The organism is Fictibacillus nanhaiensis (assembly GCF_036213205.1).
Taxonomy (GTDB): domain Bacteria; phylum Bacillota; class Bacilli; order Bacillales; family Fictibacillaceae; genus Fictibacillus; species Fictibacillus nanhaiensis_E.
Map to the genome: position 1 here is coordinate 455,952 of NZ_JARMFC010000006.1, position 57,671 is coordinate 513,622.

64 protein-coding genes and 1 pseudogene (2 of these 65 cut by a window edge) are annotated in these 57,671 nt (G+C 40.0%); 58 read left to right on the plus strand and 7 right to left on the minus strand.

Annotation, left to right across the window (positions count from 1 at the left end):
• The 26 genes from folE to P4V41_RS09480 all read left to right on the plus strand — a co-directional run.
• On the plus strand, positions 1-53 hold the end of the coding sequence (gene folE, locus P4V41_RS09355) for a GTP cyclohydrolase I FolE (protein WP_188402038.1). It extends 514 nt beyond the left edge of the window; the window shows 53 of its 567 coding nt (coding positions 515-567); its start codon lies beyond the left edge, outside the window; it ends in the stop codon at positions 51-53.
• Positions 54-65: 12 nt separating this feature from the next.
• A complete protein-coding gene (mtrB, locus tag P4V41_RS09360; protein ID WP_066241872.1) occupies positions 66-284 on the plus strand; it encodes a trp RNA-binding attenuation protein MtrB in 219 nt (72 codons plus the stop codon).
• 149 nt (positions 285-433) lie between these two features.
• Positions 434-1,147: a heptaprenyl diphosphate synthase component 1 gene (locus P4V41_RS09365; protein ID WP_328084568.1), complete on the plus strand. Its 714-nt coding sequence runs from the start codon at positions 434-436 to the stop codon at positions 1,145-1,147.
• A gap of 4 nt (positions 1,148-1,151) precedes the next feature.
• Entirely contained in the window at positions 1,152-1,856 is a 705-nt protein-coding gene (locus P4V41_RS09370; RefSeq protein WP_328084569.1) for a demethylmenaquinone methyltransferase, read from the plus strand.
• Between the two features lie 17 nt (positions 1,857-1,873).
• Positions 1,874-2,737, plus strand: coding sequence for a UbiA-like polyprenyltransferase (locus tag P4V41_RS09375; RefSeq protein ID WP_328084570.1), 864 nt, complete (start codon positions 1,874-1,876; stop codon positions 2,735-2,737).
• Complete coding sequence (locus tag P4V41_RS09380) at positions 2,734-3,324, plus strand: UbiX family flavin prenyltransferase (RefSeq protein WP_328084571.1); 591 nt, start codon at positions 2,734-2,736, stop codon at positions 3,322-3,324. Before P4V41_RS09375 ends, P4V41_RS09380 begins: the two co-directional genes overlap by 4 nt.
• A 6-nt stretch (positions 3,325-3,330) precedes the next feature.
• Positions 3,331-4,158, plus strand: coding sequence for a menaquinone biosynthesis protein (locus tag P4V41_RS09385; protein WP_328084572.1), 828 nt, complete (start codon positions 3,331-3,333; stop codon positions 4,156-4,158).
• Between the two features lie 22 nt (positions 4,159-4,180).
• On the plus strand, positions 4,181-5,146 hold the full coding sequence (locus tag P4V41_RS09390) for a polyprenyl synthetase family protein (RefSeq protein ID WP_328084573.1): 966 nt from the start codon (positions 4,181-4,183) through the stop codon (positions 5,144-5,146).
• A gap of 84 nt (positions 5,147-5,230) precedes the next feature.
• Positions 5,231-5,674, plus strand: coding sequence for a nucleoside-diphosphate kinase (gene ndk / locus P4V41_RS09395; RefSeq protein ID WP_328084574.1), 444 nt, complete (start codon positions 5,231-5,233; stop codon positions 5,672-5,674).
• Positions 5,675-6,009: 335 nt separating this feature from the next.
• A complete protein-coding gene (locus P4V41_RS09400; RefSeq protein WP_328084575.1) occupies positions 6,010-6,789 on the plus strand; it encodes a protein-glutamate O-methyltransferase CheR in 780 nt (259 codons plus the stop codon).
• Between the two features lie 368 nt (positions 6,790-7,157).
• A complete protein-coding gene (gene trpD / locus P4V41_RS09405; protein WP_328084576.1) occupies positions 7,158-8,186 on the plus strand; it encodes an anthranilate phosphoribosyltransferase in 1,029 nt (342 codons plus the stop codon).
• Positions 8,176-8,952, plus strand: coding sequence for an indole-3-glycerol phosphate synthase TrpC (gene trpC, locus P4V41_RS09410; protein ID WP_328084577.1), 777 nt, complete (start codon positions 8,176-8,178; stop codon positions 8,950-8,952). The genes trpD and trpC overlap by 11 nt, the downstream gene beginning before the upstream one ends.
• The gene (locus P4V41_RS09415; RefSeq protein ID WP_328084578.1) at positions 8,936-9,568 is read left to right on the plus strand and encodes a phosphoribosylanthranilate isomerase; all 633 of its coding nucleotides are present in this window, start codon (positions 8,936-8,938) and stop codon (positions 9,566-9,568) included. Before trpC ends, P4V41_RS09415 begins: the two co-directional genes overlap by 17 nt.
• On the plus strand, positions 9,565-10,764 hold the full coding sequence (gene trpB, locus P4V41_RS09420; RefSeq protein WP_328084579.1) for a tryptophan synthase subunit beta: 1,200 nt from the start codon (positions 9,565-9,567) through the stop codon (positions 10,762-10,764). Before P4V41_RS09415 ends, trpB begins: the two co-directional genes overlap by 4 nt.
• Positions 10,765-10,766: 2 nt before the next feature.
• Positions 10,767-11,573, plus strand: a complete 807-nt coding sequence (gene trpA, locus P4V41_RS09425; RefSeq protein ID WP_328084580.1) for a tryptophan synthase subunit alpha — start codon at positions 10,767-10,769, stop codon at positions 11,571-11,573.
• A gap of 14 nt (positions 11,574-11,587) precedes the next feature.
• Positions 11,588-12,694: a histidinol-phosphate transaminase gene (hisC, locus tag P4V41_RS09430; protein ID WP_328084581.1), complete on the plus strand. Its 1,107-nt coding sequence runs from the start codon at positions 11,588-11,590 to the stop codon at positions 12,692-12,694.
• A gap of 260 nt (positions 12,695-12,954) precedes the next feature.
• The gene (locus tag P4V41_RS09435) at positions 12,955-13,827 is read left to right on the plus strand and encodes a hypothetical protein (RefSeq protein ID WP_328084582.1); all 873 of its coding nucleotides are present in this window, start codon (positions 12,955-12,957) and stop codon (positions 13,825-13,827) included.
• Between the two features lie 38 nt (positions 13,828-13,865).
• Positions 13,866-15,119: a tetratricopeptide repeat protein gene (locus tag P4V41_RS09440; protein ID WP_328084583.1), complete on the plus strand. Its 1,254-nt coding sequence runs from the start codon at positions 13,866-13,868 to the stop codon at positions 15,117-15,119.
• A gap of 90 nt (positions 15,120-15,209) precedes the next feature.
• The gene (locus P4V41_RS09445) at positions 15,210-15,761 is read left to right on the plus strand and encodes a ReoY family proteolytic degradation factor (protein WP_066395641.1); all 552 of its coding nucleotides are present in this window, start codon (positions 15,210-15,212) and stop codon (positions 15,759-15,761) included.
• A gap of 329 nt (positions 15,762-16,090) precedes the next feature.
• A complete protein-coding gene (locus P4V41_RS09450) occupies positions 16,091-16,555 on the plus strand; it encodes a YpiF family protein (protein WP_328084584.1) in 465 nt (154 codons plus the stop codon).
• Positions 16,556-16,674: 119 nt separating this feature from the next.
• Positions 16,675-17,178, plus strand: a complete 504-nt coding sequence (locus P4V41_RS09455; RefSeq protein ID WP_137789058.1) for a ubiquinol-cytochrome c reductase iron-sulfur subunit — start codon at positions 16,675-16,677, stop codon at positions 17,176-17,178.
• A gap of 3 nt (positions 17,179-17,181) precedes the next feature.
• Entirely contained in the window at positions 17,182-17,853 is a 672-nt protein-coding gene (qcrB, locus tag P4V41_RS09460; protein ID WP_066241815.1) for a menaquinol-cytochrome c reductase cytochrome b subunit, read from the plus strand.
• Positions 17,854-17,901: 48 nt separating this feature from the next.
• Positions 17,902-18,669, plus strand: a complete 768-nt coding sequence (locus P4V41_RS09465; RefSeq protein WP_328084586.1) for a menaquinol-cytochrome c reductase cytochrome b/c subunit — start codon at positions 17,902-17,904, stop codon at positions 18,667-18,669.
• A 68-nt stretch (positions 18,670-18,737) separates the two neighbouring features.
• A complete protein-coding gene (locus P4V41_RS09470; protein WP_328084588.1) occupies positions 18,738-19,304 on the plus strand; it encodes a DUF1405 domain-containing protein in 567 nt (188 codons plus the stop codon).
• 86 nt (positions 19,305-19,390) lie between these two features.
• Positions 19,391-20,185 (plus strand): sporulation protein YpjB, encoded by a 795-nt coding sequence (locus P4V41_RS09475; protein WP_328084589.1) that lies wholly within the window; start codon positions 19,391-19,393, stop codon positions 20,183-20,185.
• A 93-nt stretch (positions 20,186-20,278) separates the two neighbouring features.
• Positions 20,279-20,959, plus strand: coding sequence for a zinc metallopeptidase (locus P4V41_RS09480; RefSeq protein WP_328084590.1), 681 nt, complete (start codon positions 20,279-20,281; stop codon positions 20,957-20,959).
• Positions 20,960-21,008: 49 nt separating this feature from the next.
• Here P4V41_RS09480 and P4V41_RS09485 read toward each other — a convergent pair whose 3' ends face one another.
• Positions 21,009-21,881: a YitT family protein gene (locus P4V41_RS09485; protein WP_137789063.1), complete on the minus strand. Its 873-nt coding sequence runs from the start codon at positions 21,879-21,881 to the stop codon at positions 21,009-21,011.
• A gap of 190 nt (positions 21,882-22,071) precedes the next feature.
• Between P4V41_RS09485 and P4V41_RS09490 the strand changes: the two genes are divergently transcribed.
• The 23 genes and pseudogenes from P4V41_RS09490 (at position 22,072) to P4V41_RS09600 (ending at position 44,842) form a co-directional block, all read left to right on the plus strand.
• On the plus strand, positions 22,072-22,416 hold the full coding sequence (locus tag P4V41_RS09490) for a nucleotide pyrophosphohydrolase (protein ID WP_137789064.1): 345 nt from the start codon (positions 22,072-22,074) through the stop codon (positions 22,414-22,416).
• On the plus strand, positions 22,409-23,212 hold the full coding sequence (gene dapB, locus P4V41_RS09495; protein ID WP_328084591.1) for a 4-hydroxy-tetrahydrodipicolinate reductase: 804 nt from the start codon (positions 22,409-22,411) through the stop codon (positions 23,210-23,212). The genes P4V41_RS09490 and dapB overlap by 8 nt, the downstream gene beginning before the upstream one ends.
• An 11-nt stretch (positions 23,213-23,223) precedes the next feature.
• Complete coding sequence (gene mgsA, locus P4V41_RS09500; protein ID WP_328084592.1) at positions 23,224-23,640, plus strand: methylglyoxal synthase; 417 nt, start codon at positions 23,224-23,226, stop codon at positions 23,638-23,640.
• Complete coding sequence (bshB1, locus tag P4V41_RS09505; RefSeq protein ID WP_328084593.1) at positions 23,637-24,329, plus strand: bacillithiol biosynthesis deacetylase BshB1; 693 nt, start codon at positions 23,637-23,639, stop codon at positions 24,327-24,329. The genes mgsA and bshB1 overlap by 4 nt, the downstream gene beginning before the upstream one ends.
• Positions 24,330-24,341: 12 nt before the next feature.
• Complete coding sequence (gene bshA / locus P4V41_RS09510) at positions 24,342-25,481, plus strand: N-acetyl-alpha-D-glucosaminyl L-malate synthase BshA (protein WP_328084594.1); 1,140 nt, start codon at positions 24,342-24,344, stop codon at positions 25,479-25,481.
• Complete coding sequence (locus P4V41_RS09515) at positions 25,478-26,659, plus strand: CCA tRNA nucleotidyltransferase (protein ID WP_328084595.1); 1,182 nt, start codon at positions 25,478-25,480, stop codon at positions 26,657-26,659. The genes bshA and P4V41_RS09515 overlap by 4 nt, the downstream gene beginning before the upstream one ends.
• Entirely contained in the window at positions 26,647-27,633 is a 987-nt protein-coding gene (locus P4V41_RS09520) for a biotin--[acetyl-CoA-carboxylase] ligase (RefSeq protein WP_328084596.1), read from the plus strand. The genes P4V41_RS09515 and P4V41_RS09520 overlap by 13 nt, the downstream gene beginning before the upstream one ends.
• Positions 27,634-28,110: 477 nt before the next feature.
• Positions 28,111-28,950, plus strand: coding sequence for a 3-methyl-2-oxobutanoate hydroxymethyltransferase (gene panB / locus P4V41_RS09525; RefSeq protein ID WP_328084597.1), 840 nt, complete (start codon positions 28,111-28,113; stop codon positions 28,948-28,950).
• Positions 28,947-29,831, plus strand: coding sequence for a pantoate--beta-alanine ligase (panC, locus tag P4V41_RS09530; protein ID WP_328084598.1), 885 nt, complete (start codon positions 28,947-28,949; stop codon positions 29,829-29,831). The genes panB and panC overlap by 4 nt, the downstream gene beginning before the upstream one ends.
• Complete coding sequence (panD, locus tag P4V41_RS09535) at positions 29,816-30,199, plus strand: aspartate 1-decarboxylase (RefSeq protein WP_066395605.1); 384 nt, start codon at positions 29,816-29,818, stop codon at positions 30,197-30,199. Before panC ends, panD begins: the two co-directional genes overlap by 16 nt.
• Before the next feature lie 40 nt (positions 30,200-30,239).
• Positions 30,240-33,047: an ATP-dependent DNA helicase DinG gene (gene dinG / locus P4V41_RS09540; RefSeq protein WP_328084599.1), complete on the plus strand. Its 2,808-nt coding sequence runs from the start codon at positions 30,240-30,242 to the stop codon at positions 33,045-33,047.
• A gap of 144 nt (positions 33,048-33,191) precedes the next feature.
• Positions 33,192-33,620: a GNAT family N-acetyltransferase gene (locus P4V41_RS09545; protein WP_328084600.1), complete on the plus strand. Its 429-nt coding sequence runs from the start codon at positions 33,192-33,194 to the stop codon at positions 33,618-33,620.
• Positions 33,621-33,894: 274 nt separating this feature from the next.
• The gene (locus P4V41_RS09550) at positions 33,895-36,432 is read left to right on the plus strand and encodes a cyanophycinase (protein WP_328084601.1); all 2,538 of its coding nucleotides are present in this window, start codon (positions 33,895-33,897) and stop codon (positions 36,430-36,432) included.
• 203 nt (positions 36,433-36,635) lie between these two features.
• A complete protein-coding gene (locus P4V41_RS09555; protein WP_082820684.1) occupies positions 36,636-36,806 on the plus strand; it encodes a YpmA family protein in 171 nt (56 codons plus the stop codon).
• 12 nt (positions 36,807-36,818) lie between these two features.
• Complete coding sequence (locus P4V41_RS09560; RefSeq protein ID WP_328084602.1) at positions 36,819-37,304, plus strand: DUF5590 domain-containing protein; 486 nt, start codon at positions 36,819-36,821, stop codon at positions 37,302-37,304.
• Positions 37,305-37,341: 37 nt separating this feature from the next.
• On the plus strand, positions 37,342-38,526 hold the full coding sequence (locus tag P4V41_RS09565) for a pyridoxal phosphate-dependent aminotransferase (protein WP_328084603.1): 1,185 nt from the start codon (positions 37,342-37,344) through the stop codon (positions 38,524-38,526).
• Positions 38,527-38,601: 75 nt separating this feature from the next.
• Complete coding sequence (gene asnS, locus P4V41_RS09570; protein ID WP_328084604.1) at positions 38,602-39,894, plus strand: asparagine--tRNA ligase; 1,293 nt, start codon at positions 38,602-38,604, stop codon at positions 39,892-39,894.
• A gap of 322 nt (positions 39,895-40,216) precedes the next feature.
• Positions 40,217-40,930 (plus strand): DnaD domain-containing protein, encoded by a 714-nt coding sequence (locus P4V41_RS09575; RefSeq protein WP_328084605.1) that lies wholly within the window; start codon positions 40,217-40,219, stop codon positions 40,928-40,930.
• A gap of 60 nt (positions 40,931-40,990) precedes the next feature.
• Positions 40,991-41,665 carry an endonuclease III gene (gene nth / locus P4V41_RS09580; protein ID WP_328084606.1) on the plus strand — a complete coding sequence of 225 codons (675 nt, stop codon included), beginning with the start codon at positions 40,991-40,993 and terminating at the stop codon, positions 41,663-41,665.
• A gap of 314 nt (positions 41,666-41,979) precedes the next feature.
• A pseudogene (locus tag P4V41_RS09585) lies at positions 41,980-42,537 on the plus strand (peptidoglycan recognition protein family protein); the annotation flags it as partial.
• Positions 42,535-43,101, plus strand: coding sequence for a peptidoglycan-binding protein (locus tag P4V41_RS09590; RefSeq protein ID WP_328084753.1), 567 nt, complete (start codon positions 42,535-42,537; stop codon positions 43,099-43,101). The pseudogene P4V41_RS09585 and the gene P4V41_RS09590, both read left to right, overlap by 3 nt.
• Positions 43,102-43,180: 79 nt before the next feature.
• Positions 43,181-43,522 (plus strand): YpoC family protein, encoded by a 342-nt coding sequence (locus P4V41_RS09595; protein WP_328084607.1) that lies wholly within the window; start codon positions 43,181-43,183, stop codon positions 43,520-43,522.
• 57 nt (positions 43,523-43,579) lie between these two features.
• Entirely contained in the window at positions 43,580-44,842 is a 1,263-nt protein-coding gene (locus P4V41_RS09600; RefSeq protein WP_328084608.1) for a glycosyl hydrolase family 18 protein, read from the plus strand.
• A gap of 50 nt (positions 44,843-44,892) precedes the next feature.
• Here P4V41_RS09600 and P4V41_RS09605 read toward each other — a convergent pair whose 3' ends face one another.
• From P4V41_RS09605 to P4V41_RS09615, 3 genes are all read right to left on the minus strand, one after another.
• Positions 44,893-47,520, minus strand: coding sequence for a PBP1A family penicillin-binding protein (locus P4V41_RS09605; protein ID WP_328084609.1), 2,628 nt, complete (start codon positions 47,518-47,520; stop codon positions 44,893-44,895).
• A 77-nt stretch (positions 47,521-47,597) separates the two neighbouring features.
• On the minus strand, positions 47,598-48,203 hold the full coding sequence (gene recU, locus P4V41_RS09610; RefSeq protein ID WP_328084610.1) for a Holliday junction resolvase RecU: 606 nt from the start codon (positions 48,201-48,203) through the stop codon (positions 47,598-47,600).
• A gap of 68 nt (positions 48,204-48,271) precedes the next feature.
• On the minus strand, positions 48,272-48,517 hold the full coding sequence (locus P4V41_RS09615; protein ID WP_328084611.1) for a glutaredoxin family protein: 246 nt from the start codon (positions 48,515-48,517) through the stop codon (positions 48,272-48,274).
• Positions 48,518-48,648: 131 nt separating this feature from the next.
• On the opposite strand from P4V41_RS09615, the gene P4V41_RS09620 reads away from it, so the two are divergent.
• The gene (locus tag P4V41_RS09620; RefSeq protein ID WP_328084612.1) at positions 48,649-49,605 is read left to right on the plus strand and encodes a DUF2515 family protein; all 957 of its coding nucleotides are present in this window, start codon (positions 48,649-48,651) and stop codon (positions 49,603-49,605) included.
• A gap of 35 nt (positions 49,606-49,640) precedes the next feature.
• On the opposite strand, the gene P4V41_RS09625 is transcribed toward P4V41_RS09620, so the two are convergent.
• Positions 49,641-49,781, minus strand: a complete 141-nt coding sequence (locus P4V41_RS09625) for a hypothetical protein (protein WP_328084613.1) — start codon at positions 49,779-49,781, stop codon at positions 49,641-49,643.
• A 213-nt stretch (positions 49,782-49,994) separates the two neighbouring features.
• Between P4V41_RS09625 and P4V41_RS09630 the strand changes: the two genes are divergently transcribed.
• The 6 genes from P4V41_RS09630 to P4V41_RS09655 all read left to right on the plus strand — a co-directional run bounded on the left by P4V41_RS09630 (position 49,995) and on the right by P4V41_RS09655 (position 53,726).
• The gene (locus tag P4V41_RS09630; RefSeq protein WP_328084614.1) at positions 49,995-50,510 is read left to right on the plus strand and encodes a MerR family transcriptional regulator; all 516 of its coding nucleotides are present in this window, start codon (positions 49,995-49,997) and stop codon (positions 50,508-50,510) included.
• Between the two features lie 264 nt (positions 50,511-50,774).
• Positions 50,775-51,143, plus strand: a complete 369-nt coding sequence (locus tag P4V41_RS09635; protein ID WP_328084615.1) for a DUF1798 family protein — start codon at positions 50,775-50,777, stop codon at positions 51,141-51,143.
• A 50-nt stretch (positions 51,144-51,193) separates the two neighbouring features.
• Positions 51,194-51,733, plus strand: a complete 540-nt coding sequence (locus P4V41_RS09640) for a hypothetical protein (protein ID WP_328084616.1) — start codon at positions 51,194-51,196, stop codon at positions 51,731-51,733.
• Positions 51,730-52,947, plus strand: coding sequence for a DEAD/DEAH box helicase (locus P4V41_RS09645; protein WP_328084617.1), 1,218 nt, complete (start codon positions 51,730-51,732; stop codon positions 52,945-52,947). Before P4V41_RS09640 ends, P4V41_RS09645 begins: the two co-directional genes overlap by 4 nt.
• A gap of 62 nt (positions 52,948-53,009) precedes the next feature.
• Positions 53,010-53,306 (plus strand): YciI family protein, encoded by a 297-nt coding sequence (locus tag P4V41_RS09650; protein ID WP_328084618.1) that lies wholly within the window; start codon positions 53,010-53,012, stop codon positions 53,304-53,306.
• Positions 53,307-53,420: 114 nt separating this feature from the next.
• Positions 53,421-53,726, plus strand: a complete 306-nt coding sequence (locus tag P4V41_RS09655; RefSeq protein ID WP_328084619.1) for a hypothetical protein — start codon at positions 53,421-53,423, stop codon at positions 53,724-53,726.
• Between the two features lie 634 nt (positions 53,727-54,360).
• Here the strand turns inward: P4V41_RS09655 and P4V41_RS09660 are convergent.
• Both P4V41_RS09660 and P4V41_RS09665 read right to left on the minus strand, forming a co-directional pair.
• Positions 54,361-55,017, minus strand: a complete 657-nt coding sequence (locus P4V41_RS09660; protein WP_328084620.1) for a cupin domain-containing protein — start codon at positions 55,015-55,017, stop codon at positions 54,361-54,363.
• 93 nt (positions 55,018-55,110) lie between these two features.
• Complete coding sequence (locus tag P4V41_RS09665; RefSeq protein ID WP_328084621.1) at positions 55,111-55,446, minus strand: hypothetical protein; 336 nt, start codon at positions 55,444-55,446, stop codon at positions 55,111-55,113.
• A 215-nt stretch (positions 55,447-55,661) separates the two neighbouring features.
• On the opposite strand from P4V41_RS09665, the gene P4V41_RS09670 reads away from it, so the two are divergent.
• Positions 55,662-56,216 (plus strand): hypothetical protein, encoded by a 555-nt coding sequence (locus P4V41_RS09670; protein ID WP_328084622.1) that lies wholly within the window; start codon positions 55,662-55,664, stop codon positions 56,214-56,216.
• 367 nt (positions 56,217-56,583) lie between these two features.
• Positions 56,584-57,671, plus strand: partial view of a nickel ABC transporter substrate-binding protein gene (gene nikA / locus P4V41_RS09675; protein ID WP_328084623.1) — the 5' portion only. The gene runs 460 nt beyond the window's last position; 1,088 of the gene's 1,548 nt are visible here — the first part of the coding sequence; its start codon is at positions 56,584-56,586; its stop codon lies off the right edge, out of view.

Sequence of the window (57,671 nt, forward strand, 5' to 3'; positions counted from 1 at the left end):
TTGAAAAAGATCCTGCTGCTCGTGCAGAAGTACTAAGTTTAATCAGAAACTAAGGAGGTAACTTCATGAAATCAGAATTTGATTTTTTCGTGATCAAAGCGAAAGAGAACGGCGTAAACGTAATCGGCTTAACACGTGGTACAGAAACAAGATTTCATCATTCTGAAAAGCTTGATAAAGGTGAAGTGATGATCGCTCAATTCACTGAGCATACTTCAGCTGTAAAAGTTAGAGGAAAAGCAGTGATCTACACGAAACACGGAGAAGTAGATACTGAATCATAAGGATTAATTTCGGCGTATACGTGCCAAAAAGCTGGGCTAAAGATAAGCCTAGTTTTCTTTATGTCTTTTAAAGAGGTTGAATCCTAATAATTTTGGCGACTATGTTATAATAAGAAAGCACAATTTTGCTGTGTCATTGGAGGGATTTGATGAACACCATGGAACAAATTCAGCGTTTAAAACAGCATACACTTTTATTGATGCAGCACGGTTATGTGGATAGATTCCTTCAACCTCCAGTCTTTAAAGAATCCAAAGTATTCATCACATACTGTCTGCTGCGTGAACTTGAATTGGATGAAGCTGTAGAAGCAGAGTATTTTAGTTCGATTACTCTCATTCAATCTGCATTGGACAGGCATGATGACATTTTGGAAGAGCATATCAATGAGAATAAAAAGAAACGTCAGCTTGTCGTTTTATCTGGCGACTATTTTAGCAGTCTGTACTACTTACTTTTATCTCACTGTGAAAATTTAGATCTGATCTCGAAGTTATCGAGTGCCGTTCAAGAAATTAACGAAAAGAAGGCAGATCTGCACAATCAGAGTAAGGTCAAGTTTCAAACCACGAGTGTTGAATATTTAAAAGCCATACAGAAGATTGACAGTCTTTTATTAACAAAAGCAGCTGAATCATTTGGTCTTCATACATATATACCATTTATTGAGAGGTACCTACTTGTGTCAAGCTATCATAGTCTTGATACGAGAAGAAGATTAAGTGAAGAACAGTTGGACTATCTTAAAACATGTGAGACAGAAATTAAGAATAAAGCAGTTGAAATGCCACTGTTGTTTCATAGAGAAGGATACAACTTGGAATATTCTGATAAAAATGACTTAATGTTAGGAGAGGGTTAATCCGATGTTGAGCAAAGAAGAACGGGTTCACTCTGTATTTGAAAAGATCTCTGATCAGTATGATTACATGAACGATCTGATCTCTTTTAAACAGCATAGTAAATGGCGTAAAGATACGATGAAAAGAATGAAAGTACAGCGTGGAAACCATTGTTTAGACGTTTGTTGCGGAACAGGTGAATGGACGTTTGCTCTAGCTGAAGAAGTTGGGGAAAACGGTAAAGTGATCGGCTTAGATTTTAGTCAAAATATGCTTAATGTTGGGATCGAAAAGCTAAAAAAGCGCAGATCACCTGGAGTCAGCTTCATTCACGGCAATGCGATGGAGCTCCCGTTTGAAGATAACAGCTTTGATTTCGTTACAATTGGGTTTGGCCTAAGAAACGTACCTGATTATCTTCAGACCCTTAAAGAGATGGCACGCGTTGTAAAGCCTGGTGGAAGAGTAGTCTGTCTAGAGACTTCGCATCCGACGGTTCCTGTGTTTAAGCAGCTCTTTAAGTTTTATTTTACGTATATCATGCCTGTATTCGGCAAGTTGTTCGCCAAAAGCTATCAAGAATACGCATGGCTTCAAGAATCTACAGAAGCTTTTCTAACAAAAGATGAACTGAAAGAACTTTTTAAACAAGCTGGTTTGTCTAACGTTGAGGTCAAATCGTATGCTTTAGGCGCAGCTGCTATGCATACAGGGAAAAAACAGCAATAGAAGAGAGCGTTGTTAGTGTGTGGAAAAAAATTAAAATTATTTTAGAAATGATTAAGTTCGAACATACCATTTTTGCTCTACCCTTTGCTTTTCTTGGAGCGATCATGGGGAACCTTGTTGAAGAGGGATCAGTTCCATCACTAATGGAATGGGTTTGGATCACCCTTGCAATGGTCGGTGCACGAAGTTCTGCCATGGCTTTAAACCGTGCGATAGATTCAGAGATTGATGGGGCAAATCCTAGAACGAAAACAAGAGCGATACCAGCTAAGCTTTTAAAAAGAGGCGAAGTATACCTTTTTATTCTCGTCTCACTGGCTTTGTTGTTCGTTAGTGCTTATCAATTAAACGCGCTATCAATTAAGCTTTTGCCGCTCGCGGTATTTTTTCTTGTTATCTATTCATATACAAAGCGTTTCACGTATTTGTGTCATATCGTCTTAGGGGTTACGATCGCGATCGCACCACTCGGGGGGTGGGTCGGTGCAACAGGAACATTAAGTCCCGAAGCCTTTTTGCTATTTGTTGGTGTATTGTTTTGGACAGCAGGTTTTGACGTGATCTATGCCACACAAGATGCTGAATATGATAAATCGCATGGACTGTATTCCATACCATCTTCATTTGGTATCGCAAATGGTCTCTTGACGGCTAGATGGCTGCACGTTGCTAGTTTCATAGCTTTTGTCTCACTTGGTGTTGTATCAGGAATGGGCTGGATCTATTACTTAGGGGTATTTATCTCAGGTGTCATCATGGTCTATGAGCACTCACTCGTTAAACCTCATGATCTGTCTAAACTGGATGTGGCTTTCTTTACGATGAACGGTGTATTAAGTGTGGTCATGTTTATCTTTGCAGTAGGAGATTTGTTGATATGAAAACTTTTACAATCGGAATTACAGGAGCGAGTGGAGCGGTTTACGGCGTCAGACTTGCTCAAGAGATATTAAAAAGCGGACACAAATTACATCTTGTTGTTACTGAGGCAGGGTGGCAGGTGTTTAGAGAAGAATTATTGTGGGATACCGAGGACCGTGAAAGCTGTATCGAAGAGAATTTTGCTTCATACGGTAAAGAACGTCTTCACTATCACACGCTTCGTGACTTTAACGCACCGATCGCGAGCGGCTCGTATCAGAACGACGGAATGGTCATCATTCCTTGTTCGATGGGAACTCTTTCGGGAATCGCTCATGGTGCATCAGGAAACCTGTTGGAACGTACGGCAGATGTCATGTTGAAAGAGAGCAGAAGGCTGATCTTAGTCCCAAGAGAGACGCCACTTCATAAAATTCATCTTGAGAACATGTTAAAAGTAACAGAAGCAGGAGGAAAGATCGTTCCTGCGATGCCTGGTTTTTATCACCTGCCAAAGTCGATGGATGACCTAGTGAACTTCTTGGTAGGTAAAGTACTAGATAACTTAGGTGTACATCACGAATTGTTTACACGCTGGGGAGACTGATAGATTATGAACATCGGGGAAATCAGCTACACGAACATCATACCCCTTTATTTTTATTTAGATAGAGAAAGACTGATGGATCAAGGTGCGACCATTACGCAGGCAGTTCCATCGAGAGTAAACGCTTTAATGGAGAAACAACTCGTCGATATTGGAGGCATCTCTTCGTTTTCATACGGAAAGAATGCTCTGAATTATAGCTTAGTCCCAGACCTTTCTGTTTCTTCGTTCGGAAAAGTAAATTCTATCTATCTTTTTTCTAAATATAAGATCGAAGAGTTGAACGGCAAAAGAATCGCATTAACATCTAGCTCAGAAACATCGGTTGCTCTTTTGAAGATCATCTTAGACCGTTTTTATGGTGTTGATGTTACGTACAAGATAGAAACGCCCAATTTTGAAGCCATGCTTAGCGCGTATGATGCATGCCTCTTGATTGGGGACGATGCGATAAGTGCTTTTCGAAAACGCGGCTCTTATCATGTATATGATCTTGGGGAGATCTGGTATCAACAGACAGGACTACCGATGATCTTTGCTGTGATGGCGTATCGAAATGAAATGGAAACTGAACAAGGTGCGCTTTTGTCGTATGTAGGAAGAAGTATGATAGAGAGCAAAGAAAGGTGTCAAAGAGAAAATTTTGTTCCAGTCATCGAGCGAGTGATTAAAGAACATGGAGGCACTTTTCAGTTCTGGAATTCTTATTTTAATGGATTAAATTATCAATTTAGTGGCGAACATGAAAAGGGACTCAACCTTTATTTTCAGCTAGCTGTAGAGTGCGGATTGTTAAAAACAATGCCCTCTATCATTAAATATTCGTATAAGTAACAGGCGATAGGGTGAAACAAAAGTGAAGTTAAAGGACTTATACTCATTTCTAAAAAAAGATTTGCAGCAGATTGAAGATCAGCTCGTAGAATCCGTTCGTTCCGATCAAGCGCAGATTCATACGGCAGGAGCTGAACTTTTAAAAGCAGGGGGAAAGAGAATCCGCCCTGTGTTTGTTCTGCTTTCGGCTCAGTTCGGCACGTATAACATTCAACAAGTGAAAAAGCCGGCTGCAGCTCTTGAACTGATCCATATGGCTTCACTCGTTCATGATGATGTAGTGGATGATGCAGATATGAGACGTGGAAGAAAAACAGTAAAAGCAAAATACGATAATAAGATTGCCATGTATACGGGCGATTTTATTTTCGCATCCGCCTTAAAACTAATGACTGAGATCGAAATACCACGTGCACATCAAATCTTGGCCCAAGGAATGAAAGAGATGTGTCTCGGTGAGATCGAGCAGATCAACGAACAGTATGATACGGATCAAAACATTAGAAAGTACTTCAAACGGATCAAACGGAAAACCGCACTTCTAATCGCGCTGAGCTGTCAGCTTGGAGCGATTACTTCTAAAGCGGATGTCTCTCTTCAAAAGAAGCTGTATGATTTTGGTTTCTCTGTCGGCATGGCTTTTCAGATTACGGATGATATCTTAGATTTTACCGCTTCTGAAAAGCAGCTCGGAAAACCAGCGGGCAGTGATCTGAAGCAAGGAAACTTAACATTGCCTGTGCTGTACACGATCTATCAGTATCCGGAGATGAAAGAAAAGCTAGACGCATATTACGATACAAAAGAGCCTGCTCAACTTGCTGAACTGTTAAAAGATATTAAACGGTTAGGCGGAATTGATTACGCTACGAAGATTTCTGATAAATATTTAAAGCGTGCTAAATTGGCTGCTGAGTCTCTACCAGAAACGGATGCCAGAGATAGTTTGTTAAAAGTAGCAGATTATATCGCTGGTCGAAAATTTTGAGTGATTGCTAATTTTTAAAATTTTTGGTACGATTTCTCTGGGGAACTTGTCCCACATATACATAGATGATAGGAGAGGGAATGCATGGAAAAAACGTTTTTAATGGTAAAACCTGATGGTGTTCAACGTGCGTTAATCGGAGAAATCGTATCCCGTTTTGAAAAGAAAGGTTTTCAACTTGTTGGTGCTAAACTAATGAACATTTCTGAAGATCTTGCAAAAGAACATTATGGTGAGCACAAAGAGCGTCCGTTCTTCGGTGAACTTGTTGATTTTATTACATCTGGTCCAGTATTTGCTATGGTTTGGGAAGGTAAGGACGTTATTCTTACAGCTCGTAACATGATGGGCAAAACAAACCCAGCTGAAGCTGCTCCTGGTTCAATCCGCGGAGACTATGCTGTACAAGTAAGCAACAATATCATCCACGGTTCTGACTCTGCTGAAAGCGCTGTCCGTGAGATCGGTCTTTTCTTCAAAGAAGAAGAACTTGTTTCTTATGATAAATCAGTTGCAGTTTGGATTTAATTTTACATGGAAATGAAAGCGTTTTAACCGGCCGTCGCGCCGGTTTTTTATTTTGAGAACCTTTAACAATATGAGTTTGCCAAGATTCATTATTAATTTTACCTCTCTTCGTAATAATTTGACCGATTTGCAACGTAATTTCACCAATTCACCTATTATAATGACAAGTCGACTATAATTTACAAAAACCGACAACTTCCTACGGATAAAATAATAATATAAATGCACCAGCCAGCTGTAATGTTCATTCATCAAGTATGCAAAAATCCGTATCAGCTTCCGATATATATGTGTAGAGATTAAATATGCATGGCAGTGGAATTGGAGAGAGACATATGGACCAGGACTATGAAAGCTTTAAACAGAGCATTAATGACCAAACAGGAATAGATCTTTCCTTGTACAAAGAAGCGCAAATGAAACGCAGACTCCTAGCACTGAGAGACAAGCGATCATTTACAACATTTGCAGACTATTTTCGTGCACTCACAAAAAATCCAGATTTGCTTCTTGAGTTTTTAGACCGCATGACAATTAACGTTTCTGAGTTTTACCGAAATCCTGCTCGATGGGATGTGCTCGAGAAAAAAATCATTCCTCTGTTAGTTGAAGACAGGTCATCTTTAAAAGTGTGGAGCGCAGCATGTTCCACAGGAGAAGAGCCATACAGCCTATCGATGTTGTTATCAGATTACAAAAAAGGACTATCAACGTTTTCAATACTTGCAACAGATCTAGATCAACAAGTGTTAGACCAAGCAAAAAAAGGGTTTTATTTTGAAAAAGCGATCAAAGATGTTCCGAGTGACAAAATAGCCCGACATACAACAAAAGAGGAACTTGGTATCAGCGTTTCAGATTCTATCAAAAAACAAGTAACATTTAAGAAGCAGAATCTGCTTTCAGATCGTTTTGAATCTGATTTTGATCTCATCGTTTGCCGAAATGTGATGATTTATTTTACGGAAGAAGCAAAAACGGTTTTGTATCAAAAATTCAGCAAAGCGCTTCGAAAAGGCGGTGTTCTATTTGTGGGAAGTACCGAGCAGATCTTCAATCCTGGATTATACGACTTGGAATCAGTAGAACCGTTCTTTTATAGAAAACTTAAGTAAAAAAAAATTGTAACGCTGTAAATCTGTTGACAGATTTCCTACAATAGTTTAATGTAACTGATAAGTTTAGAGCACATAGAAATGTGCAATAGAGTTTAGAGCTTAGAGCATAGTTGAGACAAGTTGAGAGAGTTTGAGTGGAGCAGAGCCGAGAATGGATATGTACATATGCCATGCGGGTTATTTCTGCATGGCTTTTTTGTATGCTTCATCAAGAAGTATGTACATGTTCCCTTAAAGATCGACCTCTTATATCCTCCTCATTCTCCGTATTAACGGAGGTGCAGATATGATCATATCCTTTCCGATTCCTCCTTGAACGTTTTTGTTTGTAGACAAAACAACCAAAACGATTAAGGGGTGTTCATATGATTTCAAATATCATTCAAAAAATAATGAAACACGAAACATTAACAGAAAATGAAGCTTTTTATTTTATGGAGAAATTAGCTGGTGGTGATGTCACAGATGCTCAAGGAAGTTCTGTTTTAAGCATCATGAGCTTTCGTGGTGAGACGGTAGACGAGATCGTTGGATTTGTTAAAGCGATCAGAAAGCTCTCGAGAAAAGCTGAGTCTTCACAACACCAAGAGCTGATGGATACTTGCGGTACCGGTGGTGATGGAGCATCGACTTTTAACATCTCTACCGCAGTTAGCATCATACTTGCTTCATTAGGGGTAAAAGTGGCGAAGCACGGCAACAAAGCGGTCACGTCAAAAAGTGGAAGCTCTGATGTGCTAGAGGCGTTAGGCATTCATGCTGCCAGCAACCACTTTGAAGCTAATTCACAGCTAAATAAACACGACATCGCATTTCTACACGCTCCATATTTTCATCCGGCGCTCAAAAAAGTTGCTTCGTTGAGAGGGCAACTACCATTCCGAACGATCTTCAATTGTATCGGCCCGTTGTTAAATCCGATGGCACCGACGTACCAGCTGATCGGAGCAAGCGATGAGGAAGTTGCTCACAAGCTAGCTGAAGTGACGTTGAAACTCGGAATCAAACGAGCATTGATCGTTACAGGGAAAGATGGTTTGGACGAATGTTCGATAACTGGCGAGACACGGATGTTTTTAGTTGATAACCACACAATCACAACTTTCAACTACACACCTGAAGAAGCAGGTTTAAATCGAGGAGATCTAAGTCAGTTAACCGTAAAGAACAAACAAGAAAGTGCTGAACTCATACGTTCTATCCTACAAGGTGCAGGAAATGATTCAGCTCGCAATATCGTCATCCTTAATGCAGCTGCAGCTCTATTTGCGTCAAAACGGGTTCCGAGTATTCGGGACGGAGTGGAGATTATCAAGCAATGCCTGCAATCAAAATCTGCATATGATCATCTTGAAGAAATGACCAAAGAAGAGGCGAGTGCACATGTTAACTAAAATATTGAAACAAAAAGAAAAAGAAGTAGCTGTTCTTCCTTCATTTAAGAAAGGAGAACTGGATTTTACCGATAAAGATCATCGACCGTTTGCTTATAAAATTGCAAATTCTTTTAATAGACCCGCTTTGATCGCTGAGGTGAAAAAAGCTTCACCATCAAAAGGAATCATAAAAGAAAATTTCAATCCTGTAGAGATCGCTGTCGAATATGAAAAAGCAGGAGCATCTTGTTTGTCCGTCTTAACGGACACAGAGTTCTTTCAAGGAGACCTTCAATATTTAAAAGATATACGCAATCATGTCTCACTTCCTCTTTTAAGAAAGGATTTCATCATTGATGAAAAGCAGATCATTGAGAGTGTTGAGAACGGAGCAGATGCGATTCTGCTCATTGCAGCTTGCTTAACAAGCGATCGATTAGAAAAGCTTCATGCACTAGCGACGGAATGCGGTTTAGAGTGTTTAGTCGAAGTTCATTCAAAACAAGAGATTCAGCAAGTTTACGATGTTTGTAATCCTTCCATGATTGGGATTAACAACCGCGATCTTAACACGTTCACTACAGACATCGAGCATACATTTTCTCTTCTTTCATCCATAAAAAAAGAAACCCTTGTTATCAGTGAAAGTGGCATCAAAACAGCTACAGATGTTAAAAGCCTATTCGATCACCAAGTGAATGGAATGTTGATCGGAGAAACATTGATGAGAGCGGACTCTATAGAAAAGAAGATAAGAGAGCTTTATCATGACTGTTCAAATTAAATATTGTGGCTGTCAGTCTGAAGAGGACTATAAGCTGCTCATTGAATCAAAAGCAGACTTAATCGGGTTCATATTCGCTGAAAGTAAAAGAAAAGTCGATCCAGTGAGGGTGAACAGCTGGATTGAGAAGTACGGAAAACCTAAAAAGCTCGTTGGTGTTTTTCAAAACGCAACCCCGGATAGAATCAAAGATGTAATCAGTACCATTCCAATAGACATCATCCAATGTCATGGGACTGAAACGGTTGATCAGCTCAACAAAATTAGAGTTCATTGCAACAAAAAAATTTATAAAGCACTACCTTTTAGTGAACACATCCTAAAAGAGATAGAGTTATTCGGAAAAGTCGCAGACGCTCTAATCGTAGACTCAGTAGCAAAGGGGCAATTCGGAGGTACAGGTATTCCTTTTTCGTGGGAAGAAGTTCCTAATATGATGAAAATTGCAGAAGAGGTAGGGGTCACTTGTTTCATAGCAGGTGGAATCAGACCCGATAATGTTGCAGAACTAATGAGACTTCATCCACACGGAATCGACCTAAGTGGTGGTATTGAAGAAAATGGAAGAAAAAGCTTAAAAAGAATAGAAACTCTTGAAAGGATGATAATGAGATGACTACGGCTACAGTACCTAATCATAGAGGAAGATATGGTGTGTTCGGCGGAAAATACGTACCTGAAACGATTATGTTTGCACTTGAAGAGCTTGAGACGGCTTTCGATGAAGCGATAAAAGATAAAGATTTTAATGAGCTTTTCCAAAAAGAACTAGCGATCTATTCAGGCCGTCCTACTCCCTTAACAAAAGCAGATCGTCTGAGTGAGTCCAATGGCGGAGCATCGATCTATTTAAAAAGAGAAGACCTGAACCACACAGGAGCACATAAGATTAATAACGCCATCGGCCAGGCGCTCTTAGCTGTCAGGATGGGAAAGAAAAAGATCATCGCTGAGACCGGAGCAGGTCAGCATGGCGTAGCAGCAGCGACTGTTGCAGCCAAGTACGGATTATCTTGTAAAGTTTATATGGGAAAAGAAGATATAAGAAGACAAGCTTTAAATGTATTTCGTATGAAGCTGTTAGGTGCTGAAGTGATCGAGGTCACGAGCGGCAGTCAAACGTTAAAAGATGCTACTAATGAAGCAATACGAGAATGGGTTGCTGCGGTTGAAGACACATTCTATCTCATCGGTTCTGCTGTAGGACCGTATCCATATCCGAAGATGGTTAAACAATTTCAGCAGGTGATCGGTCATGAAACAGAGAGCCAATTTAAGGAGATTCATAACGAGAAGCTTCCAGATGCTGTTGTAGCATGTGTAGGCGGCGGTAGTAATGCGATCGGCATGTTCGCACCGTTTATCGAGAAAGAGGTTCCATTATACGGTATAGAGGCAGCAGGGATGGGGGTAGAGACTCCTCAGCATGCAGCAACGTTATCTAAAGGCTCAAATGGTGTGATTCATGGTTCATTGACAAAACTTCTTCAAACGAGCGAAGGGCAGATTACAGAACCATATTCGATATCAGCGGGTCTCGATTATCCGGGGATAGGGCCGGAACATGCTTACCTACATGAGACCAAAAGAGTAACTTATGAAGCAGTAACAGATGAAGAAGCATTACACGCCTTAAAGCTTTTATGTGAGAACGAAGGTATTCTATGTGCGTTAGAGAGTGCTCATGCCGTAGCTTATAGTCTAAAGCTAGCTAAAAGAATGCGAAAAGATCAACATGTAGTCGTTTGTTTATCAGGAAGAGGCGACAAAGATGTTCATACACTGATGGAATTTGAAGAAGGGGTGAAATAAAGATGAATAAGAGATGGGAAGTCTTTCAACATTCTTCAGATTATCGTTTCACTCCGTATATCATGGCTGGTGACCCATGTGAAGAAGCCACGATCGAACTGTCATTAGCTCTTGAAGAGTGCGGAGCTCATGCGCTAGAACTAGGTGTTCCATACTCAGACCCATTGGCTGATGGTCCAGTCATTCAAAGAGCTGGTATGCGAGGTTTGGCACAAAACATGAATCTAGAAAAAACTGTAAAGCTCGTTTCTAAGCTTCGAGAAAGAGGATTGAAGATTCCGGTAATTATCTTTACTTATTATAATCTTTTGTTACAATTAGGAGAAAATCGTTTCCTGAAGTTAGCAGAGAAAAGCGGTGTAGACGGGGTTTTAGTGCCTGATCTGCCGTATGAGGAAAGCGGATATTTACAAGAAATGTGTAAAGAGCACAACCTTGCTCTAATCTCGCTCGTTTCACCTACAACACGTGAAGAAAAGCTTGCAAGACTCAGTAAAGAGGCAGAAGGCTTTTTGTATTGTATCTCATCATTAGGTGTAACAGGTGTCAGAAGTGAGTTTAGAGCCGGACTAGACGATTTCTTAAAAGCCGCGAAACAAAACAGCCGTGTTCCCGTCTTAGTAGGGTTCGGACTGTCTACGCGAGAACAGATCCAACAGTTTGATGGCAGCAGTGATGGGTTTATTGTAGGCAGCGCGATCGTCAAAAAGATTGAGGAACTAGAGAGTACCTTGCTAACGAACAGGGAGGAAGCGATCAAAACGTTTAAATCGTATATTGAGTCTTTGCTGCCTGTCTATAGTCGTTAAAAAGGAGTGGGAAAATGCAGCCGAAACAGCAGTTGTTATCGTTAAAACCTTACAAACCAGGTAAACCAGTAGAAGAAGTGAAGCGTGAGCTAGGTCTAGAGAAAATCGTAAAACTAGCTTCAAACGAGAACCCTTACGGATGCTCTGATCTTGCAAAAGAGAAGATAAGCGAGGAGCTATCTCAGCTTCACGTATATCCAGACGGTTATTCAGCTGAGCTTAGAGAAAAACTATCAAACCAACTTCAAGTGAAACAAGACCAGATCATTTTTGGTAACGGGTCGGATGAAGTGGTGCAAATTCTTTGCAGAGCCTATCTATCTCCTGAAACCAACACTGTGATGGCAGCTCCTACTTTTCCTCAATACAGACACAATGCTGTTATCGAAGGAGCTGAAGTGAGAGAGGTTGAGTTGATCGAAGGCAATCATGATCTAGATGCTATGCTTGAAGCGATCGATCAAAATACGAGAATCGTCTGGCTTTGCAACCCGAACAACCCGACTGGAAACTATATTCCAGAGCGAGAGTTTGTAAGCTTTATGGAAAAAGTACCGTCTGACGTTCTCGTAGTAAGTGACGAAGCTTATTACGAATATGTATCAGCTGCTGATTACCCAAACACGTTAGATTACTTGGAGAAGTACAGCAATCTAGTTATCTTAAGAACATTCTCCAAAGCTCATGGACTAGCTGCGCTTCGAATTGGATATGGCGTTGCTCAGTCTTCCATCATCCAGTCTATCGAGCCTGCTAGAGAGCCTTTCAACACATCTCGCATCGCTCAAGCTGCTGCGATCGGAGCGTTGGAAGATGATGCGTTTATTAGACAATGTAAAGAGAAGAACAGAAAAGGCCTTGAAACGTTTTATGCATTCTGTGATGATAAAGGGCTGCTGTATTATCCTTCTGAAGCAAACTTTATTCTGATAGACGTAAAATCTGATGCCGATCAAGCGTTTGATTATCTTCTGCGAAAAGGATATATTGTGCGTTCGGGAACTGCATTAGGATTCCCTACCATGATTCGTGTCACGATTGGTGAAGAAGAACAGAACAAAGAGATCATCGAACACTTAGGTGCGTATATTGACTCTGTTGTTGAGAAAGTAAATAAATAAAATCACTAACAATAGCCTGATACTTTTAATAATATCAGGCTATTTTCATAATTTTCAAAAAAGTGTTGCATTTTAAATAAGCTCTATTTATAATGAATGTAATATGGTTTCTCTCCACTCCTATCCATATTATACTTTCCTGACAGCGCTTACATGTCAGGACTTTTTTTGTCTTCATTTTAATTTCCTCTTAAATTTTTCTATCATAAAATTCTCGTTTCTATCATAACTTGTCCTATAGAGAAAAAAGGAGGCGAGCTATGCGATATATTATTGAGCGCCCGCTACAATCGCTCGGTACAGATACTGTTCTTTCTTATCTAGTAGACTCTCAAAAAATCTCCTACGTCTCACAGGGCCCTCTTAGAATGAATGTGATGAAGATGTCTATGCAAGGTTTAAAGATGATTCCTGGGCATATCAGTCCTCTTATGTCATTGAATAGATTGCCTATCGAAAAGGTAAGACAGAATCTTAGCGAGAGAGTTAGAAGAGGCACGACTACACTGTTAACATCTGCTGAAGTCAACTATCTACATGAAGCTGAAACAGAATTGAAGCGAACGAGACATCTCTTAATATCCAGTTCAGTAGACTATTGCATCGGTCTTAGCATGTCTCCAGAAAAGATTACGCCACAGATGATGAGTTTTTGCCGAAAACAGAAAATTTCTTTCATCCAATTGATCTGTAAAGATTTTACTCAGTTAACACATGTAATTTGGGAGAGGATCAGTGAAGCTAATTTTAGTTATGGAACCGTCATCTTTCCAACCTTTCCATCAAACATAGATCAGAAGTTGAAAAATACGTGGCAGAAGAAATGGAACGAGCTATCGATTAAACATCAAATTCCAACGCTTTTTCATGAACTGTGCGAAACTGAACCAATCTCGTTACCCAGTTTGAAAATGCTCGGTCTATATCCTGTAAAAGGCGGTTTGTTCGCAGGCAGTGATGCTGACTATTGTATTTATCGTACGAATGGGTTGAATGATACGTTACAGGCAGTGATTGTAAGAGGTGAAATCGTCTTTTCTGAGAAAGTTCCAGAAATGCACCAAGGATACGGAAAAGAAATTATCGTAGTAAAGCCCCGTCGTTTTGGAGAATCTCTTATATCTCGTGTATAATAGGCACAAGAATATAAGGGATAAGGGAGTTTTTTTAAGTGAACGAAATCCAAGATGCAATAAGGCTTGTTGAACATGGTGACGTAGAAAAAGGAATGTCGCTATTAGATAAAATAAAACTAAAAGCAGGAGATCCAGAAAAATTCGAGATCGCCGAAGTTTACTTAAACTGGGGTCATACATCAGAAGCAATGGATCTTTTTAATGAGTTGCTGAAAAAATACCCTGGAGATGGAGAACTTCTCGTTTCCATTGCAGAATGCTGCTTTGATGAAGGCATGGATGAGAAGGCGATTGAGTATTTGGACAAAGTAAAGGAAGAAGATGACGAATATTTAAGGGCACTTATCCTTCAAGCAGATCTGTATGAAAGTCTTGGTCTGATAGAAGTGGCAGAACGTAAGCTTACAGAAGCACACCAAAAGGACCAGAAACACCCAGTACTCGCTTATGCTTTAGGTGATTTTTATTTAAGACAAGGTAAATTTGATTCAAGTTTGCCACTGTTAAAAGTAGCGATCGATGGAAAAGCTGAAATAGAAGATGTTACGTTAAGATATGCTGAAGCATTAAGCAGATTGGGCAAGTTTGAGGAATCACTTCCATACTACAGAAAAGGTCTCGATCACCATAAAGACCTTTACAGTTTGTTTGGTCATGGCGTAACGGCTTTTAAAGCAGGTGAGTTTAAAGAAGCGATCGCGAGTCTTGAAGAACTAAAAGATATGGACCCAGATTATACGACCCTCTATAGCGTTCTTTCTGAAGCGTATGAAGAAGAAGGTGCCCTAACTGAGGCGTACGATGTTATCTCTGAAGGGTTAAAAAGAGATGAACATAATGAGAACATCTACCTTCAAGCTGCACGACTAGCCTATAAGCTACACAATCCAGAACAGGGTGAACAGTGGGTAAAACAAGCCCTTGAACTCGATCCTACTCGTATTGAACCACTACTACGATTAGGTGATCAGTACATTCGTGAAGAACGGTTTGAAGATATACTAAGTCTTTATAAGTCACTTGCTGAAACGAAAGAAGAGATACCTCTCATGTATTGGCATCTCGCTACAGCGAACAAAGAGACCGAAGACTATAGCGAAGCTGCAAAATGGTATGAAAAAGCATCGATGTTGTTTAATGATGACCCTGTGTTCCTAGAAGAATATGCGTATTTCCTCATCGAGGAGGGCGAGCAGAAGAAAGCGAAAGAAATTCTGCAGAAACTGTTGAACCAAAGCTCAGAACGAGACGATATTGAAGACGTTTTAAACCGATTGGAAGATTTTTAAAACTTTCTGAAGTGAAGAAGGATTTTACGAGCAGTGAGAGAATATATTTATTATCAAGATGACGTGTTTTTGAATGATGGGGGGATTGCAATGAGCAGCACCGTTTCGGTCCTTGAAAAAAAGGATTTTATCAAATGGTTCCTTAATCATTATCAGTTAAAGAAACGCGAATGTGTTTGGTTATTAAACTATTTAGTTAGTGATGACCAACTGATGGAGAAGGTACATTTTGTAGAGAAAGCCGAATATTGTCCAAAGGCCATAATCATGTCAACTCAATGCACAGACGGAGTTCCGTTCCGTTTCTACAAACAAAATGTCCTAACGACTGATGCCGAAAAATCATTTCATGACATCCGCTTGAACCAAGAAGAAGAGATCTATCTTGAACTTAATTTTAACGCATCACGTCTGACGCCCGAGTATGCTTCTGTATTAGAAGAAAATCCACACTTGCCACAGAATATGTCGATGGACAAAAAATACGGCATATGGGCGGAAATGGTATTAGAGAAGTCGATCGAAACGTACCGCAAGAATGATATAATGGCGAAGATCGATGCAGCACTAGACCAAAAGGATTATGACAGCTTCACAAAATGGACCAATGAACTAAAAAATTTAGAAAAACAGCCATCCTAGTTGTGTGAAGGCGACTCTTAAGAAAAAGGGTCGTCTTTTTTGTGGGTAATGTGGCTTCTGTGCTAACGCGTGCACAAGCTATTGTTGGTCTTTAACCAAGGTTGTTTTGCACCCAATCCACAAATTCAGGCTTTGAATCCAGAAGTTTTAGCCTGCAATCCAAATGTTTGATCACTTTATCCACGAGTTTTTTACTTTTATCCGCGAGTCGGCAATCTTAGACCTATTTCGACATCTACAAATCTACCTATTTTCTTAGCCAACCACATTATGCTAGAGAGATATATGGTACGATAAGAAGCAGTACATACCAAGTAAGGAGATTTTTTATGAAATGGAAAACAAATGACGCAGATGTATTCTTAAAATCTGGTGAGTATGTGGACTCGATCTTGATTCCGTTAACACCAGTCAGCTTCTCTCAAGACTTCAAATCGAGTGTAACGATGTCTGAGTATACAGAGCTGTTAACGTCAGAAATAGAGCGTCAGCTGCATGGCAGGTTATTTTTATCACCAAATTTTACATACGTTAAAGATGATCATGCTCTTGATCGATTAACTCATTTTTTAGAGCACGTTAAAAATTCGGGCCATTTTAAACATATCTTTCTTATGACAAGTGATGTGTATTGGAAAGAGTTTGAACAACAGCTTTCGGGCCAATTATTTTGGGTACCCGCTCTACCACTAGAAACGATGGACGAGAAGTATAGATTAGAAGTAATAAAAGAGCAGGTAAAACCGTTGTTTCAGCTTATTTTCAACGATTGGCAGAGGAGTATAAATTCGTAATATTTACCACATGTCATATTGACATTAAAAGACAACATAAGCTATCATGTTTATGTCCTAGTAATATGTGTGTAAAAGTCCGGATGGACCGTCATTTACAGCATAAGGGGGGGAAAACAATGTCAAAGGAAGATATTTCAAGACGTCAGTTCTTAAACTACACATTAACTGGCGTTGGTGGATTTATGGCTGCCGGCATGCTTATGCCAATGGTCCGTTTCGCCCTTGATCCGATTTTGAAAGAGGGAACAGATCAAGAATTGGTAGCGGTTACGAGCGTGGAAGAGATCGCGAACGAACCAAAGCGTTTCGATTTTAAAATCAAACAAAAAGATGGCTGGTACGAGTCTGATGTCACTCAATCTGCCTGGGTTTATAAAGCGAAGAATGGTGATTTTATCGCACTTTCTCCAATCTGTAAACATCTAGGTTGTACGGTAGACTGGAATACAGATCCATCACACCCTAACCAGTTCTTCTGTCCTTGCCACTTAGGCCGTTATACGAAGGATGGAACTAATGTTAAGGGAACTGCACCTCTTGCACCACTTGATGTATATGACAGCCAGGTGAAAGATGGAAAGCTTTATTTAGGAAAGGCAAAACCAAGAAAGGGGGCGTAATGAATGCTACAAAAGATTTATGACTGGGTAGATGAGCGCCTGGATATTACGCCGCTTTGGAGAGATGTTGCAGACCATGAAGTACCGGAACACGTAAACCCCGCACATCATTTTTCTGCGTTTGTTTACTGTTTTGGTGGATTAACGTTCTTCATCACGGTTATCCAAATTCTTTCAGGTATGTTCTTAACGATGTATTATGTACCTGATATCGTGAATGCTTGGGAATCCGTATATTACCTGCAAAATGAAGTGGCATTTGGAGTTATTGTACGCGGAATGCACCACTGGGGCGCGAGCCTTGTTATTGTAATGATGTTTCTACATACATTGCGCGTATTTTTCCAGGGAGCTTATAAGAAGCCGAGAGAATTAAACTGGGTTGTTGGAGTACTTATTTTCTTTGTTATGTTAGGTTTAGGTTTTACAGGTTATCTATTGCCTTGGGATATGAAAGCGCTATTTGCGACTAAGGTAGGAATTGAGATCGCTATGACGATTCCTGTTGTTGGTCCAATCGCGAAAACTTTCCTTGCCGGCGGAGAGATTATCGGAGCACAGACGCTTACGCGATTCTTTGCGATTCACGTATTCTTCCTTCCTGCAGCATTGTTAGGCTTGATGGGTGCCCATTTCTTAATGATCCGTAAACAAGGTATTTCCGGACCGTTGTAAGAACAAACATAAGATTAAAAGGTTCATAAGAGCAAAGGAGGGAAATATATGCATCGCGGTAAAGGAATGAAGTTTGTCGGTGACTCTCGTGTCCCTGCTGAGCGCAAACCGAATATTCCAAAAGATTATTCGGAGTTTCCGGGAAAAACGGAAGCGTTCTGGCCAAACTTTCTTTTAAAAGAATGGATGGTAGGAGCCGTATTCTTGATCGGATACCTCGTACTGACAATCGTCCATGAATCTCCTTTGGAGAAAAAAGCAGATCCTACCGATGCTGGATATATTCCTCTACCAGACTGGTACTTCCTATTTTTATACCAGCTTCTGAAGTACAAGTATGCGGCAGGGGATTATGTTCTTATCGGTACTGTTATTATACCTGGTCTAGCATTTGGTGCATTAATGCTTGCGCCATTCTTAGACAAAGGGTTGGAGCGACGTCCTTCTAAACGTCCGATCGCAACTGGGTTAATGTTATTAGGTTTGATTTCTGTTACATATTTAACATGGGAATCTGTTGTGACACACGATTGGGAAAAAGCGAAGACTCAAGGTAAGATCGTTGATGTAAGTTTTGATGAAAACGATCCTGGCTACAAGATCTACCAAAAACAGAGCTGCGTAGGCTGTCACGGTAACACGTTATCAGGTGGTGCATCAGGACCTTCATTGATCGGAACAGGTTTGAAGCCTGAAGAAATCATGAAAATCGCTAAAGAAGGTAAGCCGCCAGGCATGCCTCCGAATGCGTTTAAAGGTTCAGATAAAGAGCTAAAACAATTAGCGGAATTTATCTCAAAACTAGAAAAGAAATAATAGACGGAAGCCGGCTCAGTATGGGTCGGCTTCTTTTCTGAACATAGTAAAAAAAGGAGCATGTGATTATGTCCTGGATTCGAACGATCATCATGGATCGAATGTTTTTACTAGCACTACTTTTAATCAACATATTAGGCACAATTTACGGTTATTATTGGTATCTTTATCAGCTTCAAGATACTCCATGGTACTTTTTACCGTTCGTACCCGATAGCCCTACAGCATCACTATTTTTTGTTTTTGTTATTATCGGCTTCTTGAGAGATAAACAGCATGGGGCGATCGAGGCATTGGCTGTAGCAACACTCTTTAAGTATGGTATATGGGCAGTTGGAATGAATCTTGGTGGTGCTTTTGTTGGAACGCCACTCGATCCCATTAACTACATGCTTATCTTTTCTCACCTGGGTATGGCGGTTCAAGGGCTACTTTATGCTCCGTTTTATAAGATAAAGGGTTGGCATGTTACGCTTGCTGCACTCGTCCTTTTTCATAACGAGATCATCGACTATGTGTTTGATATGATGCCGAGATATGACATTCTTGATCCGTATCAAGATATGATCGGGTACTTAACCTTTTGGTTGTCCGCCCTTTCAATTTTCATTGTTTGGAAAATGAGAAAAGCGTAGAGCACGCTCCTAATCCTTAATTATAGGTCTATCCTTGTCCCAGCTCTCATACGTTTTAAGTATAAGGGGTACAGGAGGGACAACGGATGAGAAGGTTTGGATGGGCATTGATGGTTCTTTGTATGGTTTGTGGACTTGCTATGCCAGCATTTGCATCAAATCATACAGAAACGAAGGAATGGTCTCTGATCAATGAGCTTACGAGTGAGATCTGGGAACTTGGTAAAATAGAACGGTATGAAGAAGCAGCTGGCGTGCTGCAGTTTACTTCCGCCAACATCATTCATATAGAAGATGTCCTGTCCTTGAGACCGGAACAGAAGCGTCTTGTTGAATATACGTTCAGAGATGCTGTGTCTTCTCTTCAGAATCCCGAATGGTCAAAAGAAAAAAAGTTAAACAAACTTACAGAGGTTCGTTTATTAGTGGATGCCCTTCAGACAGAATATGAACCGTTATGGAAAAAAACAGGTCTGATGATGTTAGAGCCTTTTATCACGATGGAAAAAGGAATTAGTGAAGATGATTCAGTGGCGTTTCATCAGGCTGCTAACCTATTACTCGAACGGTACGAAACGGTCAGACCGGCACTCATGGTCGACTTGAAAGATGAAGATTTAGAAAAGCTCGATGAACACGTTTCTTATGTTGATACGAACCGCAGTAAGATTCTTACGGATTCCGTTCATCAAAAACAGCTCGAGACAGCTGCTGCTGATTTTGAAGCATTGTTCTTCGCGAAAAAAGATAACTCAGAGCCATCTCTCTTTTGGCTAATATTTTCAATCGGTGGAATCATATCATCAACATTAGCTTATGTAGGATGGAGAAAATACAAGGGTGATCAGCAAGATGGATTAAGAGTGCCAGATAAACGTTAATGGGTCATGAGTCATGCGTATTCTTTGACAAACTGTGAGTTGAAAACGTAAAATGTGAGTATCAAAAGCTTTTTATATGGAGGAATGCCAACGATGGGTGGATTTTTAATCTACTTCGCAATTTTGCTTATCGTTCCAATCTGGGCTCAGATGCGAGTGAAAAGCACGTACAAAAAGTATTCAAAAGTGAGTAACAGCACAGGTAAGACAGGTGCGGAAGTAGCAAGAGAGATATTAGACCAAAATGGACTCTACAGCGTTCAAGTAGAGCCAGTTAGAGGGATGCTATCTGATCATTACGACCCTCGCAGCAAAGTAGTTCGTTTATCTGAAGATAACTACTACGGAAGTTCGATTGCAGGTGCAGCCGTTGCAGCCCATGAAGTAGGACATGCGATTCAGGATGCAGAAGGCTATGCGTTCTTACGTTTCAGACATGCACTAGTTCCTGTTGCTAACATCGGATCTAACTTTTCGTTTTTCTTAATACTCGGTGGTATGCTTTTAAGCTCGATGAACATGTTCCTTCTAGGGATTATCTTCATGTCAGTAGCTGTATTATTTCAATTCGTTACACTCCCGGTTGAGTTTAATGCAAGCTCTCGTGCCATGGACCAGATCGTTTCAACGGGTCTGATTCGTAACAATGAAGAGCGCGGAGCACGTAAAGTTTTAAACGCAGCTGCATTAACCTATGTAGCTGGTGCCTTAGTAGCGTTACTCGAACTAGCACGATTTATCTTCATGTTCTTAGGGATGAACCAAGACGACTAATTCTAATTAAACAGCAAAGCTCCCGATATTTTTATCGGGAGCTTTTTTTCTATCTGCCTATCGGATTCTTATCAGCATCAAGTGTGAAACCTTCACCGATTACTTCATGAACATCATTTACGGTAACGAAGGCATGCGGATCGATACGTTCAATTACCTGCTTGATCCGAACGATCTCGTTCTTAGCGATAACACAATACAGCACTTCACGGATATTTCCTGTAAAAGAACCTTTACCGTTTAAGATCGTCGCACCACGGTCCAACTCTTTGATGATATCTGCTGCGATCTCGGTATTCTTATCTGAAAAGATCATGACTGCCTTTCCAGCATATGCGCCTTCTTGCATAAAGTCGATCACTCGCGCACCGATGAAGACAGCAACAAGTGTGTACATAGCTTCTTTATAATCTAAGTATACGAGAGAGATTGCGATAACGACGAAATCGAAGATGAACATCGTTTTCCCCATGCTCCACCCTAGAAATTTATGACCGAGTCTTGCAATAATATCTACTCCGCCAGTCGTTCCACCAAAGCGGAAGATGATTCCTAGCCCAACTCCGATAAATACACCGGCAAACAAAGCAGCAAGTGTCATATCTTCTTTAAGATTGATCGTAACAAAAGAGAAGCGCTGAAAGATAAATAGAAACACCGAAACGGCAACTGTACCGATGATCGTATAGATGAAAGCGTTTCTGCCAAGCAGCTTCCAACCAACAAAGAACAATGGAATGTTGAGCGCTAGGTTAGAATAAGAAGGATCGATCGAGAAAAGAAAATAAAGAATAAGGGTGATCCCAGTAAAACCACCTTCTGCTAAATTGTTCGTCATATTAAAATGAACGATTCCGAACGAAAAGATGGCAGCGCCAAGTAAGATGAATAAAATATTTTTTAGTTTGATCGGATAAGTCATATGAGGCCTACTTTCTTTAAAGCTTTTTCTAAAATACAAGATCGTTGCTTTGAGGTATACTTCTTCAATAATATAGCAGTTGTTTTTAGTCATGCCTTCCTATTATAAGCGAAATTTCATGAAATTTGTCAAACAGAAAAAATACCGATAACATAAAGAAGACTAATATTGAATGAGGAGTGTCAACATCATGGCCAATCGTACATTAAAAGAGAGTCAGGACGTTGTAGATCAATACATATCGCAGTTTAAAGAAGGCTATTTCAGTCCTTTAGCTATGCTTGCAAGATTAACAGAAGAATTAGGGGAACTTGCCCGTGAAGTGAACCATCATTATGGAGAGAAACCGAAGAAATCAACAGAGGATAAAAAGACGGTCGAAGAAGAACTTGGGGATATGTTCTTTGTGTTGATCTGTCTGGCAAATTCCCTCGATATAGATCTGGACGATGCGTTAAAGACAGTAATGAATAAGTTTGAAACACGAGACAAAGACAGATGGACTAAAAAAGAAGGAGAGACTACTCATGAATAATATTCGTATCATACTTGCAGGACCACGAGGAAAGATGGGTCAAGAAGCGTTGAAGATGATCGAGGAAACTCCACATTTTGAACTAGTGGCTGCAGTAGATTCAAAAAATGATGGACTTCAAGTTAAAGATTTAACTGGTGCACCACAGTCTCTAGAAGCACCTGTATACGATGATATGGGAAACTGCCTTTCTTCTATTGAAGCTGATGTCGTTGTCGATCTTACGCGTCCAGATATCGGCAAAAAACATCTTGAGTTGGCTCTTAACCACGGTCTTCGCACAGTAATTGGAACGACAGGCTTTTCAAATGAAGATCTCGAGCGTCTAACGGCGTTGGCTGAAGAAAAGAAGACTGGTGCCATCATCGCGCCAAACTTTGCGATCGGTGCGATCTTAATGATGAAGTTTTCTCAAATGGCAGCGAAATACCTTCCGGACATAGAAATCATTGAAAAACATCACGATCAAAAGCTGGATGCGCCGTCTGGCACGGCATTAAAAACAGCACAACTGATCACGGAAGTTCGTGAAGAAAAGAAACAAGGTCATCCAGATGAAAATGAGGATCTTAAAGGAGCTCGAGGCGCTGAACTAGAAGGAATTCGTATTCATAGTGTAAGATTACCTGGACTAGTCGCGCATCAAGAAGTTATCTTCGGCGGTGAAGGTCAAGTCTTAACGATCCGTCATGATTCGATGAACAGAACGTCTTTCATGCCAGGTGTCCGACTTGCGGTAGAAAGTGTGATGAACATTGAAGGTCTTGTATACGGCCTTGAAAATATTATGGATTAAGAGGGGATACTATGAAGATAGCTTTAATTGCGCACGATAAGAAAAAGAACGATATGATCAATTTTACCGTCGCATACGCACCCATCTTAAAGGACCATACCCTGTTTGCGACAGGAACAACAGGGTTTAAAATAAACGAAGCAACGGGGCTTGATATCAAACGTTTTCAATCGGGGCCATTAGGAGGCGATCAGCAGATCGGAGCATTAATTGCAGAAAATGATCTTGATCTTGTTCTATTTTTCAGAGATCCGTTGACCGCACAGCCTCATGAGCCTGATGTATCAGCACTAATGCGTTTATGTGATGTGTATCAGATTCCGCTCGCAACAAACTTGGCTTCAGCAGAACTTTTTATTCGATCACTTGAACGAGGAGATCTGGATTGGAGAAAAATAATAGATGAAAGAGAGTCAAAGAAAAAATGACCGTTGAAAGCTGGCTTGCCTTTGGCGCTCATGCCGATGATGTAGAAATTGGTATGGGAGCTACGATTAAAGCAGAAACAGAGAGAGGCCGTGACGTAATTATCTGTGATTTAACAGAAGCAGAACTGTCATCGAACGGCACTGTCGACATCCGTAAAAAAGAGGCTGAAAGAGCAGCTGAACTTTTAGGAGTTAGAAAAAGAAGTAACCTACAGTTGCCTGACCGTGGTCTTTATATGAAGGAAGATCATATTCTAAAGCTGGTTTCAGTGATCCGTGAGCATAAGCCAGAGTATGTATTTGCTCCCTATTGGGTCGATCGTCACCCAGACCATGGGAACTGTGCTCGTCTCGTAAAAGAAGCGGTCTTTTCTGCAGGAATAAAAAACATCAAAGACAAAAGTCATCAACCTGCACATAAAGTAAAAAATATTTTTTATTACTTGATCAACAGTGCAGAAAGACCTCAATTGTTTGTAGATGTTACGGGCTCATACGAAACGAAGATTGAGGCGTTAAAAGCCTACCCATCGCAGTTTGTGAAAACACTAGAAAGCGTTGAAACACCATTAACGAACGGTTATATCGAACGTGTAGAATCCCGTGATAAGCTGTTTGGTCTTGAAGCAGGTGTGAGTTATGCAGAAGGGTTCATCACAGAACAAACTTATATAACTAACCATTTATAAGGAGAAAGTTTTATGACGTTAAAAATCGGCATCACTTGTTATCCGACCGTAGGCGGATCAGGAGTGGTTGCAACAGAACTAGGAAAACTATTAGCAGAAAAAGGGCACGAGATACATTTTATAACATCAAGTGTTCCTTTTCGGTTAGGAAAATTCTATCCGAATATCTTCTTTCATGAAGTGGAAGTGAACCATTATTCTGTGTTTAAATATCCACCTTATGACCTTGCTTTAGCTAGCAAGATGGCAGAAGTGGCGAAAAGAGAAAAGCTAGATCTTCTTCATGTACATTACGCTGTACCGCATGCCGTTTGTGCGGTGTTAGCAAAACAAATGCTAAACGATGAAATGAAGATTGTTACAACTCTACACGGAACAGATATTACGGTACTCGGTTACGATCCTTCACTAAGTGAGATGATCAAGTTCGGTATCGAGAAATCTGATGTGGTTACATCTGTTTCTCATCAACTTAAAGCAGATACGCTAGAGCTTTTAAATATCAACAAAGACATCATTCCTGTACATAACTTTGTAGATGAAAGAGTGTATTACAGAAGAAGCAATAATGCTGAATTGAGACAAACGTACGGAATTGAAGAGAATGAAAAAGTAATCGTCCATATATCTAACTTTAGGAAAGTAAAAAGATTAGAAGATGTGATCAAATCATTTGCGCTCATTCGAAAAGAACTTTCTTCAAAGCTGTTACTGATCGGAAACGGTCCAGAACTAACGACGGCGTGCGAACTGGTACGTGAATTGGATATTGAAGAGGATGTTTTGTTCTTAGGAAAACAAGAGAATGTCGGTGAGTTGTTCTCGATCTGTGACCTGAAGCTACTTTTATCTGAAAAAGAAAGCTTTGGACTCGTACTGTTAGAGGCAATGGCATGCGGCGTACCTGTTATCGGAACCAATATCGGTGGAATACCGGAAGTAATCGTGGATGGGGAAACAGGTTATATGGTAGAGCTAGGTAATCCCGAATCGGTAGCAAAAAAAGCGATAGCTCTTTTGCAGGATGAAGAAAAATTAATGAAGTTCAGAGAAAATTCCGTAAGACATGTTAAAGAACATTTCTTATCTGAAAAAATCGTCTCGATCTATGAAGATATCTATTATTCCTTAGTAGAGGATCGCACGGTATGAACGAAATGTTCCAAAACGCCTTGCCGATATTAAAGCGATTGGAAGAGGAAGGGCACAGAGCTTATTTTGTTGGAGGCTGTGTGCGAGACCTCATACTCGCCCGTTCGATCAAAGATATCGATATCGCGAGCTCTGCAAGACCCGAAGACATTCAGAGAATCTTTCCAAAAACCATCCCGGTCGGTATCGAACATGGAACAGTTATCGTGAGACACGAATCTGTATCTTACGAAGTTACAACGTTTAGAAAAGAAGATGAATATCAAGACTACAGACGGCCTTCAAAAGTATGGTTTGTTGATGATTTAAAAGAAGATCTCTCTAGAAGAGATTTCACTTTCAATGCGATGGCCATGGATACATCGTTTAAGTTGATCGATCACTTTGGAGGACGTGAAGATCTTGAGAGAAAGCAGATTCGGACTGTCGGAGATCCAAATCTGCGCTTTTCAGAAGATCCTCTTCGCATCATGAGAGCTTGCCGGTTCATGAGCATGTTTAACATGACGATCGAAGAAGAAACAATGCTTGCGCTCAAAAGTAAAGCATACTTGCTAGAGCGAATCTCAACCGAACGTATAGCGATTGAATTCATTAAACTGCTTCAAGGTGTACAAGCGGGTATTGTTCTAAATGTAATGAAGAAAAGCTCTGTTCTTGATCACTTGCCTACTGTTATGCAAGAGAAACAGACTGGTCTTTATCAAGATTTTGATTGGAACACTTTAGAATCTGATGAACAAAGATGGACAGCTATTTTATTGTTATCTGATGTGAGTGATGTTAGAGAATTTTTAAAAAGTTGGAAGCTTCCGAATCACATGATCAAAAAAGTAGGTGAGCTTATGTCCGCCTATCGTATTACTTCATGGAGCAAGTTGGATTTGTACCGATTTGGCTTGGAAACAGCATTATCAAGCATTACGTTAAAAAGTGCGATCGAAAATAAGGATTATGCTGAAGAGATCGTTCAACTTAAACAGCGATATACCGAGATTCCGATCACATCTAGAAAAGATATTCCGCTAGACGGAAAGGAAATAACAAAGATCACACAACGAAAACCAGGAATTTGGTTAGGAAAGCTTTTAGAAGAGATGGAGAAAAAAATCGTTGAGGGTGAACTAGACCTCAGCACGTCCGCACTAAAGGATTGGGTAAAAAGGTGGGAGCCATGATGAAAGAAGCACTGTTGCACATGCTTACAGAACAAGAAGGAAAGTTTGTTTCAGGTCAAGAGATCAGCAATAGACTCGATTGTTCGAGAACAGCGATCTGGAAACACATATCAGAACTTCGTAAGAACGGCTACACGATCGAAGCTGTTCAGAAGAAAGGATACCGATTGATTACTTCTCCTGATGCCGTAACGGCTGAAGAAGTGTCATTATACACAGGTGACGGATCATTCGGTAAGAAGATCACATACCGAGAATCTGTAAATAGTACTCAAGAGATCGCACATGCTCTTGCTCGAGATGGCGCGGTCGAAGGAAGCATCGTACTCGCTGACGAACAAACCGGTGGCAGAGGACGGTTAGGGAGAGCGTGGCAATCTCCCAAGGGGACAGGGGTTTGGCTGAGCTTGATCTTAAAGCCTAACATCCCCCTCCAAAAAGCTCCTCAGCTTACATTGCTAATAGCGGTAGCTGTTTCTAAAGCGATCGAAAAAGTATCAGGCATTGAAGCAGCGATCAAATGGCCGAACGACATTTTAATCAGCGGTAAAAAGTCAGCTGGTATATTAACAGAACTACAAGCGGAAGCGGATTCTATCCATTCGGTCATCGTCGGCATCGGAATCAACGTGAATCAAGAACGACAGCACTTTTCTGATGAGATCAGTGAGATCGCTACAAGTCTAGCGATTGAGAGCGGGCAAACATTCAAACGAGCTGAAGTAGTTGGTGTGCTTCTTCAAGAGATCGAAGCTTTGTATCATCAATATCTTGAAAAAGGATTTGGAGTTATAAAGTTATTATGGGAATCGCGAGCCTTCAGTTTAGGTAAACGAATCACAGCAAGATCCATAACAGGAGCGATCACAGGTTATGCAAAAGGAATCACTGAAGAAGGCGTGCTGCTTTTAGAAGACGATCATGGCGTCGTACACTCCATCTATTCAGCTGATATCGAATTTCCTTCTACTTAAGGAAAGTCCGTGATAAAATAAAGTTGTAGGCGGTATCCATGTGGAACTGCACTAATTTTATCTAGTTTTGACCACAAACCTTATATCTGCCTAGATCCATATTTAGGACCGGGACAGAGGGAGCAAACAATTAAAGTCTAGGATTTTTTCCTATGCCTTCTTCCTCTATTGGAAAGAAGGTTTTTTGCACTTCTGGCCCTGTTAGTTAAAGGCAATTTCCGTAATGCCCTGTTGTTGAGGGATGTTGATTTTCGCTCCAGGTTGCACGCTTTCCACGGGGCGAACGGTGAGCCTCCTGCCGCTTTGCGCCATTAGGAGTCTCCACCTGACCGCTCGTCCCGTAGGAGTCGGCAACCTTCCGCTACAATCAACATGCTATGAGGATTAAATTCCAAATAGCAACATTCCGTTAGAAAGAACCTAACAAAAAACAACTGCTTATGGAAAAAGCCAAACAAAGAACAGGGAGGCTTTATGATGAAAACGACGAAAAGTTTTCTTAAGATGAAGAGAGATGGCGAAAAGATCACGATGGTAACGGCTTATGATTATCCGACAGCGGTAATCTGTGAAAAAGCGGAGATGGATCTTTTGTTAGTCGGAGATTCTCTTGGCATGGTCGTGCTTGGCTATGATTCAACGATTCCCGTTACGATGGCAGATATGATCCATCATACGAAAGCCGTTAAACGCGGCGCGCCGAACACGTTTATCGTAACGGATATGCCGTTTATGACGTATCACGGTTCGATCGATGAAACATTGAAGAATGCACGAAGAATTCTTCAAGAAAGTGGTGCCTCTGCTGTCAAAGTAGAAGGCGGAAAACAGATCGTTCAAACTGTTGAACGATTAACTGACGCTGGAGTTCCTGTCATGGGACACCTTGGTCTAACACCTCAGATGGTAGGTGTGATGGGCGGTTATGGTGTTCAAGGAAAAGAAGAAAGAGACGCAGAGCGACTAATCGAAGAGAGTCTGTTGCTTGAAAAAGCTGGTGCTTTCGCGATCGTTTTAGAATGCGTTCCGCAGCAGTTAGCAGAGATCGTAACAAAGAAACTAAGAATTCCTGTTATCGGGATTGGTGCAGGTAAACATACAGACGGGCAAGTCCTAGTCTACCATGATATGATTGGATACGGTTTTCACCATGTACCGAAGTTTGTGAAAACGTATGGAAACGTGAAGGATGTTATGGTCGAGGGGCTTTTAAAATATAAAGAAGACGTAAGAACAGAGCAGTTTCCTGAAGAAAGCCACAGTTTTAATATGAAGGCTGAAACGCTTCATTCTCTGTACGGAGGAGTCCAATCATGAAACAGATCAATTCCATCAAAGACATGCAAAAACTAATCGCTGATGAAAAAAGAGCTGGAAAAGTAATAGGATTCGTACCTACGATGGGGTATCTGCACGATGGTCACTTATCTTTGATCGAACGTGCGAAGAAAGAATCTGATGTGATCGTTGTCAGTATCTTTGTAAATCCGTTGCAATTTGGACCGAACGAAGATTTTGACAGATATCCTCGTGATCTTGATCGTGATCAAAAGTTGGCAGTAAAAGCGGGAGCAGATGTATTATTTTTTCCAGATACGAAAGAGATGTACCCCGATGAATCGGTTGTTACAGTCTCCGTAAACAAACGAGTAGATGCGCTATGCGGGGAAAGCCGAGTTGGGCATTTTGACGGAGTTGCGACAGTACTTACAAAGCTGTTTCATATCGTTTCGCCTGATTTCGCTTATTTTGGACTGAAAGATGCGCAGCAAGTGGCTGTCATCGAAGGTCTTGTTGAAGACTTTAACTTTCCAATAAAAGTGATCGGGTGTGAAACAAAGCGTGAGGCTGACGGTCTTGCGATGAGTTCTAGAAACGTATATCTCAATGACAGCGAAAGACAAGAAGCGGTTCATCTGAGTGAATCTCTTGTAAAAGCGAAAAAATGGCTTTTAGAGGGTGATAGTGGTGAGACCGAACAAAAGATGATAAAATACTTGGAGGAACATACGAGCGGTATTGTTGATTATTGCAAGATTCTTTCGTATCCTGAACTTCTTCCTCCTACACCCCAATCTAAAAGATTGATCATTGCTGTAGCTGTAAAATTCAGCAAAGCGCGTTTGATTGATAATGTCATCTTAGACAACATTTTAAGTAGACTAGAAAGCGAGGAAGAAACATGTTCCGTACGTTAATGAAAGGCAAGATCCACCGTGCTACGGTGACTGAATCTAATTTAAACTATGTTGGCAGCATCACGATCGATGAAGATATTTTAGATGCTGTTGATATGATTCCGAACGAAAAAGTTCAGATTGTAAATAATAATAATGGTGCACGTTTTGAAACGTATATTATCCCTGGAAAACGAGGTTCTGGTGTGATGTGCTTAAATGGCGCAGCAGCACGTCTCGTGCAAGAAGGGGATGTTGTTATTGTTATTTCCTACGGAATGTATGATGAGACCGAAGCAAGACATCATGTACCGAAAGTTGCGATTATGGACAAGAACAATCGTGTACAAGAGATGCTCGGAGTTGAACCTGAGGCTACTATTTATTAATTCGATATAAAACAAGCCACAGGGGAATGAGGTGAAGGCTATGACACGGCGATTTGTCGTTATCGATTTTGAAACAACAGGAAATTCAGCAGCAAAAGGAGACCGAATTATCCAGATCGGTGCGGTCGCCGTTGAGGCAGGAAAGATAACGGACAGATTTTCGACGTTCATCCAGCCAGGCGTTCCCATCCCCCCATTTATTGAGCAATTGACGGGCATCAACGACGATATGGTGAAAGATGCCCCGTTGTTTGAAGAAGTGGCACCAAAGCTCCTTCAGATGTTAGAAGGAGCTTATTTTGTTGCCCATAATGTCATGTTTGATTATTCGTTTTTGCAAGGTGAACTCGACCATGCAGGGTATTCGCGGCTATCCATGCCGCTAATTGATACGGTTGAGATGTCAAGATTGCTTCTTTTAGGAGCAGACGGCTATCAGCTCGGTATGCTTGCCGATTACTTAGGGTTAGAACACCTTAACCCTCATCAAGCTGACAGTGATGCAGAAGTAACAGCAAAACTCTTGATCCATCTATTAGAAAAGCTAGAAAATCTCCCACTCACAACACTTGAGAGACTTACACCTTTTCTAAAGAAACTGCAGAGTTCTTTAGAGAGTATCGTAGGAGATATGATCGCGGAGAAGTCAGCTTTTTTAGCAGATGAAGAGACATATGATTTTTATCGTAAGCTCGCTCTTAAAAAAAGACCAGATTTTGTACAATCTTCAGATAATGATTTTACAGCCTTTAAAGACGAAGAGGTTCATGATCAGCTTCAGCAGCATATGCAGCACTACGAAGTGCGAAAAAGTCAGCAGAGAATGGTCGAACTCGTTGACGAGGCACTTCATACGAATCAGCACCTTGTGATTGAAGCGGGAACCGGTGTAGGTAAATCGCTCGGTTATCTTATACCGGGTATTCGGCATGCAAAGGAAAAAGACCGGCCACTTGTCGTTTCTACACATACCGTTCAGCTTCAGCAACAGCTGTTAGAACGCGATGTTCCACTGTTGAAAAGAATCATGCCATTTGATTTTACAGCGACTCTTCTTAAAGGAAGAAATCATTATCTGTGTTTAAGAAAATTTGAACATACGCTAATGGATCATCACGATGATAACTACGATATGAACTTTACAAAAGCACAACTCATCGTATGGCTTACAGAAACGGAGACAGGTGACGTAGAAGAACTGTCCATGGCCTCTGGTGGAAAGCTGTTTTGGAACACGGTCAAAAGTGATGCAAATTCTTGCTTGAACCATAGATGTCCTTGGTTCTCCAGATGTTATTATCACAAACAGCGGAGAGCCGCTCATGAATCAGATCTTGTGATCACGAACCATGCGTTGTTGTTTACCGACTTGAAGTCTGATAATCAACTGCTGCCTGCTTATAAAGAAGTCGTCTTAGACGAGGCGCACCACATAGAAGAAGTCGTGAGCGATCATTTTGGAAAAGAGACCGATTATTTTTCATTCGTTAAGCTCTTAGATCGTCTATCTCAGACTGATGGAGACGGAATGATGAATACGTTTAGGGAAATCTGCGATCTACTTGAAGTCCCTAAATACGAACACCATCTCGCCAATTGGGATACTCTTTTTACTGATGTGAAGAATGAGCTTGATGAGATTTTCAAGCAGATCAAGACGATCTGTTTACGCAAAGCAAAATCTTCTCGCTCAACAGAGTTAACGAAATTAACCCTTCGTTATACGAAAGAAGATATAGAGGCTGCCGCTTGGGAGCCAGTTCTAGAGATGGAAGCACGAGTACGTCAGTTTATGGGTGATCTTGTGAAGCCTGTCAAACGTGTTATAAAGAGTTTTGATCAGTACGAAGAACATCTAACGGTTCAGCAAAAAGGTTTCTTAGTCGACTTAGAAGGCATCTTAAACGATCTGCAGGATGAGATGACAGATCTGCATCACTTATTGTCTTGCCCGTTATCTGAAGAAGTGTACTGGATGGAAGCAGAATCAAAAGGTCCGAGACATGCGGTTACACTCTTTGCGAAGCCGGTTGAGATCGATCAGATTCTAGCTGATAAGTTCTTTGGGAAGAAGAGCTCGGTCGTGCTCACTTCTGCGACGATGAGTGTGAAGAACAGTTTCCGTTATTTGAGTGAACGGCTTGGACTTTTAGACTTTGGTCCGATCAGCGCACAGCTTCCTTCACCATTTCAATATGAACAACAAGCGAAGCTGATGGTGCCAACTGACATTCCGCTCATTAATGAAGTGGATCAGAAAACGTTCGTTAAAAAAATCTCGTCTTCTCTCTACGAGATCGCAAAAGTAACGAAAGGGCGTATGCTCGTTCTGTTCACTTCTTACGAGATGTTGCGAGAGACACACGGAGCGTTCAAAAGCTTGATGGATGCCGAAGAGTTCGTACTGATCGCACAAGGCGTAGATTCTGGAAGCCGGGCGCGTCTCACAAAGAACTTCCAGCGATTTGATAACAGCATCCTGTTTGGGACGAACAGTTTTTGGGAGGGTATCGATATCCCTGGTGACGATCTCTCTTGTCTCGTTATCATCCGTTTGCCGTTTACACCGCCTGATCAGCCTGTGATGGCGGCTAAAAGCGAGAAGTTAAAAGCAGAAGGCGGTAATCCGTTCTACGATCTTTCCCTGCCGCAAGCGATCATACGCTTTAAGCAAGGGTTCGGCCGATTGGTAAGAAGCAGCCGAGATAAAGGAGCCGTATTCGTGTTCGACAGAAGAATGATCGAGACGAGATACGGAAAATCCTTCATTCAATCGCTGCCAAAACTGCCGGTATCGATCAAACCAATTGATGAACTCGTGTCAGAACTTGATGATTGGATGGAATAAGGTGAAAGAAGAAGCAGATTTTTTGCTTCTTCTTTTTTCTTTGCTCTAAATTTTTTTTTCATTTAGAAAAGTGAGGTTAGGAGGACATTCTACTCCCTTTAACGAACCAAATACATCATAAAATAACTATAAGGAGTTTCCTGTATGATTCGTGAAGCTGAAAAAAGGGATAGAAATAGATTGCTCGAACTTTACCGGATGTTAGTTCCAAATAGTAAAAAGATGCATGTAAGAGAAGAACAAATTGAAACAATCAGGAATGATGAAAACAATTTTATATTTGTTTATGAAGAAGCTGGAGAACTGATAGGGACATTGACATTAAACATATGCCTGCAAGCATTGCATGGTTTTCGACCTTATGGAGTGATTGAAAATATTATCGTACATGAGAATTCTCGAGGTAGAAATATAGGAAAAAAACTTTTACAACATGCAGAACATTATTGCCGTTCGATCGACTGTCACAGAATCATGCTTTTGAGTAGTTCAAAACGAGACAGAGCACATCAATTTTTTGAAAGAGAAGGGTTTGATGGATCTGTTAGTAGAGGCTTTAAAAAATATTTTTAGTTATTATAAAAGCAGTCACCTCATTCTAAAAGAGGTGATTTTTTTATTATAAAAACGAAATAGTATACTAGTTTAGTTTTTTTAGGGTGTTTTTGTGGGTTTTTGTATCAGCCTAATAATAACCAATTAAAATTGATTCATCGGTTATCAAGCAATCCCGCTTTGGCACGTATCTTGCAATAAGTATATTGAATTTTCTAAAAAATTTAGATCTTCTTTCAAGAGTAGTCTTTTTGAAAAGATAGATCTATGTGAATGGAGGAGAATTAATATCTTGAACAAAAAATGGATGTCTGTAACGTTGGCTGTGACACTTGGTTTATCACTGACTACTTCATCAATGAGCTTTGCGAAAAACAAGGATGATTGGAACGGGAACCTTGTTATTGCGGGGGGAGCATTAGGTAGTAGCAATAAGGAAGTGTTTAACGAGTTTATCACTTTAGCAGGTGGTAAGAAACAGGCGAAAATTGGGATCATACCTGCAGCAAGTAGTTCCTTAAAATCAACACAAAGCTTTAAAACCGATCTCATTACATATGGGTTACTTGAACATCAGATCGAGATCGTTCCTCTAGCAAATCAAGATTTCAGTGGTACGCCAGAAGATGAATCGAAATGGAAAAAAAACGCAAACAACAAAAAGATAGCCAAAAAGATTGAGAATTATAGTGCGATCTGGTTTGTTGGTGGAGATCAGCTTAGAATTACAGATACATTAGTAAAACCGAACGGGCATCGGACAAAAGCATTAGACGCGATCTGGAAAATGTATAGGGAAGGAGGTGTCATTGGAGGAACGAGCGCTGGTGCAGCCATTATGAGCGAAGTGATGATTACAGGTGGTGACAGCTTAGGCGCACTAAACAATGAGTTTGTGAAGAAGAGTAACCTAAAATCAAGTGAAGAATACGAACCTGTGCATCTTGAAAGAGGGCTCGGATTCTTTAAGTATGGCATTGTAGATCAGCATTTTGATGAACGTGCACGTCTTGGAAGATTGGTGATGACAGCTTTAAAAGAAAAAACAAACAATCAATTTGCTTATGGTGTAGATGAAGATACAGCTCTTATCGTGAACAATAAACAAAAAACAGTCAAGATCGTTGGAAGAAGCGGCGTTTCTGTTGTTGATGTTAGTAAAGCGAAGGTTACTGATTCTGATCATGCTCATTTTCAAGATGTTTATATCAGCCATCTTGTGTCAGGTGACCACTTAAATGTTTCTACTAAAGAATTTTTCATAAGTGATCATAAAGCTGAGACGAACGAATATGAGTACTACGAATTCAAGCCACTTGATGCAACAGGAGTTTTTACTTCTTACGGAAGGTTGAAAGAATATCTCTCGTATTCTTTGATCGACAATAGGACAACTGATGCTGTGAAAAGTTATTTGTATGATTCTCAAGGTGAAGGATTTCAGCTTACTTTTAGAAAAACGGAAAACACAAAAGGTTATTGGGGTTATAAGGATGGACAAAAAGACGATTATTCATTTACGAACGTTGCTTTCGACGTTGCTCCAAAAAAGGTAAGTTTTAAAAAGAATACGAATGCATTCACTGAGTACAAAAAGTCTTCGTTTATACCTCCAGTCATTGATCGCTCGAAACCGGTTAAAGGAAACCTGTTGATTGGCGGAGGTTCTTTAGGAAGCAGTAATCATGACGTATATAGCAAGTTCATTGATCTTGCAAAACAAAAAGAAGATTCCAGAGTCGGGATCGTTCCTGCTGCAAGCTCAAGCTTAACTTCATCTAAGGCATTTAAAGAAGACCTCGTCCGATACGGGATGTCGTCAGAAAATATAGAAATTCTTCCTCTCACTGTAAGTGATGACAAAAAAACACCGGAAGATGAATCAAAATGGGCTGATTTAAATAAGAACGATCAAAAACTTGCAGAACATGTTGAGAAATTAGATGCGGTTTGGTTTGTAGGTGGAGATCAGACAAAGATTACAGATACGTTATTAAACAAGAACGGAACAAATTCAAAAGTGTTGAACGCGATTTGGAAGACGTATAGAAACGGAGCTGTACTAGGTGGAACGAGTGCAGGAGCAGCTATAATGAGTGATGTAATGATTGCCGGCGGAGGCAGTCATGATACATTAGCATCCGGATTTACGAATTCGTATGACGGGATGCTGCAACAAGAGGGAGGACCAGGTTATCTAGAACGAGGGCTCGGTTTTTTTGAACACGGCATCATTGATCAGCACTTTGATAACAAAGCACGTCTTGGACGCTTGATCGCGGTAGCAGATGAAAAAGGGGAACCTAAGAATTTATCATATGGGATTGATGAAGACACGGCACTTGTCATATATAACGAAGAGAAAAAAGCTGAAGTTGTTGGAAAAGGTGGCGTAACGTTAATCGATATGTCTCAACAGCTAAAACGTCCAGATCTTGGTAAAAGTGAATTTAAGAATATTAAACTATCTTGGATTAATCAAGGAGATATGCTCGATCTAAGAACGAAGAACATAACCATTAACGAGAAGAAAGAAAGCACAAAAGGCTACGAGTATTACGAACATACAGTACCACCTCATTCAGGTGTCTTAAGCGCTCACGGCAAGTTAAACAAATTTATCTCTTACAATCTAGTTGATAACGCTGGAGCGGAGAGTGTAAATAGTTACAGTTTTAATAACGGAAAGGGATTTGAGTTGAATTTTCGTAAGACCGAAGAAACAGAAGGTTTTTGGGGATATACGGACGGGCAGAAAGACGATTACTCTTTTGTAAATGTAATTCTTGATATAACACCTATAGATGTAAAAATAGATTCATTAAAATGATAACGATAATTCCCATTTGTGACCGACCATATTTTATCTGGTCGGTTTGATTGTGTTTACCTCATATGAAAGGAAGCTCGTAAACAAAGTAAGCAGAATACAAAGTCATTTTTCCTTCTTATTAAAGGATTCTAAAGTACCTTTTTCACCGATTTTCTGCTATAGTAAACAAGGAAAAGATTCATGTCAGAGGAGGAAGAACCGTGGAAAGTAAAATTGAAGTTCTTTCGACGCTAAAGGTGGACAAGTCAAGTGACTTGTATAAAGTAGTATCTGAACTGAACAAAACATTAAAGCATCAAGATTTAATGTTTGGGCTCGCGTTAGATGACGAAAATAAAAATAAGATGATTTTTACGATCTATCGCACATAGGAAGGCTTAAATATGGGGAAAAAGTGGATACTTGTTATTATTGGCATTCTAATCTTAGCAACCTGGCAAGCTTATTATCTGTTTAATGGCGTTCAAGCAAAACCCGCTAAAAAAGAAGCAGAAGCTGTTGAAATTGCTAAGAAAGAAGAGGACCTCGTTTCTATTACGAATGTGGATCACTTTTATAAGAATGAGACGTATTATGTAGTAGAAGGCAAGAACAAAAAAGGCACAAACAAGATCGTTTGGGTCGATAAAGACAAAAAGGTTACCTCTTTGAACGCGAAAGAAGGGCTTTCAGAGAAACAGATTCTGAATTATGTGAAACAGAACCATGATGCGAAGACGATCGTTGACAGCCGTTTAGGCATGGAAGACGGAATTCCAATGTGGGAAGTAGTCTATTACGACACGCAGGATCGCTACACGTATTTTTACGGTTATTTTGAATCAGGTGAGCGATACGAGATCTATCGTCTGAAAGAATCAGATCAATAGAAATTAGATGAATAAAAAAGTGGAGGGATTTAGTAGTATGAAGCTTGCAAAACGTGTGGAGGCATTAACTCCTTCAACAACTCTGGCAATCACAGCAAAAGCAAACCAATTAAAGGCAGAAGGGCACGATGTAATCGCACTTGGTGCAGGTGAACCCGACTTTAATACACCGATACATATTATTGAAGCGGCTTATCAGTCTATGAAAGAAGGACACACAAAATATACGGCTTCCGGTGGCCTTTTAACTCTGAAAAAAGCGATCGTGAACAAGTTGCAGCAAGATCAAGGGTTAACGTATGAAACGTCTGAGATCATCGTTAGTACAGGAGCGAAACATTCATTGTACTCTCTGTTCCAAGCGATCCTTGATGAAGGAGACGAAGTGATCACCCCGATTCCATATTGGGTGAGCTATCCTGAACAAGTGAAACTAGCAGACGGTACACCCGTTTACTTAGAAGGAAAAGAAGAGAATGGATTCAAGATTACAGCAGAAGACCTGGAAAAAGTGATCACAAAACAAACGAAGGCACTGATCTTAAACTCGCCGAGTAATCCGACTGGATCTCTGTATTCAGCTGATGAACTGCGTGCGATCGGAGAAGTTTGCCTAGAGCATGATGTGTTGATCGTGTCTGATGAAATCTATGAAAAGTTAGTTTATGGCGGAGTGAAGCACACATCGATTGCTGAGCTTTCTCCTGAACTAAAGAAACAGACGATCATCATCAATGGTCTCTCTAAATCACATGCGATGACAGGCTGGAGAATCGGTTTTGCAGCAGGTGACGCTAAGATCATCAAAGCGATGACGAACTTAGACAGCCATAGTACATCGAATCCGACAACAACATCTCAGCACGGTGCACTTGCAGCCTATAACGGAACACAAGAGCCTGTGGAAGAGATGCGTCAAGCGTTTGAAGAACGCATGAACAAAGTGTACGACCGTTTGATCACGATTCCTGGCATCACATGTGTAAAACCGAACGGTGCGTTCTATCTGTTCCCGAATGCTACAGAAGCAGTCAAAATGACAGGATTCTCTTCAGTCGATGAGTGGGTAGAAGCTCTTCTAGAAGAAGAAAAAGTGGCTTTAGTACCAGGTTCAGGATTTGGTGCGCCAGACAACGTAAGACTTTCTTATGCAACGAGTCTTGATACAATCATGGAAGCATTGGATCGTATTGAACGTTTTATCAACTCAAAACGCAAGTAATGATTGATTTTTAGAAAGTTCTCCTTCATAATTTTTTTTGGTAGATATTGATAACGTACAGTGGAGGTAAATGTAGTGAAAACAACGATTAATAAGCTTAGTGAACACGTAGGCAAGACCGTAAAGATCGGTGCTTGGCTCTCAAATAAGCGTTCTTCTGGTAAGATCGCTTTCTTACAGCTTCGCGACGGATCAGGGTTCGTGCAAGGTGTTGTAGTTAAGAGTGAAGTTGGCGATGAGATCTTTGCAAAAGCAAAAGGACTCACGCAAGAATCCAGTCTTTACGTAACAGGTACGGTAAAAGTGGACGAGCGTTCAGCTCTTGGCGTAGAACTTGAAGTAACAGATGTTGAATTACTTCATCAAGCGGTAGACTACCCAATCACACCGAAAGAACATGGAACTGAGTTCTTGATGGACCACCGTCACCTTTGGATCCGTTCTAAGCGTCAGCACGCAATCTTAAAGATCCGTAACGAGATCATTCATGCCGTAAACGAGTTCTTCTACAACAACGACTTCGCAAAAGTAGATCCTCCGATCCTTACAGGAAGCTCTGCAGAAGGAACGACTTCATTGTTCCATACGAAGTACTTTGAAGAAGATGCGTATCTTTCACAAAGTGGACAACTCTACATGGAAGCGGCAGCGATGGCACTTGGAAAAGTATATTCGTTCGGTCCGACGTTCCGTGCAGAAAAATCGAAGACTCGTCGTCACTTGATCGAGTTCTGGATGATCGAGCCTGAGATGGCTTTTGTTGAACACGAAGAATCCCTTGAGATTCAAGAGCAGTTCATCTCACACATCGTTCAATCTGTGATCAAACGCTGTGAGAACGAGCTGAAGACACTTGGACGTGATATCTCTAAACTAGAGAACGTTAAAGCGCCTTTCCCTCGTGTTTCTTATGACGATGCGATCAAGATGCTAAAAGAAAAAGGGTTTGACGATATCGACTGGGGAGATGACTTTGGTGCGCCGCACGAAACAGCAATCGCGGAAAGCTTCGACAAGCCTGTATTCATCACGAACTATCCGAAAGACATCAAAGCGTTCTACATGAAGCCAGACCCGAACCGTGAAGATGTTGTACTTTGTGCAGACTTAATCGCTCCTGAAGGATACGGAGAGATCATCGGTGGTAGCCAACGTATCGACGACCTTGCACTTATGGAACAACGCTACGAAGAGCACGGATTAACAGACGATGCTTACAAATGGTACTTAGAACTTAGAAAATACGGAAGCGTTCCTCATTCAGGATTCGGTCTTGGATTAGAGCGTACAGTAGCATGGATCTCTGGAGCGGAGCACGTTCGTGAAACGATTCCATTCCCACGTCTATTAAACCGTCTATATCCTTAATAAATTTTAAAATCTCCCTGTTATGCGGGGAGATTTTTTATTGTTTTAGAAGGTGTCTTAAGTGTGGGAAACGTGCAATTAAGTCGTTTTGAGGAAGAATAAAGTCGGTTTTGGGAGCGATTAAGTCTAAAATGAAAAAATTAAGTCAAAATCGTACCCAATTAAGTCAAAAAACGAAAATAAAGGCCGTTCTGCAAATTTCGACAAGCGACTAGCCATACCTTATCACATCCAACACTACTTTTTTCTCAACATTCACCAGTACAGTGAAAATAAAAAACCCAGTTTTATATGCTATAATGAAAGAAGAGGTGTTTTAGTGATGAACGGTAATTTATTTGAACGATGGATGGCTGAAGGATCAGTCAGCATCCCTAATATGTTAATCAAAACGTACAAACAGATCGGTCTTTCAGATAACGAATGCATGTTGTTTATACAGCTTCATGTTTTTATAGAATCAGGAAACTACTTTCCTACACCATTGGAACTTTCGAAGCGGATGTCAGCTTCAAGTGATGAAGTATCTTCTATGCTGAGGTCGTTGATCGGCAGAGGTGTGCTCGGTATGGATCAGTTCGAAGATAAAGAAAAAGGCGTCTACTTTGAGGCTTATACGCTTCAGCCACTTTGGAACAGACTTCTTCAAAGTTTAAAAGAAGAAGAGCAGGCAAAAAAAGAGGTACATAAGGAGCACCAGGAACAGAACGTGTTCGTTCGATTCGAAAAAGAGTTCGGTCGACCTTTATCTCCAATGGAGCTTGAAACGCTTAAAATATGGATGGACGAGGATCATCAATCTCCTGAATTAATCCTCTCTGCTCTAAAAGAGTCCGTGTTATCTGGAAAGCTGAACTTCCGATATATTGACCGAATTTTATTCGAATGGAAGAAAAACGGCATTACAAGTCCAGAAGCTGCCAAAACGTATGGTGAGAAATTCAGAGTGAGACAACTGCAAAGATCAGGAAAACAAGAGCAACCGAGAAACGATACAGGTATCAAACGGCCGCAATATAACTGGCTTGAATCGTAACACTTTAAAGGCCTTATTATTCTAAGGTCTTTCTTTTTTATAACAGGAGGTAACGTACACGTGTTAAACAAAGCACAGATTCAATTTTGCTTAGAGCAGATCGAGGATATGTTTCCGGACGCTCATTGCGAACTTCATCATTCGAACCCATTCGAGCTTACGATCGCGGTGCTGCTGTCTGCTCAATGTACCGATGCGCTCGTTAATAAAGTCACACCGAAACTTTTTGAAAAATATAAAACGCCGCAAGATTATTTGGACGTAACGATAGAAGAGCTGCAGGATGATATACGATCGATCGGTCTATACCGAAACAAGGCGAAGAACATTCAAAAGTTGAGTGAACTACTTTTGAACGAATACGGAGGAGAGATCCCAAAAGATCGAGATGAACTGACGAAGCTCCCGGGGGTAGGACGAAAAACAGCAAACGTGGTAGTGTCTGTAGCATATGGCGTTCCTGCTATCGCTGTTGATACGCACGTTGAACGGGTTTCTAAGAGGCTTGGCATCTGTAAATGGAAAGACTCTGTTCTGCAGGTGGAAGAAACATTGATGAAGAAGATTCCAAAATCGCTATGGGGGGCAACTCATCACCGTTTGATCTTTTTTGGAAGGTATCATTGCAAAGCACAAAATCCAAACTGCCCAGAGTGTCCACTGCTCTCTATCTGCCGAGAAGGTAAGAAGCGGATGAACCAAAAAGAAAAGAAGAAGCTGACTCAAAAAAGATAATGTAGAACCGTAACCACCATTGGAGTTACGGTTTTTTCTATGCCTTTAACCTTAAAGGTTGTGATATTCGGCACTCATAGGGGGTATTTAAGTGAGATGAGGTTGTCGTGATTTGTCGACTTGCTGGTATATGCCGGATTATGTCCGATATTTCAAGGATTATCACAGTGATTTCCTGAATTTGGCATACAAATACCATGGTGGGTATGAATAAGAAACATTCAAAACAACATAAAATTCATTCCACAAGGACTTAAAAGCCGTAAATCTCCTTTAAATACCAACGAACATCTGAAAATCTGCACAAAAACCCCATATGTACAAGCAATCACTCTTCTTTTACATACCATGTAGAAAGGAGTGATGTTTTAGTGTCATATTCAATCACATATGACTATATTAAGTTAGGAAATGCAAGACCTGGTACGAAGCTCGATGGGCCGTTCTTCGGAGTCGCTCACGACACAGGTAATCCGGGAACTTCCGCCAGAAGCAATCGTAACTATTTTAACAACCAACAGCCAAGTGCGAGCGCACATGTTTTTATAGATGATAAAGAGATCCTTGTGATCATTCCGCTCGATGAAAAAGCGTATCATGTTCAATATGGAACACGATTGGACAACCTGCGATTTGGCAGAGAATCGAATGATGCGGCGATCGGCGTGGAACTTTGCTGGGGAGGCGGGATTAATTTTCAAGAAGCGTATAAACGTTACGTTTGGTTCTGGGGTTATCTTTGTAAAAAATACAACTGGAGGCCACAAGAAAAGATAGCGAGCCACAAGCAACTAGATCCAGGTCGAAGAACAGATCCAGATAACGCATTAAATCGCTACGGAATCACATTTGATCAGTTTCTTAATGATGTGGAGAAATCTATATCTAATCAGGCTATTCCTGCGCCTTCACCAAAACCAACTCCAAAACCAACTCCAAAACCAACACCAGGAAAAAATAACATTATCTTAAAAAATGGAGACACAGGCGAAAGAGTTAGAGATCTTCAGAACAAACTAAAACGAGCGGGTTATTCTCTTGTAGCAGACGGCGTGTACGGTCCGAACACAGAAAACGTCGTGAGAGCTTTTCAAAGAAAATATAATTTATCTGTTGATGGGATCGCTGGACCAAACACATTAAATAAATTAGATGCTGTGTTAAAGCAGCCTTCAAAACCAGCAAAACCATCACAGCCCACGAAACCAAAGTCTGGAAGTTCTAACGGAAGCGCAGTTGTACCGTACCCGGGCTATGTTATTAAAAGAGGTTCAACTGACTCAAGCAATGTAAGCCGAATTCAGCGAGCTTTAAATATTTCAGCAGACGGCAACTTTGGTCCACAAACAGAATCAACGGTAAAAGCTTATCAAAAAAGAAAAGGGTTAGTTGTAGATGGAATCGTTGGACAAGCCACTTGGAATACACTCTTTTAAAAAGGTACAATAACTTTAGATAAGAGATTATCTTTTGATAAGCTCTTTTTTTGTTGTATACAAAACGGAGGCGTTAGTAATGGATAAGAATACTGAGAACATATTTGCAGAGTGGAAAGAGCAGTCACAGGAAATTGCTTTATTCTTTAAAAATCGCGACCGAAAAAGCGCAAAAGAACCAATGGAATATTTCTTACAACAGTTTTTGAGAACGATCTATTCTATAAATGGAGCCCACATGCTTCAATCATCAAATTACAGAAACGATCTAAAGAAATTCAAACATTTACCTGTAAATGCGATCGAGCGGCTTTCGTTCATTGAAGATCAGCCCGATCATTATCAATCGTACATACAGCTTAGTGAGTTATTTTCGGAATGGGAAAAGAAAAGTGTCATATTAAAAAAGCACAGTACATAAGGACAAGATACTTGGACATATGATGAAGACATGAGACGTTTTTTTAGGAGGGGTATCATGCAGATTCATGTGGTGAAACGGGGCGATTCTCTTTGGAGGCTATCGCAGTACTATAAATTACCGTGGCAGGAGCTCGCTACGGTAAACCGCCTGTCAGAAAAAGACGTATTAACAGTAGGGCAGACACTTTTTATCCCAACGCCTTTTACTTATACTGTTCAGCCTGGTGATTCTTTAGAAGAGATTGGAAACCGAATCGGTGTATCTGTCGCACAGCTGCAACAAGCGAATCCCGGTGTGACTGATAACAACCTTCGGCCAGGAACGCAACTGAATGTTCCGCAGCGTACGAAGAAAACGATCGTAACGAACGCATTTGCAGAACCTAATCCGAAAGCACAGGCGAATTTTGATGCGGCTGCAAGAGCGCTTACGTACATCACACTTTTTAGCTATGAAGTGAACGAGAAGGGCATATTCAAACCACTGAATGATTCTGAGTTCTTAAAAGATGCAAAAAATAGAAACGTTCGCCCGATCATGGCTATCACGAACATAAAAGATGGGGAGTTTAGTGAAGAAGTCGGAACAGCGATCCTAACTAAAAAAAAGATCACAGATAAAGTGATAAACGAATCCTTGCGTATCATGAAGCAAAAAGGATATGAAGGGATCTCCGTTGATTTTGAATACTTAGGTAAACAAAACAAAGAAGCGTACAATGAGTTCCTAAGAACACTTACTGAAAAGATGCATCAAGAAAATTATATCGTCATGACCGCTGTCGCACCGAAGATATCTGGCACACAAGAAGGAGAATGGTATGAATCGCATGACTACAAAGCACACGGTGAGATTGTAGATTATGTGATTCTGATGACATACGAGTGGGGATACAGTGGAGGACCTCCGATGGCCGTCAGTCCACTTCCTTCTGTAAAAAAAGTGCTCGACTATGCGGTGAGTGTAATGGATCCAAAGAAAATTCTAATGGGGATTAATCTGTACGGCTATGACTGGACGTTACCTTATAAACCAGGCGGTGAGTTCGCGAAAGCATTGAATCCAGTTCAAGCGACCCAGCTAGCAGGAAAGCGGCAAGCTGCAATTAAATACTCAAGAAAAGATGAAGCGCCATTTTTCCGTTATTGGGATAAACAGAAGAAAGAGCACGTTGTCTGGTTTGAAGATCTGCGAAGTATGAAAGCAAAATTTGATGTGGTAGATCAGTATGGTTTTGCAGGTGTAAGCTTTTGGAACCTATCGTTTGGTTATCCTGTATTTTGGAACTATTTGATTGATCGGTATAACATAAAATAGCAAAAAAAAAGATCCGCCAGCAAAAATTTAGCTGACGGATCTTTTTATCTTTATTGACCTAGAGGAGGGATGAACCCTCCACCGTTTTGTTGTCTGCCTCCATTTTGTCCAGGAGGTTTTGGGGTTGTACCAGGTTCACCTTCAGTAGGTGGCTCAGTTCCAGGCTCTTGCCCCGGAGGAGTACCTGGAGTGCCTGGCTGTTCACCTTCACCGCCTCCTTGGTCTGGAGGAGTACCAGGTTCACCTTCTGCAGGTGGCTCTGTTCCAGGTTCTTCAGGAGGAGTACCTGGTTGTTCACCTTCACCTTCACCAGGTGGTGGCTCTTCACCTTCAGGACCTTCAATCGTAATCGATGTTCCTGCTGGTTCACTCTCTGTGTTGTTCTCACTGTCGATCGCTATAACTTGGAACGAATATATACCAGGAGCAGGTGCTGGAACAACGAATTTCGTATCGTTAATCGTTGCACGTTCCTGCATCGGACCGTCGTTATAACTCGCGAGAACTTTAAATGTTACACCTTTTTTCTTACCATATTTCCATTTTACTTCGATCTCGTTCTTATCTTCTTTGTACTTCGCTTCAAGACCTTCGATCGAAGACGGTTTTTCATAGCTATCACTTATGCCAGGAAGATCAGATCCTTTAACAAAAAGCTCGATGATCTTCTCAGAATCAGGTGTGAACTCACTAGCGCGTTTCCCTGTTCCTTTTTCCATCGCGACTTCCGTAACAGATTTCGGTTTCTTAAAGTCCGTATTCTTATGATCTAACTCGCTCATGATATCACGGAAGATCTGTTTCGAATAATCTGCTTCATTGTCGTTTAGATAGAGGCCGTCCTTTAAATCAGCATATCCTGTCCATACCGCAGCAGTATAGCTAGGAGTATAGCCTGCCATCCAAGCATCTTTAGTCGCACCATCTGGAAGACCATACTTATCGCGATCTTCTTTAGAATAGTTGGTCGTACCTGTTTTACCAGCTAAATTAAGTCCACTAACGTCCGCTTCACGACCAGTTCCTCTATCCATAACATCTTTGAGCATATCTGTAATCATATAAGCAGTGTAATCTTTCATAGCGGCTTTTGGTTCTGAATCCACCTCGATTACGCGACCATCAGGGAATTCAACTTTACGAATCGTTGTAGGTTTTGAATAGATTCCCCCGTTACCAAACGATGTATAAGCACCAGCTAATGTTAGAGGGGAGATTCCTTTTTCAAAACCACCAATCGCATATGATGGATAAGTAGTGTCTGGATCTAAGTCAAAACCTAATTTGTTTGCAAAATCTGTTGCTTCTTCAGCCCCAACCTCTTGGAACGCGCGAACAGCAGTCGTGTTCTTTGATTCAACGAGTGCCTGACGCATCGAGATGTCGCCAACGTTTCGGTCGTTAAAGTTATTGATCGTAATGTCTTTCAGTTCTACTGGTTCATCTTTTAAGATATAACCCGTGTTCCATTTTTTGTTCTCGATCGCAGGACCATAGTCTAAGATCGGTTTGATCGTTGAACCTGGCTGACGAGTGATTTTAGAAGAGAAATAGTTACTTAATTCATCTCCTCGACCACTTCCTACTGCTCGAATTGCGCCTGTTTTGGTGTCAAGTAATGCAACACCAGATTGAAGAACTTTGTTTTCGTTCTCTAATTTAGCTCTTAGTACGTCTTCAGTTGTTTGCTGAGCTTTCGTATCTAAGTTCGTATAGATCTTAAGCCCAGATGAATAGATATCAGCTTCTTCAAGTCCCTCGATATCTTTTAAGTCATCTATAACCTGTTTAATATATGCGTCATAAGGACGTGATTCTTTCTTAATACTACCTTGATCGATCATATCTTTAACAGGAATACTTTTTGCTTTTTCTGCTTCTTCTTTTGTAATGAATTTATGCTGTGCCATTAAATTCAAAACAACGTTACGTCGATGTTCAGCTTCTTTCGGATTTACAAGAGGATTATAATAGCTTGGTGCTTTTGGCAAACCAGCTAAGAGAGCCGCTTCTTGCACTTCTAATTCAGAAACATCTTTATTGAAGTAAACTTTTGCTGCTGTTGCAACACCGAAAGCTCTATTTCCAAAAAAGATCTTATTTAAGTACATCTCTAAAATTTGATCTTTAGAATACTTCTGTTCCAATTGTACAGAAAGGTATGCCTCACGAATCTTCCGTGTAAGTGATTTTTCATCAGAAAGAATTGTATTTTTGATAACCTGCTGAGAAATTGTACTCGCACCTTCTGCTCCAAAGCCTTCTCTAACGTTAGCAAATGCAGCACCGGCAATACGACGTACATCAATACCACTATGCTCTCTGAACCGTACGTCTTCTGTCGCAATAAATGCATTTTGTACATGCTCAGGAATCTCATTAATCTTCACACGAATCCGTTTTTCATCACCAGCGACGAGTGCTGCTTCTTCGTCGTTCATATCCATAATCTTAGAGGATACAGGTGTTTCTAGTTTCTTAGGATCTAATTTAGGAGAGGTTGCGGCAATAACGCCGATCGTTAACAGTCCTAATACGCCTAATATAAGAGCAAGGATTAACAGGGTCTTCTTCCAGTTACGTCCTCGTCTCGGTTTTTTTGTTTTTGTTTTATTTGCCGGTTTGGAACCATCACTTGTTTGTCTGCGTTCCATACGGCTTCGGTAATCTTTTGACATTGTTTTACCAACCTTTCAACTTCATAAAAAAATGAACACGTTCAATTATTCGACGACATTTGACAATTTATGAACGACTAGAAATAGACAGAATCTACCATTTGTAAGTAATTGAGCCGAGGTTGATACCCTATAGTAATAGAATGTCCTTTTTCCTCGATTTCACCCTTCGGAATGGATTTTCTGCCTTCCCTCTGTTCGTTCCAAAACGTGATCAAGTGAGAACTGTCGAATAAATAGCTCTCATTTGTTACAGAGAAACGTAGGATGACGAACGAGATCCCACCATGATCTAAGATGTGCTGCATATGAAGTAACTGATGTTCATGAAAGTTCTTAAGTGGGAAGCTCGTCTTATTCTTTGTTTCTTTAGCCTCAAAGTCAATGTATCTTCCTTTATACACCCCATTGTAATCTGTCGTGGAAGCAAGCTTGAAGTAAGCTTCACGAATGACAGCGGCAGATCGTTTTGGATATTCTACATTTACGATCTGAACCGGAGTAGGTTTCTTATGGATGATCGCTTGATTGGTTAAAAGATAATATTCGTTGCTCTGATTGATATCATCTTCTAACGACATTCCTCTGTTGCTGTACGAAATATCTTTTTTGATAGAAGATGAAGATTGTTTTTTCACGATAGAAGTCACTCTCTTACCGTTTGGATAATGAAAGGTACCCATGATTCATCTCCTTTACAACGAAAGATGGCTATGCGCATGAAAAAACGATACACATAGCCGTTGGATGTTTACTTTTTTAGTAGTCGAGAAAGTTCTTCTTCTACAAAGCCCATAACGACTTCTCTTGAGTCCTCCGTTTCAATAACGGTTACAGGAGTTGCAGAAGCGCCGAGGTCGATCACTTCTTTCATATAGGCTTCGGATTTACGGATATCTCGTTCTTCAAAAGGAATCTCGTTTGCTTTTAGCCACTCTTTTTCCGCAAAGCATGGAGGGCACGTTTCTTGTGTGTAAAGTATCACTGTCTTCGCCAAAGGTCTATGCCTCCTTTTTCCAATTACATCTTTCATAACCATTAGTTTACTCTTTTTTCTTATATGACACAAATATTTTATAACATGAAAGTGAACGATAGAAAATAGGACAAAAAGCATGGAGGAAGAGCGTGGTAGAGCATAATGAGGACATCGTTCAACACATTTTAAAACTTACGAATTCACAAAATCGTGATAATATTTCACGTACCGTAAGCTATGCCACATTTTTTAAACATAACCCTGAGGTAAGGTGGGCGATGCTCGCAAGTCTTGTTTCAAGAAATGCAGGTTACAGCATGTGTGACTTAAAAGGGGACTGGCTGCCTAGGTTGTTGTCTAAAGATACGAGAAAGCATTTATTTTTAACTTACGAACGAGCAAACTGGCTTATCTTTCAAGATGCGTATCCACAGCTTTTGATTTATGAGTATTCGAAAAATCAAAATCAACCACATTTTCATCTTCTCAAATACTTTGGTGTTTCAACATTTATGGTCAACGAGTGGGAGAGATTCTGGAAAGAGAAAGATTTGAAGCGGATTTGCACGTCCCTAATCATTAATGAACAACACGTAATCGAAAAGCCAGTTATAGAGAATGGGTTTTACAAGAAGAGGATCTTTTCAAAGGTGCCATTTCTCTTACAGGATTATATGCATTTTAGTACCGTACTTTTTCCTGTCGAGAGTGGGGAAGTGATAGGAATATCCGTCCATGGATTTAAAAAGACGAAAAATAGAATCCAAACAGGAAAAAAACTGTACACCATTTTGTTTGAGTCAAAATGGAGTGAAGAGATTCTTTCTTTTGCAGATAAAGTCACTCACACGGGCTCAAGACATGATTTTGAAACTTACATCTATCCCGGGAAAAAAAGAGAGACTCCCTTTTTAAGACTTGCGTTTCCAATCGTTGAGCATCACCGGTCGAACACAAGAGATTGGTACCGAAAAAACATAAGCACAGAAAAGTTTTATGAACCGGTAAAACCTCTTCATCGGGTTGTGTTAACAGATTGGTATAAACAAAAGCAAAGGCAGCTGAAAATAGGGATCCTCTTAAAAGAGTGGATGTTTCATGCGTAAAAAAAGACGGCTATAATGAGCCGCCTTTGCCTTTATTATGTGCTAGGGATATCCGGGCCATTTAGTTTTTTATCACCATAGCCTGTGTTGTTCTTTTGCTCTCTTTTTTGAGTACCAGTTTCTTCTTGGGATGTATACTGATCCTGCTGTTTTTGCTGTTTGCTGTCTTGGTTCATGTTGGCACCTCCTTTTTGTATCACCTGAACTGCTCTTAGTTTTGGAGTTGTTGCGACTGAATATACAAACAATCAACAATTTAAGTGTCGAAATTGTAGTGATTCCGGTATATTCCACTTTCTTTGCCGAATGAAAACTAGTTTTGTCAGGTGTGAAGGGGATGAAGTGATGATGCTCGAAAATAGTACTCACAAGAAAACGGGGAGGGATTCATGATGGAAATGGTGTTGATGAAAACCAAAACTGTCTCTGAAGAACTTGGGGTGAATCCAACAACAGTACAGCGTTGGGTTAGACATTTTAACATTCAATGTGACAAGAACGAGCATGGTCATTATCTGTTCAAACAAGATGATATTGATCAGTTAAAAGAGATTAAGGCACAGCTTGACAACGGACTTTTGATGAGTGATATACACGTTCAGTCGATGCAATCAACAGAGCACCCAATGGAACTACCAACCCAGTTTGAAGAAAAGTTCAATCGTTTAAATGCTGCGATCGAATTATTAGAAAAGAAAGTTGAAGAAAAAGCAGATGGGGTCGTTTCCTATCAGATGCTACAGCACGCAACAGAGCTTGAAGAACTGATCAAGAAGATGGAGAACATGGAAGCACGACTGCAAGATCTAGAAGTGGCACTTCTCAAGGAGGATTATCCTGAAGAGCGATTATACGTAAAAGAAAAATCAAAGAAGAACTGGTTCGTCAGTTTGTTTACTCTATAGAAGTATAGAAGGGATGTTGATTTCCGATACAGGATGCTCGCTTTCCGTGGGGCGACCGGTGAGCCACTTGCCGCGTTACGCATTTAAGTGTCTCACCTGACCGCTCGTCCCACAGGAGTCCCACCTTCCACTCCTATCAACTTTCAAAGTAGCAAAAAACAATAAATGCAAGCTCTCTGCTACTAAAAAAGACCGAAAAACAAATCAAAAAGTGTAAGTCTCTTCATTCTTTGGTAGGATATAAAGAATGGGGGGACTTTTTTAATGAACCATTTATATACATTAACAACTGAGCTAATCGCTGATATAGATGAAGCATTTCATATTTACAAGACAGAAACCAAAACGAGAGAAACAGAAGCGGACTTTTTTACAGAGGTAAAACCATTTGCCGATCGCATTCATTTTCGCGTGAAAGACTGGGAGCCGTTAGCAAGAGATTGGGTGATCGCCAATAAGCCCAAATATCTGTACCCGATTCAGATCAAGACAGCAGCTGAAAATATCGGCTATTTAGGCGTTTATGTCTTTCAAAAGAAAATGAAAGACAAACGGATTACAGAGATGGTGAAATCTGTTCTCTATGTGTTGAACCAGATGAAAAATCAAATGACGGAAAATGAAAATCAATAATTTCACGTACCGTATTAAAATATTGTTTTTAAAAATAGGGAGAGAACAAGATGTATCATCCATCTGTTTATGATAATCTAAAGGTTGTGCTTGAAGGAGCTGTGTACGACCTGGATTTTTCAGGCGAAATTGAAATCATTAATCGTAAAGACTTAATGGATCAAGCAATCTTCGAAAGAAATTATTGTATTGACTTTGTCGTTTCAGCGATCGGAGAAGCGATGAAAGGGACTATCACTTTAACTTCAAATTTAGAAGACTTGGCTATGGAGAAGTTAAACGATAACCCAGAAGGAGCTGGCAGTAAATTATCCTGTCTGATTGAAACTCCAGTATATGAAATAGAAACAGATTGCAAGCAGCTTCAATCCATTCTGAAAAAATGGGGAAGCGGAGATTTAAAAGGTGACATTCAGCAAAAACTTACTTATATATATGGCCAACCAAGACACGTATTCACCAACATGATCTCTATACAACTTCAAAAGCCAGTTTCTGAAGAGGAACCAGAGCGAATATCATCGGCACTTGAACAATTGATAGCGTCAATGAAAGAAATGAATGAATATTTTAAGGGGTATAAAAAATGACACAATCGCTACAAAACTTTCCGGAATTTATCCAAAACGCTTGGAACAAAAGTGGATTTTCAGCATTTACAGATATTCAAGAGAGAGCAATACCTGAGCAGTTAGAAAACAAAGATTTAATCATCGAGTCTCCAACAGGGACAGGAAAGACTCTTGCTTATGCACTGCCTGCACTATCAAAGTTAAACCCAGAAATTAAAAATGCTCAAGTTCTCTTTTTAGCACCAACTAGAGAACTAGCGATGCAAATCTATGATGTTTGTCAGAAGTTCACTGAAAACAGCGGACTAAGCGGGGCATCTCTTATCGGTGGAGCAAACATGCAGCGTCAGTTAGATAAATTGAAAAAGAAGCCACAATTTATCGTAGGTACTCCTGGGCGAGTCAAAGAATTGATTCAAAACAAAAAACTAAAAGTACATGAAGTAAAAACCATTGTAATCGATGAAGCCGACCATATCATTGAAGCTGGGTTTAACGGAGATGTTGAACAAGTCATTGCAGCAACATTAAAAGATCGTCAGCTTGTATTCGTATCGGCTACAATCAACAACAAGACAGAAGATTGGTCAAAAAAATTAGCCGTAACACCAGTCGTCGTTAAAGTAGAAAAAGACTTAGTGAAGAGTGAAGTCACGCATACGTTCATGGTGTCTGATTACCGTGACAAAGTCGAAAACTTACGTAAATTGATCCGTCACACACCTGGAATTAAAGCGATGGTCTTCATAAATAGTTCGATGAAGATGGATGAGTTCGCAACGAAACTAGAGTACAAGAAGATTAAGCTGGGAGTACTAGCAGGTAACTCCACCAAACAAGATCGTCAAAAAGTGATCAACGACTTTAAGAATGGAAAGATTCCTGTTCTGTTAACTACAGATGTTGCGACACGTGGATTAGATATTCCTGACGTTACACACGTGGTTCATTTTGAAATGCCAGAAGACGTGAAGCAATACGTCCACCGATCTGGAAGAACAGGGCGTATGGGAAAAGAAGGTACAGTTGTTTCTTTAGTAACGAAAGCAGAATTAACTTCTGTGAAAAAATGGACGACGAAGATGAACGTACCTCTTCAAAAACAGCTTCTTGAAAGAGGACAAGTCATCGTAGAAGAAGGTGCTAGTAAAGGACACTCTACGAAACGTACTGCTCCAAAGAATGAAAAGAACATGCAACGAAAATCAGAAGGATCTAAAAAAAGAAGATAGTTGCAATTAAAGGATTTTTCATGAATCGATAGAATTCTTACTCTAAAGGGGAGAGATTCGTTTTGGAAATTACAGAATTCTTATATCAAATTAAACCAGTTAGAGCAGATTTAATGGAAAATCAAACACATGGGGAACAAGAAAAACTTCAATCTCATTTTCTGTACCTTCAAGATTTGTTGGATAAAGGAAAATTGGTATTGGCTGGACCATGCCTGGATGCATCCTTTGGTGTTGTTATTCTTCAAAATACAAACGAAGAAGAAGCACAAGAAATTATGGAAAATGATCCGGCAGTCTTAGGAAAGGTCATGACAGCAAACCTGTATCCTTTTCGCGTTTCATTAATAAAGAAATAACAACTCGTAGCACTGTAACCATCGATTGGTTACAGTGTTTTTTACTGAAGAGGATTTTTGACATTTTCACAGAATACATGTATCGGTATGAAAGAAATTCTGGAGGCGTTTGAAATGTTTGGCTTGTTAAATGTAGGAAGTCTTGTATTAGGGTTAATTGCTTGGATTTTGCCAGTTGTAAATTTATTACGGAAGAAAAATAAAAACTGGATGATGTTGTCTACGATTAGTATCAGTGCTTGTGCCATTTCATTATGTTTTCAAATTTTTTATACCTATCATAAGGTGTTAGTAGAGGATTGGAGTGCACTCATGGATACGATGTATGCCACTGCATTTGCTTCAGTAGCTCTTTTAATCATTACTATCGTTTTAAATGTAATATCATTGGTTGTTTATCGTGGCAAAACAGCGAGTTAAACGGAACTTAAAAACGGTGTAGAAGCTAGAAAAAGGGAAATCAATTGTGATTCCCTTTTTCTTTTTGACTTTTCTTTTCATAATACTCATACCTTAACTTACGTTGACGAATCTGCTCTACTTGCCAATCCACAATTTTTATTAGAGAAACTAAGACAAGAATAGGTAATCCGAAATATAAAAATAAGGTTAAAAAAAGTACCAAGTAAGTTATTTCCATAATTTCAATTTCACCTCCAGTGTTTTTGAATAGAAAAACCTTATTTTACCATTAATATTGTAAATTTAAGGAAGCTGAAATATAATGATAATATCAACTTTGAAAGATAAATTTTTCAAAAAGAAAAAAGGCGAGTGTCATAAAAGAATAGAGTTTCTAAAATAGAGAAAGGCTGTGATTCTCATGTTTTGGCTATACTTCTTAATCCCACTTGTTATCATCATTATTTTAGGTGTAATGGTTGATAAGCATAATAAAAAGAAGGGTTTAAAATCGAAAGTTAAGCATAGTGATATTAAATATATGTGTATGCAAGAACCTCCAGAAAGCAGTCGATCAACAAAATAGAATTTTAAGAATACCTATGAAAACACAGCAAACCGACCAGTTCCATACGGGTCGGTTTGTGTCCTTTTATCCCCTCCACCAAACATTCCGATAAGGCTGAACGTAGGTAGTTTCTGGATGTTGTTGAACATACTGCATTTGCTGATACGTTTGATCATAGTTCGGATGATGATAAGAGTAATCAGCGTTTCGTTGACAGTTCGTGTAAGGTCCTATATAAGTAGAAGGTTGAACAGGGGCAACCGTTTCTTTCCATTGATTCTCGTCAAGACAATACGTATGCGCCATAACATTGGCAGGAGTGAATCTCAGTATGTCGGAACCAAGAATAACTTGTGGAGTCGGTGCATCAAAAATCGCTAGAATATGAGTGTTATCTACTAAAGCGATTTCATAGTGCCACCAGCCTTGAGGAACATTTGCTACCTGGCCGGGTGTAATCTTCAAGTTCAATAACTGTTTGGTAAATGGATTCAGAATCGAAACGAGAACAGAGCCTGAGATACAATAGACAAGCTCTGCTGCATTTTGATGATAATGAGGCTCAACTACATTACTCGTACTTAGAAATATGTCTAGTAATGATACGTTCTCTAAGGTATTCAACTGGTTAATACCCAATACATTGATATAATTCTGGCTGTCTTTTTTAAACAGTGGACTCGTATTTACATCAAACGTAAATTGAGCAGAGGGAGATGTATAATCCATATATGAAACCATAAGATGCTTCACCTCTTTTAGGCGTTTGCCAACTTTGTAAGTATGGTATGCAAACACGTTTAATTGGTGTAGTTTTATTTAACTAAATCTGGATTAAGTGTTTGTGATAACAAAGGTACCGATTATAATCACGATTCCATTCAAGATAAGAGTCAGGATTAGACCTATACCAGCAAGAAGTTTTTTCTCCCCTCTTTTGAATAGTGTGTAGCCACATAGTACTAGTGCAAGTGGTGAACCGATAGCCACTGTATAGATGAGGAAGCTGCCTGTAGAATAATATATGGTCAGGATAAATAATAGGGAAAGTACCAAAGAGGCATAACTCAACCAAGAATAACGCTTATTCCCCTCACTTCGGTCTCGATACCACGTAAGAATCCCAGTTAATAATCCACAAAGAATAAGTAATATAAAAATAAAATCCAAAGAAATTCCCCTCGTTTCAAGAAATTATTTTGTCGTTTAGAATTATAACATAATATGGAAGATTGAAATTCCACTTCGAATTTATTTAACTAATTGTAAAATAATTGAAAAAAGATGATATTATGATATTGAATACATTAATGAGTTTTAAGTTTTATAATTTTTAATAGGGAATGCATAATAATTCTGGAATTACGAAAAAGGGGATAGTCACAATGACAAAGACAAAAAAGCTAATTGGAGGCATATTATCCGCAGCTGTTGCATTAAGTGCCTGCAGCTCTAGAGAAGAAATAGTTGTTCAAGATGAATCAACTTATACGGAAGATGAAACCAACTCAACGTCTTACTCGGAAGAGCCAACTTATGATGAACCTGTCGAAGAGGATATTGAATTAGATCATTTACAATCTCAATATCCAGATATGGACTTAGAAGCAATGGAAAATTATATAGAAGAAAACGGACTGGAATATGAAGAGGATGAGCTTATCACTTTTTTAGATGATGTCTATGAAAACGGAGAATCTACTCTGGAATCCAACTATTATGCTAATGAAAGCTCATTTCCGTGGTGGATATTCTTGTTAGCAAATACAACCAAAGCGAAACCTACAGGAAAAGTTAACTTGACGAAACCAGCTACAACAGCTCCTTCAACAGTAAAACCAGCAACAAAACCGAGTACGAACGTAACAACTTCTCCTTCATCAACCGGTACTCAATCAGGTTCAGGCTTTGGATCGGGAAGTAAATCATCCGGTTCATAAATCCTAACATTCTATATTCTCATACCTATACAAATCTCTTAAACCCATCATTGATGGGTTTTTATAGTTTTATTCGTTTAGAGATTGACGACAAATTTAATAAATGATAAAATTCGATTTGTAAATCGTAATGATAACGATATAAAGTGGATGTGAGGGGGTAGCGATTTAACAAGGAACAGAAGGGCGAGCATAAAGAACACCTCGTACAAAGGTGTAGTAGATTTCATGATTACTTCGTTTTTTAGTGTTCCAGATTACTTGATACATAGGTATTGCATCTTTCAATAAACTTTAACCATTATTTTTTTGATTTTCAAACCGTAATGATTACGATTATAAACTGACAGGCAAGGAAGGTAAATGAATGAGAAACTATAAAAATGTTTTAGTAGGTATATTATGTTTGGTTCTTGTATTAATCGCTGGTTGTTCAACCACGCAAAAAAGCACAGAGAAACAAGAAGATAAAGAAAAGAACGTTAACATGATCTTCAGCTTTAAAGCAGCAGACTTAGACCCTCACACTGGATTTATTCCGATTCGTGCTGGAATAACAGAAACGCTATTAAAACTAGATGAGAAATCAAACATTGAAGGCTGGTTAGCTGAAAAATGGGAAACAGCAGATAATCAAAAGTGGGTATTTGACATTCGTGATGATGTAAAATTCCAAGATGGTAAAAAACTTGATGCTGAATCTGTGAAACAATCATTAGAGAGATGTTTAAAAGCGAATGAATCTTTAGAAGGTTCACTCAAGATTAAATCGATGGAAGCGGATGGACAAACACTTACGATCAATACTACTGAGCCCTATCCTGCGCTTCCTTCTGAACTAGTAAATCCTTATACATCAATTGTAAATATGGAAGCAGCGAATAAGGATGGAGAAGAAGCATTTAAAAATAATCCTGTTGGTACAGGTGCTTTTAAAGTCAAAGAATTTAAAGCCAATCAATTTGTTGAAGTAGAGAAGAACGAAAATTATTGGGCAGGTGAGCCGAAACTAGATTCAGCTATGATTAAATTTAATGAAGATGCTAACGTTAGAGCACTGGCACTTCAGTCTAAAGAAGCTGATGTTGTTTACAATCTCCCTGCAGAGAGTTTAGATGCGATAAAAAAAGATAATAAACTTAATGTAAAATCTATTCCTGGACTACGTGCACATTTTGTTCTTTATAACAGTCAAAGCGAAAACGTTAAGGACTTGAAGGTAAGACAAGCGCTTGATTTGTTGCTTGACCGTGAGAGTGTGGCAAAAGACATCATGCTAGGACATGGTCTTGAGGCAAACGGTCCATTTAACAGTACATTACCGTTTGGACTAGATGAAGAAGTTTCAGAATTGAATGTGGAAAAAGCTAAAAGCCTTTTAACACAAGCAGGTTATAAAGAGAATGCAGAAGGTTTAATGGAGAAAGGCGGGAAACCGTTAACTCTTGAACTAGT

Excerpts from the sequence above, each read along its gene's own strand:
- P4V41_RS09645 (WP_328084617.1), top strand. The coding sequence starts at position 51,730 with ATGACACAATCGCTACAAAACTTTCCGGAATTTATCCAAAACGCTTGG.
- P4V41_RS09625 (WP_328084613.1), bottom strand. The coding sequence starts at position 49,781 with ATGAACCAAGACAGCAAACAGCAAAAACAGCAGGATCAGTATACATCC.
- P4V41_RS09365 (WP_328084568.1), top strand. The coding sequence starts at position 434 with ATGAACACCATGGAACAAATTCAGCGTTTAAAACAGCATACACTTTTA.
- P4V41_RS09380 (WP_328084571.1), top strand. The coding sequence starts at position 2,734 with ATGAAAACTTTTACAATCGGAATTACAGGAGCGAGTGGAGCGGTTTAC.
- trpA (WP_328084580.1), top strand. The coding sequence starts at position 10,767 with ATGAATAAGAGATGGGAAGTCTTTCAACATTCTTCAGATTATCGTTTC.
- bshA (WP_328084594.1), top strand. The coding sequence starts at position 24,342 with ATGACGTTAAAAATCGGCATCACTTGTTATCCGACCGTAGGCGGATCA.
- P4V41_RS09445 (WP_066395641.1), top strand. The coding sequence starts at position 15,210 with ATGAGCAGCACCGTTTCGGTCCTTGAAAAAAAGGATTTTATCAAATGG.
- P4V41_RS09660 (WP_328084620.1), bottom strand. The coding sequence starts at position 55,017 with ATGGTTTCATATATGGATTATACATCTCCCTCTGCTCAATTTACGTTT.
- P4V41_RS09415 (WP_328084578.1), top strand. The coding sequence starts at position 8,936 with ATGACTGTTCAAATTAAATATTGTGGCTGTCAGTCTGAAGAGGACTAT.
- dapB (WP_328084591.1), top strand. The coding sequence starts at position 22,409 with ATGAATAATATTCGTATCATACTTGCAGGACCACGAGGAAAGATGGGT.
- trpD (WP_328084576.1), top strand. The coding sequence starts at position 7,158 with ATGATTTCAAATATCATTCAAAAAATAATGAAACACGAAACATTAACA.
- panD (WP_066395605.1), top strand. The coding sequence starts at position 29,816 with ATGTTCCGTACGTTAATGAAAGGCAAGATCCACCGTGCTACGGTGACT.
- dinG (WP_328084599.1), top strand. The coding sequence starts at position 30,240 with ATGACACGGCGATTTGTCGTTATCGATTTTGAAACAACAGGAAATTCA.
- P4V41_RS09605 (WP_328084609.1), bottom strand. The coding sequence starts at position 47,520 with ATGTCAAAAGATTACCGAAGCCGTATGGAACGCAGACAAACAAGTGAT.
- qcrB (WP_066241815.1), top strand. The coding sequence starts at position 17,182 with ATGCTACAAAAGATTTATGACTGGGTAGATGAGCGCCTGGATATTACG.
- P4V41_RS09630 (WP_328084614.1), top strand. The coding sequence starts at position 49,995 with ATGATGGAAATGGTGTTGATGAAAACCAAAACTGTCTCTGAAGAACTT.
- P4V41_RS09565 (WP_328084603.1), top strand. The coding sequence starts at position 37,342 with ATGAAGCTTGCAAAACGTGTGGAGGCATTAACTCCTTCAACAACTCTG.
- P4V41_RS09435 (WP_328084582.1), top strand. The coding sequence starts at position 12,955 with ATGCGATATATTATTGAGCGCCCGCTACAATCGCTCGGTACAGATACT.
- bshB1 (WP_328084593.1), top strand. The coding sequence starts at position 23,637 with ATGACCGTTGAAAGCTGGCTTGCCTTTGGCGCTCATGCCGATGATGTA.
- P4V41_RS09465 (WP_328084586.1), top strand. The coding sequence starts at position 17,902 with ATGCATCGCGGTAAAGGAATGAAGTTTGTCGGTGACTCTCGTGTCCCT.
- panB (WP_328084597.1), top strand. The coding sequence starts at position 28,111 with ATGAAAACGACGAAAAGTTTTCTTAAGATGAAGAGAGATGGCGAAAAG.
- P4V41_RS09370 (WP_328084569.1), top strand. The coding sequence starts at position 1,152 with ATGTTGAGCAAAGAAGAACGGGTTCACTCTGTATTTGAAAAGATCTCT.
- P4V41_RS09450 (WP_328084584.1), top strand. The coding sequence starts at position 16,091 with ATGAAATGGAAAACAAATGACGCAGATGTATTCTTAAAATCTGGTGAG.
- P4V41_RS09480 (WP_328084590.1), top strand. The coding sequence starts at position 20,279 with ATGGGTGGATTTTTAATCTACTTCGCAATTTTGCTTATCGTTCCAATC.
- hisC (WP_328084581.1), top strand. The coding sequence starts at position 11,588 with ATGCAGCCGAAACAGCAGTTGTTATCGTTAAAACCTTACAAACCAGGT.
- panC (WP_328084598.1), top strand. The coding sequence starts at position 28,947 with ATGAAACAGATCAATTCCATCAAAGACATGCAAAAACTAATCGCTGAT.
- ndk (WP_328084574.1), top strand. The coding sequence starts at position 5,231 with ATGGAAAAAACGTTTTTAATGGTAAAACCTGATGGTGTTCAACGTGCG.
- P4V41_RS09575 (WP_328084605.1), top strand. The coding sequence starts at position 40,217 with ATGAACGGTAATTTATTTGAACGATGGATGGCTGAAGGATCAGTCAGC.
- trpB (WP_328084579.1), top strand. The coding sequence starts at position 9,565 with ATGACTACGGCTACAGTACCTAATCATAGAGGAAGATATGGTGTGTTC.
- mtrB (WP_066241872.1), top strand. The coding sequence starts at position 66 with ATGAAATCAGAATTTGATTTTTTCGTGATCAAAGCGAAAGAGAACGGC.
- trpC (WP_328084577.1), top strand. The coding sequence starts at position 8,176 with ATGTTAACTAAAATATTGAAACAAAAAGAAAAAGAAGTAGCTGTTCTT.
- P4V41_RS09515 (WP_328084595.1), top strand. The coding sequence starts at position 25,478 with ATGAACGAAATGTTCCAAAACGCCTTGCCGATATTAAAGCGATTGGAA.
- P4V41_RS09640 (WP_328084616.1), top strand. The coding sequence starts at position 51,194 with ATGTATCATCCATCTGTTTATGATAATCTAAAGGTTGTGCTTGAAGGA.
- P4V41_RS09475 (WP_328084589.1), top strand. The coding sequence starts at position 19,391 with ATGAGAAGGTTTGGATGGGCATTGATGGTTCTTTGTATGGTTTGTGGA.
- P4V41_RS09635 (WP_328084615.1), top strand. The coding sequence starts at position 50,775 with ATGAACCATTTATATACATTAACAACTGAGCTAATCGCTGATATAGAT.
- mgsA (WP_328084592.1), top strand. The coding sequence starts at position 23,224 with ATGAAGATAGCTTTAATTGCGCACGATAAGAAAAAGAACGATATGATC.
- P4V41_RS09670 (WP_328084622.1), top strand. The coding sequence starts at position 55,662 with ATGACAAAGACAAAAAAGCTAATTGGAGGCATATTATCCGCAGCTGTT.
- recU (WP_328084610.1), bottom strand. The coding sequence starts at position 48,203 with ATGGGTACCTTTCATTATCCAAACGGTAAGAGAGTGACTTCTATCGTG.
- P4V41_RS09595 (WP_328084607.1), top strand. The coding sequence starts at position 43,181 with ATGGATAAGAATACTGAGAACATATTTGCAGAGTGGAAAGAGCAGTCA.
- P4V41_RS09385 (WP_328084572.1), top strand. The coding sequence starts at position 3,331 with ATGAACATCGGGGAAATCAGCTACACGAACATCATACCCCTTTATTTT.
- P4V41_RS09455 (WP_137789058.1), top strand. The coding sequence starts at position 16,675 with ATGTCAAAGGAAGATATTTCAAGACGTCAGTTCTTAAACTACACATTA.
- P4V41_RS09470 (WP_328084588.1), top strand. The coding sequence starts at position 18,738 with ATGTCCTGGATTCGAACGATCATCATGGATCGAATGTTTTTACTAGCA.
- P4V41_RS09485 (WP_137789063.1), bottom strand. The coding sequence starts at position 21,881 with ATGACTTATCCGATCAAACTAAAAAATATTTTATTCATCTTACTTGGC.
- P4V41_RS09400 (WP_328084575.1), top strand. The coding sequence starts at position 6,010 with ATGGACCAGGACTATGAAAGCTTTAAACAGAGCATTAATGACCAAACA.
- P4V41_RS09560 (WP_328084602.1), top strand. The coding sequence starts at position 36,819 with ATGGGGAAAAAGTGGATACTTGTTATTATTGGCATTCTAATCTTAGCA.
- P4V41_RS09545 (WP_328084600.1), top strand. The coding sequence starts at position 33,192 with ATGATTCGTGAAGCTGAAAAAAGGGATAGAAATAGATTGCTCGAACTT.
- P4V41_RS09655 (WP_328084619.1), top strand. The coding sequence starts at position 53,421 with ATGTTTGGCTTGTTAAATGTAGGAAGTCTTGTATTAGGGTTAATTGCT.
- P4V41_RS09600 (WP_328084608.1), top strand. The coding sequence starts at position 43,580 with ATGCAGATTCATGTGGTGAAACGGGGCGATTCTCTTTGGAGGCTATCG.
- P4V41_RS09490 (WP_137789064.1), top strand. The coding sequence starts at position 22,072 with ATGGCCAATCGTACATTAAAAGAGAGTCAGGACGTTGTAGATCAATAC.